This window comes from Bacteroides sp. 1001136B_160425_E2, assembly GCF_015559655.1.
GTDB lineage: Bacteria > Bacteroidota > Bacteroidia > Bacteroidales > Bacteroidaceae > Bacteroides > Bacteroides luhongzhouii.
Map to the genome: position 1 here is coordinate 57,672 of NZ_JADMQH010000010.1, position 57,671 is coordinate 115,342.

A 57,671-nucleotide genomic window follows, 5' to 3' on the forward strand; every position below is an offset into this window, starting at 1 on the left:
TACTGGACTACTCTGCACAGACCGGGGCCGATGGTTCCTTCTTGATAGAGGTGCCGTTATCGCAGCAAGCCACTAGCTATCGTCTCACTGTGATGAAAGAAGGCTTCGAGATTTGGGATTACAATGGGGTAGCTCCGTCGCCTACTGAGCAGATGCGCATAGCCTTGCGCAAAAAATAGTATAACCTTCAAACAACAGTGTACTCTCATGAAAAAACTCCTGTTTACAGTTGCGATATGTGTAGCTACTTTTTCGGTTATATGTGCACAGAGCCAACGCGGCACTGTAGTGATACAAAATTCTGGCAAAAAAGCCTTGCCGCAAGTGAATATAGTGATAGAGGGGGCTACACCCACTACCAGTGATGCACGGGGTTGTTTTGAGGTGCAACTACCCAATCATATAGAGGGGCAACGGTTGCTTATACAACAGATAGCCTATCGTGACTGGGTGGTGGTTAATCAACACATGGTGAACCAATGGGTATATGCACCTACCAAAAACTATCGGGTAGATATGTGTGCTAAAGAGGAGTATACAGCTAGAGTAGAGCAATTCTACCAAATAGGTAAAACCAATGCGAAGGCTAAGTACACTAGTGCCATGGCGCAACTCAAACAACTCAAAGAGGAAGGTAAAGTGAATAGCGACCATTATATGCAGCGTCGGAAAGAGATACAGGCGGCCCTGAACAATGCGCAAGAGATGTTAGACTGTTATGTCCCCTTGTTAGTAGCCATTAATACAGATTATTTGGAGCCTATAGAGAAACAGGCGCAGCAGTTAGTGACGCAGGGGAAACTCGATGAGGCTATCGGCTTATACGAAGGATTACAATTGGAAAAGAAGTTGGCGCATGACCTTGGTCTGAAGAAACAGTGGGATGAAGATATTGAAGACATGATACCCACCTTAGAACGATTTGCGCAAACATTGGTACTGCAAGGTGGTGAGGAGAGTTATCAGAGGGCGGGAAAGTTGTTTAAAATGATAGCCGACAGCAGCCCTACGCACATGAACCGTAATGCCGACTATGCGAACTTCGCTTATCATCAGAGAAACTTTACAGATGCCGAGATTTACTACAAGAAAGCCGTAGAGCACAGCAAAACACCTTACGATTTGGCTGATTGGTATACAAAACTAGGCCTTATATATGATGATGTGAACCGTTTGGACGAGAGCTTTGATTATTTTAACAAGGCGATACAGGTGCTCGATAAGCTACCAAAAAACATGTTGGCTACAGCCGAACTTGCCGTGAACCTCAATATCAATTTTTCGGTCCTGCTCCTTAAGATAGTGCGCAAGAGTGCGGATAACGAAAAAAAGAAGGGATGCCAACTGGCACTTAATATGCTTAAGGAGGCTGTGAATATCCTATTAGCTTTAGGATCTACGCAGATGCAAGATTACGAATCGAAGCTCATGGCTTGTTATCAAAACATGGCTGTTTTCTATAGAATAATTGATGATAAGAAAGGGCTGGCACAAGTTCAATCGGGTATCGACAAACTCGATATGGTCAGTGCGGAAGCCGATACACAACTAGACTATTGGGTGTCGAAGGTAAATCATGCTCACTACAATCAAAAATATGCCGAGATGTTGGCTGCTTGCCAGAAAGCTGATGAGGTTGTAGAAAAATTGTATCGTAACAATCCCCGTCAGTATAAGATAGAGCGTATCACTGTCTATCAGTTGTTGGCTACCGCCTACTATGAGTTAGACCGGTATGTTGAGGCGGTGAACATTGACGAAGAAGGATTGGCTATTTTCAATACCCTCCCTGACGAGGAGAAAGATATGCAGCGTGAACTCTATTATAACTTATATTACAATCTTTATCAGTGCTACTATTATACCCAACAGCATAATGAAGCTTATGATGCTATCGAAAAAATCCATCCATATTTGAAGATTGAGGAGCCACAATATGCTGTAAGTATATGGTTCACAGCTCTCAATGCAGCTTACAATTTAGGACGTTATGAAATTATGAAATATGGCAAAGAAATCGTCGAAACCCTTAAGGTGTGTCAAGATAACGAGACTTTTTATTCGCAGGTCAATGCTTGTTATGCTTTATTGGGTGCACTCTTTTTCAATACCGGTCATGTGGACACGGCTCTTTATTTCTATGACCTTAGCGATAAGTGTGCTGCTCAGCACGGACATACGCGTATGTTAGCTTACAATAAACTTAATCGTCTGTCACTTAGTCTTATATGCCATCGGGCGCAGGAAGTTATTGCCGGTGCTCCGGCTATAGAAATCGAATTAAAGAAACGGCAAGCCGATAACGATAGTTTTGCACAGTTGAAGTATGTCCAAATGATGGCTCATATGATGCTGGGGCAATGGGACGAAGCTAAGCGCATCTCACAACTCATGAATCAGATGCCGGCGCAAGACGCTGCAGCCGGACGTGCCCGCTCGTTGTTGGCACAGGCAGTATTATGTATGCATACCAAGCAGGAGGCGAAAACCTATTTTGACCGTTTCGTGGCCGAAGCCGAGGATGTACGCAGGTATAGCCTCTTTAGGTATTATGAGTTGATGTCTGACTACTATTTTTTGTGTCTCTATTATGCTATACAGGACAAACAATATAAACAGGCTAATGATATAATCTCCAAACTGTCCGATGTCGTGAATGGTTTGACCGAGGAATCACCTGTTCGAGGTGTCTATATGCAAATACTGTTGCTGAACAAATGTGGAGATTTGGCTTACTTCACTCACCAATATCAGAAGACTCTTGATGCCTATGAAAATGCCATCTCTTCATTTTATGAATATCATGCAAATTCAAATGTGCAATGTTATACTTATATGTATGGTTGGGTGTCGTCATTATTATTGGATAATGATTTCTATAAAACAGAGCAAACTATGCGACAGATGAAAACAGCCCGTCAGGGATTCATTCAACAGGCTTTTATGCTAGCACTTTACGCTTTACATACTGATGACGAGGCGGGTAAGGAACTGGTGGCTCATCTCAAAACTCGTAAGTTGCCTGGAAGTGAAGAATGTTATGCTCCTGTTTTGTTGCTTTATGGTAAACAGATGAAAGACCATATAAATCAAGACTATCAACCTACACTTAATCTACTCATCCAATTGTTGTCATGAAAAAGTTTTTGTTGTTTGTTTTCTGTGGGTTATGTGGCTTTAATATCCATGCTCAAGTTACGCTCAGGGGAGTGGCTGTGAAAATGAATTCTGCTTTTACTCCTGTGGCAGGAGTAGAGGTTGTAGTGCAAGGTGGTGTGCCTACTCTCACTGATGGTGCAGGTGCCTTTATACTGAAACTACCTCACATGGAACCGGGTGATCTCTTGTTCGACATCCGTATTCATAAACAGGACATGGAGATAGTTAATCTCAAAGAAGTGGAGCAATGGGTGGCGAGTGAAGATATACTTTATAAAGTAGTGCTCTGTCCGAAGGGGTATATTGAACAGAGCAGACGGAAATTCTACAACATAGGTAAAAGTCATTATCAGCGAGAGTATGAACGTAAATTGCAGGAACTTCGTGTGACACGCGAGTTGCAGCAAGCAGATGCTACGGCTTTTGAACAAGAAATGGCACAACTCAATCAGGAGTATGACAAGCGTATGAAGTTGCTGGAATACTATGCCGATAAGTTTGCGCGTATTAACAAGGACGAACTATCAGCCATGGAACGGCAAGCTTTGGCGTTAGTGGAGAAGGGGGACATTGATGGTGCAATACATATCTATGAGACATCAGGTATTGTGGAGCAATTTAGTAACAAGGTGGCGCAACGTGATTCATTGCAACAGTCATTGCAAACTACTCGTAAGTTCATTAAACAGCAATTGGAATGGTACGAAAAAGAGGGAGGTAGTGTATCTCAAGAAAAAGCTATTCAGCTTAAACGGGTGTTACAACAGTTAGAGGAGAAGTACAAACAGAATGAATAGGTAGAAAATGCTTCCTGCGATGATAACTATCATGCATCGAAAAACAAAAAACTTCTTTCCCCATCGAATAAATTCTTTTTTTTCATTAAAATCTTCTTTCTTGTGGGCAATAATCGTGGCATATTTGTTATTTATAAATAAGAGTATCAATTATTTAAAAAGAAAGAATATGAAGAAAAGATTAGTAGGAGTTGCATTGGTGTTGGCTACCGTCTCTTTGGGGAGTATACAGCCTGTGGAAGCATGCACGCGTGCAGTATACATAGGTCCTGAGCAGATGGTGATAACAGGGCGTACCATGGACTGGAAGGAAGATATCATGACGAATATCTATGTCTTTCCACGCGGTATCCAGCGTGCGGGACATAACAAGGATAAAACGGTAAACTGGACTGCCAAATACGGAAGTGTGATTGCCACAGGATATGATATTGGTACTTGCGACGGAATGAACGAGAAAGGATTGGTGGCGAGTCTGCTTTTCTTGCCGGAATCTGTTTATTCTCTTCCCAGTGATACTCGTCCGGCAATGGGAATCAGTATTTGGACACAGTATGTACTCGATAACTTTGCTACGGTACGCGAAGCCGTTGATGAACTGAAAAAAGAGACTTTCCGGATTGATGCTCCCCGTATGCCGAATGGGGGACCGGAATCTACCTTGCATTTGGCTATAACCGATGAAACTGGAAATACGGCTGTATTGGAGTATCTGGATGGAAAATTGAGTATTCACGAAGGGAAGGAATACCGGGTGATGACAAATTCTCCCCGATATGACTATCAGTTGGCTATTAATGATTATTGGAAAGAAATTGGTGGCTTACAGATGCTACCGGGAACAAATCGTGCGAGTGACCGCTTTGTCAGGGCTTCTTTCTACATTCATGCCATTCCGCAAACAGCTGATGCCAAAATTGCTGTTCCCAGTGTATTGAGTGTGATGCGTAATGTTTCTGTGCCATTTGGTATTAATACGCCGGAGAAGCCTTATATTTCTTCTACCCGTTGGCGTTCTGTCTCCGATCAGAAGAATAAAGTGTATTATTTCGAATCTACTTTGACACCGAACATGTTTTGGCTGGACTTGAAGAAAATAGATTTTAGTCCGAAAGCAGGGATTAAGAAATTGTCTCTGACAAAGGGAGAGATTTACGCAGGTGATGCAGTGAAGGATTTGAAAGACAGTCAATCGTTTACTTTCCTTTTCCAGACTCCGGTTATGTAGTTTGTCGGTGTCTGCAAATATATAAAAAGAGCGGTGGACAAGTGTTTGATTACAAGCTTGTCCATCGCTCTTTTTTATATACCGTTTATAACTTGACCTTTTGTCTGTCCGCTTTATCGTCTGGCATATTCCTGATGAAATTCAATGACTGCCTCTATCCCTTTACGGAAAATATCCAGTGAAAAGTTTTCGTTGGGTGAATGGATGGCGTCTAATTCAAGTCCGAATCCCATCAATACGGTTTTGATTCCCAGCACTTGCTCGAAAGTGGAAATGATAGGAATACTGCCGCCACGGCGTACTGCCAATGGTTTCTTTCCGAAAGCAATTTCAAAGCCTTTTTCGGCAGCCTGATAAGCAGAAAGCGAAATCGGGCATACGTATCCTTGTCCTCCATGCATTGGAGTCACTTTCACCTGAACAGTTTCCGGAGCAATGCTTGAAATATACTCTGCAAACATCTGCGAAATCTTATGATGATCCTGATGCGGCACTAACCGGCAGGAAACTTTTGCATACGCCTTTGAGGGAAGTACGGTTTTAGAACCTTCCCCCGTATATCCGCCCCAAATGCCACATACGTCAAAAGACGGACGACAGCTGTTGCGTTCCAATGTACTGTATCCTTTTTCTCCGAAAAGTTCTTTTACGCCGATTGCTTCTTTGTATTTCTTTTCGTCAAAAGGAATATGGGCTATCATGTCCCTTTCCGCTTGAGGCACTTCTTCCACATCGTCATAGAATCCGGGGACAGTGATACGTCCGTCGGTATCCGTCACCTTGCTGATAATCTGGCAAAGTACGTTGATCGGATTGGCTACTGCACCTCCGAAATGTCCGGAGTGTAAATCACGGTTCGGTCCGGTCACTTCTATTTCCCAGTAAGCCAGTCCGCGAAGACCGGTCGTTAAAGACGGAAGTTCAGCTCCCAGCATACTCGTGTCCGAGACAAGGATGACGTCTGCTTTCAGTAACTCTTTGTGCTCTTCGCAGAAAGCCTCCAGGCTGGGCGAGCCTATTTCTTCTTCACCTTCGAAGATGAATTTTACATTATTCTTCAGTAATCCGTTTTTGACGAGATATTCGAATGCTTTCACCTGGATGAATGATTGTCCTTTGTCGTCATCTGCTCCACGTGCCCAGATATATCCGTCCCGTATTTCCGGTTCAAACGGTTGGCTCTTCCAAAGTTCCAGCGGTTCGGCCGGCATTACATCGTAATGAGCATAAACCAATACAGTCTTTGCGTCCGGATCGACAATCTTTTGAGCAAAAACAATCGGATTGCCTTTTGAGGGCATCACCAATGCTTCGTCTGCTCCGGCTTCAAGTAACAACTGCGCCCAGCGTTCCGCACAAGCCAGCATATCATCGTGATGCTCCGGCAGAGCACTGATGCTGGGGATACGGATGAGGCTGAACAGGTCATTCATCATTTCCGGTTCGTGCGCTATTATGTATTTCTGAATTTCGTTCATTATAGTTGCGTCGTTTTATCCAATAAGTAATAATCAAGTATGGTCATGGCGGCCATTGCTTCTACGATAGGCACGGCACGGGGCAGTACACAAGCGTCATGGCGTCCGCGTGCTTTCAGGGTGGTGTCGACACCATCAATGTTGACGGTTTCTTGTTCCATCAGCAATGTTGCAATAGGTTTGAATACTACACGGAAATAGATATCCTGACCATTACTCAATCCTCCCTGAATACCTCCGGAGTGATTGGTATGTGTCTCGATGCGTCCGTTGTTATTATAGAAAACATCGTTCTGTTCGGAACCTTTCATTTTCAGTCCCTTGAATCCTTCACCGTATTCGAATGCTTTGGCAGCGTTGATGCTTAACATTGCGTTGCCCAAGGCTGCATGGAGCTTGCCGAAAACAGGTTGTCCCAGTCCGATGGGGCATCCCTTGATGACGCAGGTCAGTGTGCCGCCGATGGTGTCACCTTCCCCCTTCACTTTATATATAAGGTCTGCCATTTCTTTTGCTTTTTCCGGATCCGGACAACGCACATCGTTTGTTTCTATCAAATCGAGATCGTAATCCGAGTAAGTGCCCTCTAGCTTGATAGGACCCACCTGCGAAGTATAAGCAGTGATGCTGATACCCAGTTGACGAAGCGCTAACTTGGCCAATGCGCCGGCTACCACGCGTGAAATCGTTTCGCGTGCGGAAGAACGTCCGCCGCCACGGTGGTCACGGATTCCGTACTTTACTGTGTACGTGTAATCAGCGTGTGAAGGACGATATACATTTTTCAGATTGTTGTAGTCATTGGAGTGTTGGTTTTCATTCCAAACGATAAAGCCAATAGGGCATCCGGTGGATTTCCCTTCAAAAATACCTGAAAGAAACTCAACTTTATCGGGTTCTTTACGTGCAGTAGTAAGAATAGATTGTCCCGGACGGCGACGATTAAGTTCTTGTTGTACAAATTCTTCGTCGATGATAATTCCTGCCGGAAATCCGTCAATCACTCCTCCAACTCCTTTTCCATGAGACTCACCGAAACTTGTGAGCCGAAAGATATTGCCAAATGAATTAAACATAGTTGTGGCTTTTTTAAAATTACTATATGCAAATATAACAAAGTTTTCGATAAGAAAGTTGTGAACTCGAAATATCTTCGAAAAAGGAAGCATATTGAACCTTTTTTCTTCTTTTTAGTTTATAAGGGACGAAGTTTATTATAATAACTAAACCAAAGACGTATGAAAAAGAATCTATTGTATTTATTAGCATTGGTCTGCTCTCTTACTTTCTTTGCTGCTTGTAGCAGTGATGATGACGACAGTGATAACAAGGATAATGGGAATCCTCCTGAAGAAGAAGCTGCGATAACGGCTCCGGATGTAGTCGGAACGTATTGGGGAAATCTGGATATATCCATGATACCGGATGGCTCTGACCAGGAAATTGTCATAGGGGATGGAATAGAGAAGTTTATCACCCTATCGCAGGTCAGCAATACGGAAGTGAAGATTGAACTGAAGGATTTTGAATTGTTTATCAATCAACAGATTCTGAAGTTTGGAGATATTGTTGTTGATAAATGTGAAGTGAAGAAGGGGGAAGGGGTGTCTACGTTTACCGGACAGCAGGACCTTACGTTTGAGGGAAATGCTGCTTCTTTGGGTACTTGTCCTGTAACTGTTACGGGAACGGTAGAAGATGGAAATGCAGACATGACCATTAACGTGAAAGTGCCTACATTGCAACAGACTGTAAAAGTGACCTATTCCGGAGTGAAACAGGTGGCAGAGCCTGGTGGCAATTAATCTTCTTTTTTATCACAGGACACGCGGATTCATACAGATTATAAAATAGAGACTATCAATATAAATAATCAGTGTGAATCCGCGTATTATCTGCGGTGAAGTTTAAAATGCGTACCCAAAACCTATGTTTAAATAGATGGGGTACATTGCAAAAGTGATTGTATTAAAATCGTTTTTAAATATATCGTTCAATCCCCAAGTGAGATCAGCGTACACATTGAGGTGCTTGAAAGCTCGCCATCCGGCTCCCACCTGTAATCCCCACTGGAAATGTCTCAAGTCGTCCGAGAAATCGTAGGTTGCAATTTTGCCGTCGGTAAACTCTACTTTCGGACCGGTAGGATCATCTTCCCGCAAATATCCTTCGTACACATGACCTGAAAATTCTCTTGAAAGCAGATAGGAGAAATAAGGGCCGGCTTTGATGTTCCATCGGTTACTTAGTTTGTAGGTGGCCATTAGAGGTATGGTCAGTCCGGCGGTATGTACTTTGGTTTTCACTCCGCCCGTCCATACTCCGCTGATTCTTTCACCTCCCTGCCCGAGAATTTCCATATTGTAATTCTTCACGGTGGCTTCGGTGGTCATTGCTTTGTTTTCGAGCCGGAGTCCGACTATGATTCCGAGCTTGTTCTGAACGGCAATCCATTTGGTCACTTCGCCCCCTATGCTGATGGCCAGTGTCGGGTTATATCCGTCAATCGAACGGATTTCTACCGGAAGGGGAAGCGGGGCCGTGCCGCCAATGCTGAAACCTGCTTTGATCTCATATTCCAGTCCGTGAAGGGCGGAACGGATCAGTGTTTCATTTCGGTCTACCTGTGAATAGCCGGGGAGAGCTATTCCTATACAGGCTAGTAAACTGAATATATACGGATAGATTTTTATCATGATTGTTGTTATAAAGTTATTTAATCCCACTAATTTTCCGAGTGATAGATTAACTCGGCCTCATCGATTAGTAATGTACTTCCGATTGCTCCGTTAAAATGATCTCCTTCCAGGCTTGAGGTGAACACGATGGCTATATTATATTTCCCATCCCTTAGCTTCTCCTTATCTATGAATTTTCCGGGGAGAGTGATAAAAGGAAGTTTAAAGTAAGTCCATTCGTTCGTTTCTTTGGCATCATCAATCCGTGCCGTTGAAATCAGGTTCGGACTGGTGAATGCATTCGTTCCGTCAAGAGTAGGAACGGATTCGCTGGTTTCGTACATGATGGCATATATGTCACAGATGTCCCGTTTCCCGTTCACAGGCTTTCCTCCCTCTGTAAACTGATCTCCTGCTTTGTATTTATAATAACCTGCCAGATAAGTGGGTACATGCCGGAAAGGGAGCCCGAATTTGGTTGCTTTCAGCGGATTGCTCATAGCGTTATTCACATCGAAAGAGCCGATAAACAGATTTCCTGCCGCAATAGGCATTCCTGCTAGCTGACCGAAGAATCCGGTACTGCGTGTCACTAGAGAGAGGCATTTGCCGGCTTTCCCGTCCGTTATTTGGAAAGTGGGATAATCATCGGCTGTTTTGGCTACTCCGGTCATGGCATAACCCGCATTTCCGCTGGCCCATTCCATTACTACTTTATCTCTTTCGCGTTCCACAAATATGTAGTACTTCTTTCCACCAAGTGTATCTTCGAAATTATAGTTTGTGGCAAGTTCCGTGTCGATCACCGACACGGTATATGCTTTTTCCCAAACGCCATCAGCGGCTGTGACAGTATATTTCTGTGGGGTATTGAAATTTCGTTCCGTGCCGCTAAGCGGACTGATCGTAGCTCCTGGAGTTAATGTAAATTCAGGCTTGAGTTCTGAAATATCAGTTCCCGGACCGACAAAGATAGTTATGGAATTATTGTTAATAATAGGACTGGTTGTCATGGTTACTCCCGGTAATATGCAACTTAATATGTCTGCTTCTGCATTGAGGGCTTCTTCGCGGATACATGAGGAGGATACAATTGCTAGTAGCAAATAGATAATCACGTGTTTCGCTTTCATTTTTCTATCAATTCTTTCTGTTAAAGTTTAGCGTATGGGAGATTTTATAACAATATGAGATTTTATTTGTTCATTATAGAGTGTTGGAAAAGAAAGAATTTCCTATTTTTGTGGAACCAAAACTTATAAGTCCATGACTGAATCAGAAAGAAGGCAAATTATAGAATTGATTAAGAGAGAGGTCATTCCAGCTATCGGATGTACGGAACCTATCGCAGTGGCGCTTTGTGTAGCTAAAGCTGCCGAAACACTGGGGGCGAAACCGGAGAAGATAGAAGTCCTGTTAAGTGCTAATATATTAAAGAATGCCATGGGAGTCGGAATCCCGGGAACGGGTATGGTCGGACTTCCCATAGCGGTTGCTTTGGGTGCGTTGATAGGCAAATCAGATTATCAGTTGGAGGTGTTGAGGGATTGTACACCGGAAGCGGTAGAACAGGGAAAACAGTTTATCGCAGAAAAACGGATTTGTATTTCTCTAAAAGAAGATATTACGGAAAAGCTTTATATCGAAGTGATCTGTAAAATGGGAGATACAATGGCTAAAGCCATCATTGCCGGTGGACATACTACCTTTATATATATAGCAAAAGATGAACAAACGTTGCTCGACAAGCAACAGACAGTCAGCGAGGAAGAGGAAGATGCTTCGCTCGAACTAAACTTGCGCAAGGTCTATGATTTTGCACTGACTGCTCCGCTAGATGAAATCCGCTTCATCCTTGATACAGCCCGATTGAACAAAGCTGCTGCCGAGCAAGCCTTTAAAGGTAACTACGGACATTCTTTAGGTAAAATGCTTCGGGGGACTTATGAACATAAAGTGATGGGAGATAGCGTGTTTTCTCATATCCTCTCTTATACGTCGGCTGCTTGCGATGCCCGTATGGCTGGTGCTATGATTCCTGTAATGAGTAATTCCGGCAGCGGTAATCAGGGAATATCTGCTACACTTCCTGTTGTTGTTTTTGCGGAAGAAAACGGAAAAAGTGAAGAGGAACTGATCCGTGCTTTAATGCTAAGTCATCTCACTGTTATATATATCAAACAAAGTTTGGGACGTCTGTCTGCTTTGTGTGGTTGTGTGGTAGCTGCCACAGGTTCCAGTTGTGGAATCACCTGGTTGATGGGAGGAAGTTATAACCAAGTTGCCTTCGCTGTTCAAAACATGATTGCCAATCTGACAGGAATGATTTGTGACGGTGCAAAACCGAGTTGTGCTTTGAAAGTAACCACCGGAGTTTCGACAGCTGTACTGTCTGCCATGATGGCAATGGAGGACCGTTGCGTAACTTCCGTAGAAGGGATTATAGATGAAGATGTAGACCAAAGTATCCGTAACCTGACAAGAATCGGCTCGCAAGCCATGAACGAAACGGATAAAATGGTACTTGATATCATGACGCACAAAGGATGCTGATTTTAAGTATTAGGTAGCAAGTATTAAGTATTAAGTATTAAAACTCCGGCTATATCCGCACGAAATTAATACTTAATACTTTATACTTAATACTTCAATTAATGACAGTGTCCGCCTTCGCAACCGCAGTCGTCGCCACAGCCATCACCGCAGCTGTCGCATCCGCAACTGCAACCACCTTCGCCACTCATCATTTTCACAAGTTCCTGGATTTCTTCGTTGGTAGCAGGACGGCTTTCCAGTATTTCACCTTCGAAAATCAGGTCGGCACCAGCCAACGGGTGATTGAGGTCAACTACTACAACATCCGGTTTGATTTCTACTACGCTGGCATTTACGCGCTGACCGTCTCCTGTCATCAAAGGTACGATGTTACCTTCTTTAATACGTTCGCTGTCAAATTTGCCATCTATTTCAAAGATATTTTTGGGGAGGTCAATAACGTGTTGTTCGTCATATTGTCCGTAAGCCTTATCTGCCGGAATGGTAAAATCAAATTTATCACCTTTAGAAAGAGCCGTTATCTGATTTTCGAAATCTTCGAGTGTTGTTCCTAATCCTGAAATGAATTGAAAGGGATGTTCTGCTTTTGCTTCTTCGAACAACTCTTTTTCACCATCTTCCATTGTATATAGTTTGTATGCAACGGTAATGTACTTGTTTTCTACTGTTTCCATCTGATATTTTTTGTTTCTGATTAATAATTCCCGTAAATACGGGTCTGCAAAGATACGAATTATTTGCTTGTGGTCCGGTATGGGGAGAGTAAATTTCAGATTATTAAGTGCTTTTGTCAGAAAAAGAAAGTGAGGTGTACAGTTAGATAATAGTTGTAAATTCAACCTTTAAGTGATAAAATAGAGAAATAATACCTCTCTTTTCTTACAATTATTAGCTTTTAAGTGATTTTTTTCTTCGATTTGTTTGGATATAATAAAAAAGCCCTTACCTTTGCAGCACGAAAATAAAGAAAAGAAGATATGAATATGTTACATACATCTATTAACCTAGCAGTCTTGCATATTATTCGCGTCGTGGTGGTCCCATCAAGAGCGTGAGAAAGGTTTTGTGTTGTATGTGTTCGTACCATAAAAGATAGAATTTAGAGCCTTTCTCACTTGTGTGAGGAAGGCTCTTTAATTAAAAGATAGATTGAAATGAAAAAGCAATTACGCAGTTCGTTTAGTACACAAGGCCGTCGGATGGCGGGAGCCCGTGCATTGTGGGCGGCCAACGGCATGAAGAAGAATCAGATGGGTAAACCCATTATCGCTATCGTCAATTCGTTCACACAGTTTGTCCCGGGGCATGTACACCTACATGAAATCGGTCAGCTGGTGAAGGCGGAGATTGAGAAGCTGGGATGCTTCGCTGCGGAATTCAATACAATAGCTATCGACGATGGTATAGCAATGGGACATGACGGTATGCTTTACTCGCTTCCTTCACGTGACATCATTGCAGACAGTGTAGAATATATGGTTAATGCGCACAAGGCAGATGCAATGGTATGTATCAGCAATTGCGATAAGATCACTCCCGGAATGTTGATGGCGGCTATGCGTCTGAATATTCCTGCCGTATTTGTATCGGGTGGTCCGATGGAAGCCGGAGAATGGAATGGCCAGCACTTGGATTTGATCGATGCGATGATTAAATCGGCGGACGAAAGTGTTAGCGATCAGGAAGTAGCGAATATCGAGCAAAATGCTTGCCCTACTTGCGGATGCTGCTCCGGTATGTTTACTGCCAACTCGATGAACTGCCTGAATGAAGCAATCGGACTGGCTCTTCCCGGAAATGGAACCATTGTAGCGACACACGAAAACCGTACGCAGCTTTTCAAAGACGCCGCGGAACTGATCGTGAAAAATGCAAAATTATATTATGAAGAAGGAGACGAAAGTGTACTTCCCCGTAGCATCGCTACCCGTCAGGCTTTCCTGAACGCCATGACGCTGGATATAGCAATGGGTGGTTCTACCAATACGGTTCTTCATCTGTTAGCTGTTGCACACGAAGCAGAGGTAGACTTTAAGATGGATGATATTGATATGCTTTCCCGCAAGACTCCTTGTCTCTGCAAGGTGGCTCCCAATACACAGAAATATCATATTCAAGATGTAAACCGTGCCGGTGGTATCATTGCCATTATGGACGAACTGGCAAAGGGCGGTTTGATAGATACATCCGTTCGCCGGGTAGACGGAATGTCACTGGCAGAAGCCATTAATGAATATTCAATCACCAGCCCGAATGTGAGCGAAAAAGCAATTAAGAAATATTCGAGCGCAGCCGGAAATAAATTTAATCTCGTACTTGGTTCACAAGGTATGTACTATAAGGAACTGGATAAGGACCGTGCAAACGGATGTATCCGTGACTTGGAACATGCTTACAGCAAAGATGGCGGACTGGCCGTATTGAAAGGCAATATTGCTCAAGACGGTTGTGTAGTAAAAACAGCAGGTGTAGACGAAAGTATCTGGAAATTTACCGGACCTGCCAAAGTATTTGATTCTCAGGAAGCGGCTTGTGAAGGCATCCTTGGAGGCCGAGTAGTCAGTGGTGACGTCGTCGTCATTACGCACGAAGGTCCGAAGGGTGGTCCCGGTATGCAGGAAATGCTTTATCCTACCTCTTATATAAAATCCCGTCATCTCGGAAAAGAATGTGCTTTGATTACCGACGGACGTTTCAGTGGTGGAACTTCCGGATTGAGTATCGGACATATTTCTCCTGAAGCGGCAGCTGGAGGTAATATCGGAAAAATTATGGATGGAGACATTATCGAAATCGATATTCCGGCCCGGAAGATTAACGTGCGACTAACGGATGAAGAACTGGCGGCCCGTCCGATGACTCCTGTCACTCGTGACCGTTATGTACCGAAGAGCCTGAAGGCGTATGCCAGCATGGTAAGCTCTGCCGATAAGGGAGCAGTGAGAATAATTTAATAAGTAGGCGATTTACGATTGAACGATTGGAATTGGATTTGGTATCAATCGGTTAGATCGTTTTATAGGTTACTTCAATCGTAAATAGTAAATAGTCAAATCGTAAATATGAAAGATTTAATAACAGGTGCAGAGGCTCTGATGCGTTCCTTGGAACATCAGGGAGTGACTACCATCTTTGGTTATCCCGGTGGCTCTATTATGCCGGTATTCGATGCCTTGTACGATCATCAAAATATATTGAACCATATCTTGGTTCGTCACGAACAGGGAGCAGCTCATGCGGCACAGGGTTATGCCCGTGTATCGGGTGAAGTAGGTGTTTGCCTGGTGACGAGCGGTCCCGGAGCAACCAATACGGTAACAGGCATTGCAGATGCGATGATTGATAGTACGCCTATCGTAGTGATTGCCGGACAGGTAGGAACAGGCTTTCTCGGAACAGATGCTTTTCAGGAAGTTGACTTGGTAGGTATCACGCAGCCGATCGCAAAATGGAGTTATCAGATCCGCCGTGCGGAAGATGTAGCTTGGGCGGTAGCACGTGCGTTTTACATTGCCCGTAGTGGTCGTCCCGGTCCGGTGGTACTGGACTTTGCCAAGAATGCGCAAGTAGAGAAAACGAAATACGAACCGACGAAAGTCGATTTTATCCGTAGTTATGTTCCTGTTCCCGACACGGACGAGGAGTCTGTACAGGCTGCTGCCGAACTGATTAATAACGCCGAACGTCCGCTTGTATTGGTGGGACAGGGCGTTGAATTGGGAAATGCACAGGGCGAGTTACGTGAGTTTATCGAAAAAGCGGATATGCCTGCGGGCTGTACGCTGCTCGGACTTTCGGCTTTGCCGACAGAACATCCGCTGAATAAAGGTATGTTGGGTATGCACGGCAATCTGGGGCCGAATATCAATACCAATAAATGCGATGTACTGATTGCTGTCGGTATGCGTTTTGACGACCGTGTGACCGGTAATTTGGCTACTTATGCCAAACAGGCAAAAGTGATTCACTTTGATATCGATCCTGCGGAAGTTAATAAGAATGTAAAGGTAGATGTAGCTGTATTGGGAGATTGTAAGGAAACGTTGGCTTCTGTGACGAAACTCCTGAAAAAGAAAACTCATACCGAATGGATTGATAGCTTCAAAGAATATGAGAAAGTAGAGGAGGAAAAAGTAATCCGTCCCGAACTTCATCCTGCAACAAACTCTTTGAGTATGGGGGAAGTGGTACGTGCGGTAAGTGACGCTACTCACCATGAAGCTGTTTTGGTCACAGATGTAGGTCAAAATCAGATGATATCTGCACGCTACTTTAAATATACGAAAGAACGTAGTATCATTACTTCCGGAGGACTTGGAACAATGGGCTTCGGTCTTCCCGCAGCTATCGGGGCAACTTTCGGAGCACCGGAACGTACCGTATGCGTATTTATGGGAGATGGCGGACTGCAAATGAATATTCAGGAATTGGGTACGATTATGGAGCAGAAAGCTCCGGTGAAGATTATCTGTCTGAACAATAATTACCTCGGAAACGTACGTCAGTGGCAAGCTATGTTTTTCAACCGTCGCTATTCGTTTACCCCGATGTTGAATCCGGATTATATGAAAGTGGCCTCGGCTTATGATATTCCTTCCAAGCGTGTTTTCACTCGTGAAGAACTGAAGGAAGCTATTGCTGAAATGCTTGCAACGGACGGTCCGTTCCTGCTCGAAGCCTGCGTGGTGGAAGAAGGCAATGTTTTACCGATGACTCCTCCGGGCGGTTCGGTAAACCAGATGTTGCTGGAGTGCTAGGAGAGGTTGAGAGTTGAGAATGGAAGATTGAAAGTTCGCAATTTAAATTTAGGATTATGAGTGATAAGACATTATATACGATAATAGTTCATTCCGAAAATATAGCCGGTTTGCTGAATCAGGTAACTGCTGTATTTACCCGTCGGCAAATAAATATTGAGAGTCTGAATGTATCTGCTTCTTCTATTAAAGGTGTACATAAGTATACGATAACAGCCTGGACTGATAAGGACACCATTGAGAAGGTAGTGAAACAGATCGAAAAGAAAATCGATGTGATACAGGCACATTATTTCACCGAGGACGAAATTTATTTCCACGAGATTGCATTATATAAGGTGTCTACTCCTGCTTTTCAGGAGAATCCGGAAGCATCCAAGCTCATCCGTAGATACAATGCCCGTGTAGTGGAAGTCAATCCGGTATTTTCTATTGTCGAGAAAAATGGAATGAGCGAAGATATAACCTCGCTCTATGGTGAACTGAAGGCTTTGAATTGTGTTTTGCAGTTTGTTCGTTCGGGACGTGTAGCGATTACTACCAGTTGCTTTGAACGGGTGAACGAGTTTCTCGATGGGCGGGAAGCTATGTATAACCAAAGTAAAAACCAATAAGAATAATGAGTGAAGAAAATAGAATAGGAACTTATCAGTTTGTGGCAGAACCGTTTCATGTAGACTTCAACGGACGTCTGACCATGGGTGTACTGGGAAATCATCTGCTGAATTGTGCAGGTTTTCACGCCAATGACCGTGGCTTTGGTATTGCAACGCTGAATGAGGATAATTACACATGGGTGCTTTCACGTCTGGCCATTGAGCTGGATGAAATGCCTTATCAGTATGAGAATTTCTCTGTTCAGACGTGGGTGGAAAATGTCTACCGCCTGTTTACGGACCGTAATTTTGCTATCATTGATAAGGATGGGAAGAAGATTGGTTACGCACGTTCCGTATGGGCAATGATTAATCTTAATACCCGCAAGCCGGCCGATTTGTTGACCTTGCACGGAGGAAGTATCGTAGACTATGTCTGTGATGAACCTTGCCCTATTGAAAAGCCTTCACGCATCAAAGTGACAAGCGATCAGCCGATAGCTACTCTGACGGCAAAATACAGTGATATAGATATCAATGGTCATGTGAACAGCATCCGTTACATCGAGCATATCCTTGATTTGTTTCCGATTGAACTGTATAAGACCAAACGTATCCGTCGTTTTGAAATGGCATATGTGGCCGAAAGTTATTTTGGCGATGAACTCTCTTTCTTCTGCGATGAAGTGAGCGCAAACGAGTTTCACGTAGAAGTGAAGAAGAATGGTAACGAAGTTGTTTGCCGCTCGAAAGTGATATTTGAATAAATGTGAGAATATAAAATCAATTAATAACGGATGGCGTAAGTCATCAAAAACTAAAAACAAAAAGAAAATGGCACAGTTGAATTTTGGAGGTACTACTGAAACTGTAGTAATCCGTGACGAATTTCCATTGGAAAAAGCTCGTGAAGTATTGAAAAATGAAACAATCGCTGTAATCGGTTATGGCGTACAGGGGCCTGGACAGGCACTGAACTTACGTGATAACGGTTTCAATGTAATCGTTGGTCAACGTGAAGGAAAAACATACGACAAAGCAGTTGCAGACGGATGGGTGCCGGGTGAAACTTTATTCGGCATCGAAGAAGCTTGCGAGAAAGGTACTATTGTAATGTGCCTGCTGTCTGACGCAGCAGTAATGTCAGTATGGCCTACTATCAAGCCTTACCTGACTGCCGGAAAAGCTCTTTATTTCTCACACGGCTTTGCTATCACTTGGAACGACCGTACAGGCGTAGTTCCTCCTGCTGATATCGACGTCATCATGGTTGCTCCTAAAGGTTCAGGTACATCTTTGCGTACTATGTTCCTCGAAGGACGTGGCTTGAACTCTTCTTATGCTATCTATCAGGATGTTACAGGCAAGGCTTACGAAAGAACCATCGCGCTGGGTATCGGTATCGGTTCCGGTTATCTGTTCGAAACAACTTTCCAACGTGAAGCTACTTCTGACTTGACAGGTGAACGTGGTTCATTGATGGGGGCTATCCAAGGTTTGCTGTTGGCACAGTACGAAGTATTGCGTGAAAACGGTCATACTCCTTCTGAAGCATTCAATGAAACAGTGGAAGAACTGACGCAGTCATTGATGCCGTTGTTCGCAAAGAACGGTATGGATTGGATGTACGCTAACTGTTCTACTACTGCTCAGCGTGGTGCTCTTGATTGGATGGGCCCATTCCACGATGCTGTCAAGCCGGTAGTTGAAAAATTATATAACAGTGTGAAGACTGGTAACGAAGCACAGATTTCTATCGACAGTAATTCACAGCCTGATTATCGTGAAAAATTGAACGAAGAGCTCCGTCAATTGCGTGAAAGCGAAATGTGGCAGACGGCTGTTACTGTTCGTAAACTTCGTCCGGAGAATAATTAATTGGACTAGATTATACAAGTTTTAAAAGAAGGAGAGGGCTTTTTTGCTTTCTCCTTTTTTTATTAATAAGGTATTTAGAAATGGGTAGGTGAAGCTTGCAGAAACTTTTTTTTGAAAAATATATCAATAATGTGACTAAAATATGCAAGTTTATGTTTATATTTGTACCATCAAATAAAATAAACGAAAAGTATGAGGAAATTTAACTTACCCCAAAGAATGATCAGCTTAGCTAAATTAGCTTGTGCTATTAGTGTTGTTTCTGTAGCTTTCTCAAGCTGTTTACAGAAAGATGTATATGATCCTGCGAATTCAGGAGATAAAGAAGAGGAAGTTACTTTAGATAACTATTTCGACTTTGCCACTACTAAGAATATTCAATTGAATATTGATTATGGAAAGGAATGTCCCCAAGCATATTTTGAGGTTTATGCTGAAAATCCGCTTTCTTATGTGGCAGAAGGCGGTCAGATTATAAAGAAAGCAGGGGTGTCACATATTGCAACTGGATTTACAGATGCACAAGGATGTTATATCAAGCCGGCTTCTTTCCCGACAGCAGTTTCAGAAGTTTATATTTATTCTCCGGATTTTGGTGTTCCGACTTTAGCCAAAACAGCAGTTGTCGGTTCGGACGTCAGTGCTAAAATTACCTTTGAAAATGCTCTTGATGTAACTGCCATGGAGTCTTCGACGAGAAGTACGCAAACAAGGGCTTCAGTACAATTTATTACAGATGTAATCCCAAATGTATTAGGAACCTGGAATGCAACAACAGGTAGACCTGACTATTTGGATCCTACCAAGGTAATCGACATAGATGCAACGCTTAAGAGCTATATAACAGGATATTTCCCGGAAGGAAAAAATAATGTAGGACCTTTAGTTACTGATAATGCTGATATTCTGATAAAAGAAGATGCTAATGTTGTTATCAACTATTTTGGAGGAAATACAGGTGCGCAAAGTGTGTTTGCTTATTATTGTTATTCGGAAAATGCTAGTGTTGATGAAATGAAGAAAGCTACAAAACACGCATGTGTCATTTTCCCTAATGCACATAAAAGTGGTTTGGATGCTTATAGTGGGGTTGCAGTGAATTTGAAATTTATAAATGAGGCTGGTAGCTTTCCAGATAAAGAACCGGAACGTATCCCGGCAGGTACGAAGATTGGTTTCTTGATTTGGAATGATGGATGGAGAAATGTTAGGGCTGATGGAAAAATGTTCTATTCGACCAAATCTTTGAATAGTGACAACATTTCTCACACTGCAATTTTTGCAGCAAAAAATAAAGCAGGTGACACAGTTAATGTAATTACGATGGAAGACTGGAAAAGTGGAGAAAATGACTATAATGATGTTGCTTTCGTCATCTCTTCTAATCCTATTGATGCTATTAAAGTACCAGAGGTTCCAAATCCGGGTGATCGGGAAGGGACAGAAAAGTATTCTGGAGTGCTTGGTTTTGAAGATAACTGGCCGGAACAAGGAGATTATGACTTGAATGATGTGGTCATGAAATATCAGTCAAGCGTTGATTATAATATAGATAATAAGGTTCTTAATATTATTGATAAATTCACATTATCTTGGACAGGAGCTAACTATAAGAATTCATTTGCTTATGAAGTACCTTTCGATTTGAGTAAAGCCTCTAAAGTTACGGTTAATGGTAGTGAAACTTCTTCCTATTCAGGTAATGTGATTACTTTATTCAAAGATGCCAAAGCCGAATTGGGAGTATCCAATGTGAATGCGGAAGATATGATTAATCAGAATATTCAAGAAAAGACATATACGGTATCCATACAATTTAATAACCCTGCTCTTGATAAATCAGTAGTGGTAGCTCCTTATAACCCCTTTATAAAGGTTTTCAACTCTGCCACAGAAGTCCATCTGACAGATCATAGGCCGACCACTGATGCGAATAATCGTTTCCCTTCCGGAGCTGATATTTCTCGTGGTGATGTAGATGGTACCTATTTCATTTGCAAGGATGGTTTCCCGTTTGCTATTCATGTAGACGCACGTTTGGACGCTTCTATTTTGAATTTAGATCTTAAAAAGGAGAAACAGCGCATTGACAAAACATATCCTAAATTTGCAGAATGGGCAAAAACGCGTGATCCGCAAATAAAATGGTGGAAATAGTTGGAGCGCATTGGAATAATCGACTATCTTTGAGGATGAAAAATTAAGAATAGTAAAATATTGTTTGTTTTGTTTGTGTTAAATGAAGTTTGGTTTCGTGAGAAAGTGGATTTTGTCAAGAGGAGGATTATTTTTAATCCTCCTTTTTAATGAATAACATCAATCTTTTATAGAAAGGATGCTTGGTAAGGGTGGAGGCATCTCCTAATATAACAAGTTTCATTCGTGCCCGTGTAATCGCTACATTCATTCTTCGCAAGTCATTTAGAAATCCGATTTGTCCGTCTTCATTGGCACGTACGAGACTGATGAAAATAACGTCTCGCTCCTGTCCCTGAAAGCCGTCTACCGTATTCACGGTGATGAGACTGCGGAAAGGACGTAAAAAGCTGCTCCCTTTTATTTTTCCTCTCAAATATTGCACTTGTGCCTTGTATGGCGAAATCAGACCGAAATCAATTCTTTCATCCAATATCCGTTCTTTGCCGATACGCTCGATGTAAGCTTCCAGTTCTTGCAGTAGTAGGTTAGCTTCCTGTTTATTGATGCGTCCGAAGCTTTCGCCTACAAAATCTTCGTGAAAGTCCATCTCTGAAGTATCGATCCAGTTCATGGGAGTGTCGAAATCAAGAATCCCCCGATAGCGTACTTCCGGAGCCGCCTCCAGTTCTCCATGATAGAACCAGTCGGAGGGAAACTGCATGATGGCTTCATGCATTCTGTACTGTACTTTTAATAGAGAGACCGCAGAAGGCTTTTGTTGAACCACTTTTTCCATTAACGTATGATCCAATCCTCCACGGGAAGCTTCTATACATTTGATAGTTGGCGGAAGCTGACAATGATCTCCTGCAAGGATGACCCGGTCTGCTTTGCGGATAGCGATCCAGCAGGCTGCTTCGAGGGCTTGTGCAGCTTCGTCGATGAATAAAGTCGGAAAACGACGTCCGTTGAGCAGGCGGTGGTTGCTGCTGACCAGGGTAGAAGCAATTACGCGGGCATTGTCGAAGAGATCGGCATTGATTTGTATTTCCAACTCCGTAGCGCGGTCGCGGAGACGGCTCATGCGATTACGCATTCCTTCCCGTTCAGAATAACTACCCCGGCGCATCCGGCTTCCCATTTCGCGGATAGATTTGCGGATTCCCCAAAGTTCCGGATAGGCCGGATGGCTTTCAAACCGGCGTTCGTAGGTAGATGAAAGCATTTTGTCGTTGACTCGGGTCGGATTTCCAATGCGGAGCACGGGTACTCCCCGGTCTACCAGTTTCTCACAAATCCAGTCGACAGCCGTGTTGCTTTGCGCACAGACAAGCACTTGTGGCTCCCGGTGTAATGTTTCGTAAATCGCTTCGACAAGAGTCGTTGTCTTCCCGGTTCCCGGAGGACCGTGAACAATAGATACGTCACGCGTACAAAGCACCTTGTTGACTGCTGTTTCCTGTGTACTGTTCAGCCATGGAAAACGGACAGGATATAATTCGCGGAATCCCGGTTTTTGAGTACCCAGCAAAGTGTCGCGCAGTTCCGCCAGGCGGTTGTCTTTGGCGCGTATCGTGTCTTCCAATGCCTCAAACATGGCTCGGTACGATGTCTCGTCAAAATAAAGTTGTACCCCTAGTATACCGTCAGTTTGCAGTTCCGTTAAAGCTCCCGCTCCGGGAAGTACTACGACCATTCGTTCCTCGTCGGCAAAGCTGACGGTAGCGATGAAATCCATATATTTCACTTTTCCTTCGAATGACTGGTGGAAAAAGCAAACTGGACGGCCAAACTCAAAGGAATGCTCTATTTCTTTATTTTCGGTCCGTGTAATATCTATTACAAGTTGATTCAGCGAATTGTAGTAACTTCGGCCAAGAGAGACAGGATACCAGCAGAGACCACGTTTCACTTTACGGGCAACGCCCATTGTTTCGGTCTGCCGCTTAAATTCTTCCTTCTCATATTCGTACTCCATCCGCAGGAGGAGTTGCTGTTGCTGAAGGTCTATAATTGGACTTTTCGGATTATTACTCATTAGTAACTGGTTATATATTTACGATTAGACGGTGTACGATGTATGACTGAAATTAGTATTGTAAAATAACTGTGCATATATATGATTTCGTACTTGACTGGGCGCAAAGGTAACAAATCTTCGTTCCGGGTAGAAAAAATATTTCATTTTGTTAAACATTACTTGAACGCCGTTCGTTATTTTTATAGATAGACTCCAAAAAGATAAAGCAATATGGTATATGATGTGACTATGTTAGAAGCTTTCTACACTGCTTATAAAGGAAAGGTAGAACACGTACGGGCTATATTGAAACGCCCTTTGACGTTGGCCGAGAAGATTTTGTATGCTCATCTGTATGATGTAGCCGATTTAAAAGATTACAAACGGGGGGAGGATTATGTGAATTTCCGTCCCGACCGTGTGGCTATGCAGGATGCGACTGCACAGATGGCTTTGCTTCAATTTATGAATGCAGGCAAGGATCAAGTGGCTGTCCCCTCAACAGTGCATTGCGATCACTTGATACAGGCGTATAAAGGTGCAAAGGCGGATATTGCTACGGCAAGATTGACTAATGAAGAAGTATATGATTTTCTCCGCGATGTATCCTCCCGTTATGGCATTGGCTTCTGGAAACCGGGAGCAGGAATTATCCATCAGGTAGTACTCGAAAACTATGCTTTCCCCGGCGGTATGATGGTGGGAACAGACTCTCATACTCCTAATGCAGGCGGACTGGGTATGGTAGCCATCGGTGTCGGTGGCGCGGATGCCGTGGATGTGATGACAGGAATGGAATGGGAGCTGAAAATGCCGAAGATTATCGGTGTCCGTCTGACCGGAAAGCTAAGTGGGTGGACCTCTCCGAAAGACGTGATCCTGAAACTGGCAGGCATCCTTACCGTAAAAGGAGGAACGAATGCTATTATCGAATATTTTGGTCCCGGAACCGAATCCCTTTCTGCTACCGGGAAAGCTACCATTTGCAATATGGGTGCTGAAGTAGGAGCTACTACCTCTTTATTCCCGTTTGACGGACGCATGGCTACTTATTTGAGAGCTACCGGAAGAAATTGTGTAGTCGATTGGGCTGAATCTGTTGATGCAGACCTTCGTGCAGATGACATAGTGACCGATGAACCATCCAAATATTACGACCGTGTAATTGAAATTGACTTGTCGGAACTCGAACCTTATATAAACGGACCGTTTACACCGGATGCTGCTACTCCTATCTCTGAATTTGCAGAAAAAGTGTTACTGAACGGCTACCCCCGTAAAATGGAGGTGGGCTTGATAGGCTCATGTACCAATTCTTCTTATCAGGATTTGAGCCGTGCAGCTTCTCTGGCAAAGCAGGTGACAGAAAAGAATTTGAGCGTCGCTGCTCCGCTGATTGTCAATCCGGGTTCGGAGCAAATCCGGGCTACTGCCGAAAGAGACGGTATGATTGAAGCTTTTGAACGGCTGGGAGCCACGATTATGGCAAATGCTTGTGGACCTTGTATCGGTCAATGGAAACGTGAGACGGACGATCCGACACGGAAAAACTCAATCGTCACCTCTTTCAACCGTAATTTTGCCAAACGCGCTGACGGTAATCCGAATACCTATGCGTTTGTAGCTTCTCCGGAACTAACGATGGCGTTAACGATTGCCGGTGATCTTTGCTTCAATCCGTTGAAAGACAGATTGGTGAATCATGACGGAGAAAAAGTGAAACTCTCCGAGCCTGTAGGAGATGAACTCCCTTTGAAAGGTTTTGAACAGGGAAATGAGGGATATATCGCCCCACATGGAGCAAAAACGGAAATCAAGGTAAAACCGGATTCTCAACGTCTCCAGCTTCTGACCCCTTTCCCGGCATGGGACGGACAGGACCTGCTGAACATGCCTTTATTGATTAAAGCACAGGGCAAATGTACTACCGACCATATCTCTATGGCAGGTCCGTGGCTCCGCTTCCGAGGACATTTGGAGAATATTTCCGACAATATGCTGATGGGAGCTGTCAATGCTTTTAACGGTGAAACGAACAATGTTTGGAATCGTTCAACAAATACTTATGGAACAGTTTCCGGTACGGCAAAGATGTATAAATCCGAAGGTATTCCCTCTATTGTTGTTGCCGAAGAGAATTATGGAGAAGGTTCCAGCCGTGAACATGCAGCCATGGAACCACGCTTCCTCAATGTACGTGTCATTTTGGCTAAGAGTTTTGCCCGTATCCACGAAACGAACCTGAAAAAACAAGGAATGCTTGCTCTTACTTTTATAGATAAAGCAGATTATGACAAAATTCGGGAGCACGATCTTCTATCCGTATTAGGTTTAGTTCATTTTGCGCCGGGGCGCAATCTGACGATTGTTCTTCATCACGAAGATGGAACGAAAGAAAGTTTTGAAGTGCAACATACATATAATGAACAGCAGATAGCCTGGTTCCGTGCCGGTTCTGCCTTAAATGCAAGATAAAAAATGAACAAAATAACTATGCAAGCAGATGGTACGTTGTTGGTGCCCGATGTGCCTACAGTACCTTATATTACCGGCGATGGAGTAGGAGCCGAAGTAACTCCTGCCATGCAAGCCGTAGTGGACGCAGCTATCCGGAAAGCCTATGGTGGCAAACGTCGTATCGAATGGAAAGAAATGTTGGCGGGAGAACGTGCCTTCAATGCGACTGGTTCCTGGTTGCCGGATGAAACGATGGAAACCTTTCAGGAATACCTGGTAGGAATCAAGGGTCCGTTGACTACTCCTGTCGGAGGTGGAATCCGTTCGTTGAACGTAGCATTGCGTCAGACACTTGATTTATACGTCTGTCTTCGTCCGGTTCGTTGGTATCAGGGAGTACAGTCGCCTGTCAAATCACCGGAGAAAGTGAATATGTGCGTGTTCCGTGAAAATACGGAAGATATTTATGCGGGTATCGAATGGGAAGCCGGAACTCCGGAAGCTGAAAAGTTCTATCAATTCCTGAAAGACGAAATGGGGGTGACAAAAGTCCGTTTCCCGGAGACCTCTTCTTTCGGTGTGAAACCTGTATCACGTGAGGGTACGGAGCGTCTTGTGCGTGCTGCCTGCCAGTATGCGCTCGACCATCATTTGCCTTCCGTAACGCTGGTGCATAAAGGGAATATTATGAAGTTTACCGAAGGTGGTTTCAAAAAATGGGGCTACGAGTTGGCACAACGTGAATTTGGCGATGCTTTGGCAGATGGCAGACTGGTGATAAAAGATTGCATTGCGGATGCTTTCTTGCAAAATACACTCCTGATTCCCGAAGAATATTCCGTGATAGCTACCTTAAACCTCAACGGAGACTACGTTTCCGACCAATTGGCGGCTATGGTAGGCGGTATCGGTATCGCTCCGGGAGCAAATATCAACTACCAGACAGGCCATGCCATCTTTGAAGCGACTCATGGAACAGCCCCCAATATTGCGGGAAAAGATGTGGTGAACCCTTGTTCTATTATCCTTTCGGCAGTAATGATGCTCGAATATTTTGACTGGAAAGAAGCGGCTGCTCTGATAGAGAAAGCCTTGGAACAAAGCTTCCTGGACGCTCGCGCTACACACGATTTAGCCCGTTTTATGCCGAATGGAACCTCCCTCTCTACTTCCGCTTTCACTCGTGAGATCGTGGAAAGAATTGAAAAACAAAAGTAACGAATAAAAAACGAAGAAAGATGAAAAAAGAGTACTTGATTTACAAGCTTTCCGAGGAAATGAAGGAAGCTACCCGGATTGATACAGAATTGTTCTCCAAGTTTGATGTGAAGCGTGGATTGCGTAATGAAGACGGCACAGGTGTATTGGTAGGTTTAACCAGAATCGGTAATGTAGTAGGCTATGAACGTGTTCCGGGCGGTGGACTGAAGCCCATACCGGGAAAATTGTTCTATCGCGGTTATGATGTGGAAGATATTTCTCATGCCATTATCAAAGAGAAACGCTTTGGTTTTGAAGAAGTGGCTTACCTGCTGCTTTCCGGACGTCTGCCGGATAAAGAAGAACTGCTTTCTTTCCGTGAGTTGATTAACGACAATATGCCGTTGGAACAGAAAACGAAAATGAACATCATCGAGTTGGAAGGAAACAACATCATGAATATTCTTTCACGCAGTGTACTCGAAATGTATCGTTTTGACGCAAATGCGGATGATACTTCCCGGGATAACCTGATGCGTCAGAGTATTGAACTGATTTCGAAATTCCCCACTATCATCGCTTATGCTTATAATATGCTTCGTCATGCTACTTTCGGACGTTCTCTGCATATCCGCCATCCGCAGGAAAAGCTCTCTATTGCCGAGAATTTCCTGTATATGCTGAAAAAAGACTATACCGAACTGGATGCACGCACCCTCGATTTGTTGCTGATTCTTCAGGCAGAGCATGGTGGTGGTAATAACTCCACTTTCACCGTTCGCGTTACTTCTTCTACCGGAACAGATACTTATTCGGCCATCGCCGCAGGTATCGGTTCGCTGAAAGGCCCGCTTCATGGAGGTGCCAATATTCAGGTTGCCGACATGTTCCACCATCTGAAAGAGAATATCAAGGACTGGACAAGTGTCGATGAAATAGACACTTACTTCACCCGAATGTTGAACAAAGAAGTGTATAACAAGACCGGACTGATCTATGGTATAGGACATGCCGTTTATACCATTTCCGACCCTCGTGCTCTTCTATTGAAAGAACTGGCTCGCGACCTTGCCCGTGAAAAAGGCAGAGAAAGCGAATTTGCTTTTCTCGAACTGTTGGAAGAACGTGCCATCGCTACTTTCGGACGTGTTAAAAACAATGGAAAGACAGTATCCAGCAATATCGACTTCTATTCGGGCTTCGTTTATGAAATGATCGGTTTGCCGCAGGAAATCTTCACCCCTCTGTTTGCCATGGCGCGTATCGTAGGCTGGTGTGCACACCGCAATGAAGAATTGACCTTCGACGGTAAACGGATTATCCGCCCGGCTTATAAGAATGTGCTTGATGATTTGGCTTATATTCCAATTAAGAAACGCTGATAAGAACAAATCCTTTTATTGAATAGATAAGTAATCCCGGATGTGTGTCTGATCATTTCAGGTATGCATCCGGGAAATTTTACATTTTCTCCTTTTTTATGTTCGTAAAAGAATGTACTTCAGATTCTTTCTATTTTTTGTATCGTCGTTTATCTCATTTTTGTTATTTTTGCGTGTTACAAAATAGATCGATATGAGTATAGATGCTTTTAATCTGTTTCTGGGTGTGATGAGCCTGATTGCTTTGCTTGTTTTTATCTCCCTTTACTTTGTGAAAGCCGGATATGGTATTTTCCGCACGGCATCGTGGGGTGTAGCTATCTCCAATAAACTAGCCTGGATATTGATGGAAGCTCCGGTTTTCGTGGTGATGTGCGTGATGTGGATATATTCCGAACGTAGGTTCGAGCCGGTGATCTTTACTTTCTTCCTCTTCTTTCAAATCCACTATTTTCAGCGTGCTTTCATTTTCCCACTGTTGCTGACTGGGAAAAGTAAGATGCCGCTGGCAATCATGTCGATGGGAGTTCTTTTTAATCTGCTGAATGGCTATATGCAAGGAAAATGGATCTTTTATCTTGCTCCCGAAACGATGTATCAATCCGGTTGGTTCACTTCGCCGTGGTTTATTATAGGCACACTGCTCTTTTTCACAGGTATGTTGTTGAACTGGCATTCGGATTATATCATCCGCCATTTGCGCAAACCGGGAGATACCCGGCATTATCTGCCTCAAAAAGGGATGTACCGTTATGTCACTTCCGCCAACTATTTCGGTGAGATAGTAGAATGGGCAGGTTGGGCGATACTCACTTGTTCACTTTCCGGCCTGGTCTTCCTTTGGTGGACGATTGCTAACCTTGTTCCCCGTGCCAACGCTATTTGGTGCCGTTATCGCGAAGAATTCGGAGACGCAGTGGGAGAACGGAAACGAGTGTTTCCTTTCCTTTATTAGGGACGCTCTTCATCACGATTTACATATGACTTAAATAAAATATCAACTACTATGGAATCTAAACTTTTTAGCCCGGTCACCTTTGGCCCTTTGACGCTGCGGAATCGAACGATCCGTTCGGCAGCTTTTGAGAGCATGTGTCCGGAGAATACTCCCACGCAGATGTTGCTGGATTACCATCGGTCGGTAGCTGCGGGGGGAGTGGGTATGACAACAGTGGCTTATGCTGCCGTGACACAAAGCGGACTTTCTTTCGACCGTCAGTTGTGGTTGCGCCCGTCCATTATTCCCCGTTTACATGAACTGACAAAAGCTGTGCACGATGAAGGTGCCGCAGTAGGTATACAAATCGGGCATTGTGGAAATATGTCCCATAGAAATATTTGTGGTGTCACTCCTATATCCGCATCTTCGGGTTTCAATCTCTATTCTCCTACGTTTGTGCGTGGAATGGAAAAAAAGGAGTTGCCGGAAATGGCGCAAGCGTATGGAAATGCAGTCAATCTGGCGCGGAAAGCCGGGTTTGACGCCGTTGAAGTACATGCGGGACACGGTTATTTGATAAGTCAATTCTTGTCTCCCTACACCAATCACCGGAAAGATGAATATGGCGGTTCGCTCGAAAACCGGATGCGTTTTATGGATATGGTGATGGAAGAAGTGATGAAAGCGGCAGGCAGTGATATGGCAGTTTTCGTAAAAATGAATATGCGTGACGGCTTCAAAGGAGGAATGGAGGTAGACGAATCCATACAAGTGGCTAAACGTCTGCTGGAACTTGGTGCTCATGGGTTGGTGTTGAGTGGCGGTTTTGTCAGCAAAGCACCGATGTATGTGATGAGAGGTGCCATGCCGATTCGTTCGATGTCTTACTATATGAATTGCTGGTGGCTGAAATATGGAGTCCGTATGTTTGGCAAATGGATGATACCTTCTGTGCCCTTCAAAGAGGCCTATTTCCTTGAAGATGCACTGAAGTTCCGTGCGGCTCTTCCGGATGCGCCGTTGATTTATGTCGGTGGTCTTGTTTCCCGTCAGAAAATAGATGAAGTGCTCGATTCCGGTTTTGATGCCGTGCAGATGGCGAGAGCGTTGCTGAACGAACCGGGTTTTGTGAACCGTATGAAACAAGAGGAACAAGCACGTTGCAACTGTGGACACAGTAATTATTGTATAGGTCGTATGTATACGATAGAAATGGCTTGTCATCAACATTTGAAAGAACAATTACCTTCCTCTTTACAAAAGGAGATTGATAAACTAGAGAAAAAATGAGTGAAATGAGATGGGCAATCATTACCGGTGCGGACGGAGGAATGGGGACAGAAATAACACGTGCCGTAGCCAAAGCCGGTTATCGAATCATTATGGCTTGTTATCACCCGAAGAAAGCGGAGATTGTTCGTGAACGTTTGAGCAAGGAAACCGGAAACCCGAATTTGGAAGTAATAGCTATCGATTTATCTTCTATGCAATCCGTAGTTGCTTTTGCCAATCAAATTTTAGAAAGGAATCTTCCCATCGCTTTGCTGATGAATAATGCCGGAACGATGGAGACAGGCTTTCATACCACTTCCGACGGATTCGAACGAACGGTAAGCGTGAACTATATGGGGCCTTATCTGCTTACCCGGAAACTGATTCCGCTGATGGTGCGTGGAGCGCGTATCGTAAATATGGTTTCCTGTACATACGCAATCGGCAGGCTCGATTTCCCTGATTTTCTTCACAGGGGGAAAACGGGAACGTTTTGGCGCATTCCTGTCTACAGTAACACGAAGTTGGCTTTATTGTTGTTTACTTTCGAACTTTCCGAGCAACTTCGAGAGAAGGGGATTACCGTCAATGCTGCCGATCCGGGAATTGTTTCTACTGATATCATCACTATGCACAAGTGGTTCGATCCGTTGACGGATATCTTTTTCCGTCCTTTTATCCGTAAACCGAAGAAGGGGGCTTCTACGGCAATCGGTTTACTGTTGGACGAAAAGGAAACAGGAGTGACAGGACAATTATACGTCAATAACCACCGGAAAAAATTATCCGATACATACGTTAATCATGTGAAGAAAGAGCAATTGTGGGAGATAACGGAGCGTGCATTGGCAAGTTGGCTGAAGTAGGGTTTCTTTTTTTTATTTAAATTATCCAGTATTTACTGATATATAGGTATTATACATATCTATATTTCATTTTTGTTGTCTTATTTTTACTAATAAGCAGTCGTGGAGAACAGTCTAACCAGAACAGTGAATCTAAAAATAAAAACTGGAATGGAACGCTGAAGATGAATTACCATATCGGACAGGCGCATACGTTTACTTTCAGTCATGTAATCAGTGATTTTTCTTAAGAATCACAACTTACATCGTTCATATTTCTTAGTCGTAAGGAAGCATTTGCTTTCCCGCCTTAGAAACTCCAGTTTCAACGGTTGAAACTCTGGTTTCAATTACTAGAAACTCTAGTGCCACACGTTTGAAACTAAAGTTTCTCCAGCTTGGAAACTATTGTTTCTCACCTATGAAACTCTAGTTTCTCCTTGCTGAAACTAAAGTTTCAAGCTGTAGAAACTAATTTAGAACTTTGTTCGGTGATAACAAAGATGCTGTCACCGTGCTATCACAGGTTGCTGTCACATTATAGTGTGCTTATAGTCAAATGTTTAAATACAAACAGGTGACAGATGACAGCAAATTTTCATTTTTTAATTCTCTAGTGAAATATTGTGAGATTATATTTCGGCTCAAATCAGTATAGTATTGAATAAATGAAAGAAGAGCGGTGAATGACTGGTAAATCTCTTGTTCATCCACCGCTCTTTATCTTGATTACATATCGATATAAGCTGATCTCCTAAAAATAATAAGATTAGATTGAAAGCTCTTTCAATACAGTGACAAGATCTCTCTTGATCGGTTTGTCATTTTTAATAGCCTTGCTGAACGGTACGTAAACGATTTCATCATGTTCGATTCCAATCATTACATTACGTTGATCTTCCATAATAGCATCAATAGCAGCAGCACCGAGGCGGCTTGCCAAGATACGGTCGTGGGCAGTCGGGCTACCACCACGTTGCAGGTGACCTAAGATCGTCACGCGTACATCGTATTGCGGGTATTCGTTTTTCACACGTTCGGCATAATGCATGGCTCCTCCGGTCAGTTCGCTTTCGGCTACCAATACAATACTACTGTTTTTTGATTTACGGAATCCGTTCTTGATAAACTCTTCCAGTTGGTCGACTTCCGTACTGAATTCCGGAATAATAGCAGCTTCCGCTCCCGAAGCAATCGCTCCGTTCAGTGCAAGGAAACCGGCGTCACGTCCCATCACTTCTACGAAGAACAAACGTTCATGCGAAGTGGCCGTGTCACGTATCTTATCCACAGCATCCAATATTGTATTTAATGCAGTATCATATCCGATGGTAGTATCTGTACCGTAAAGGTCATTATCAATAGTTCCCGGCAGTCCGATACACGGAACATCAAATTCCTGTGCAAAGATGCGTGCGCCTGTCAGTGAACCGTCTCCACCAATGACAACCAAGGCATCAATGCCTTCTTTTTTCATATTGTCATAAGCCACTTGACGACCTTCAGGGGTCATGAACTCTTTACAGCGGGCTGTTTTCAGGATAGTACCACCCAACTGGATGATATTACTAACATTCTGACTCTTAAATTCTTTGATTTCACCTGTGACCAGACCTTTATAGCCTCTGTATATACCTTTGACTTGCAATCCATTATAGATAGCTGCACGTGTCACTGCACGTATAGCAGCGTTCATTCCCGGAGCATCACCTCCGGAGGTCAAAATTCCGATACACTTAACTGTTCCCATATAACAATCTCTCATTAATTAGTTTGACGCGGCAAATGTACAATAAAAAGTTGAAAGCAGTGGTTATGAAGTTTTTTTTCGTATGAAGAAAACATTAAAAATGTTCAAATAGCCTCTTTTTGCTTTCTTTTTATTCATTCGTGTTACTTTGCCGTTTTTTTCTTATATTGCTTTGCTATTATTCTTTTATGAATAAAGCAGTTATTCTTTGATAAGCGTCCGAATATGATTGTAAATCTTCTCCATCAACCATTTCGGAGTAGAAGTCGCCCCACATACGCCAATCGATTTTACATTTTGAAGAAGAGAAGGATCGATTTCTTTCTCGTTATCTATCAAATGTGAATTGGCATTCACCTTCAAACATTCTTCAAACAGCATCTTCCCGTTCGAACTCTTTTTGCCGCTGACGAAGAAAATCAAATCGTGTGTAGCCGCAAACTCCCGGAGCTTAGGCATTCGGTTGGCAACCTGGCGGCAGATAGTGTCATAATATTCGAAAGTCGCCTCCGGTGAAATATGTTGTTTGAAGTATTCTACAATTTCCTGAAACTCATCCAGTGACTTGGTCGTCTGCGAGAAAAGGCGGATACTTTTGTTTAAATCCAGCTTTTTGGCTTCTTCTGCCTTTTCGATCACAATTGCTTTTCCGTCTGTCTGCCCCACCAGCCCCAGTACTTCAGCGTGTCCGCTCTTGCCGTAGATGACAATTTGTTTTTCTTCGTCACTGTCTGCCAGATAGTCTTGTCTGATGCGTTTCTGCAAACGTAATACAACCGGACAGGTCGCGTCGATAATCTCGATATTATTTTCACGGGCAATCATATAAGTTTCCGGTGGCTCTCCATGCGCCCGGAGCAATACTTTAGCATTCTTCAATTGCTTGAATTCTTCCCGGTTGATCGTGATTAATCCCATCGTTTTCAGCCTGTCCACTTCACGGCTATTGTGCACGATGTCTCCAAGGCAATAGAGTGTTTCTCCCTTTGCCAACTCTTCTTCTGCCTTATGAATGGCTGTCACCACACCAAAGCAGAAGCCGGAATCTTCGTCTATCTCTACCTTGATCATAAAACAAACTATTTACTTACCTTATTAAATTGTTCGAAAAGCCATTCTTTTTGCTCTTCAATCGATAGGTTGGTATTATCCAGGAGTAACGCATCTTCTGCTTTGCGCAGCGGACTAACTTCCCGGTGCTGATCTATATAATCCCGTTGTTTCACATTTTCCAGAATCTCGTCGAAGCTGGCTTCCTGCCCCTTTGCTTTCAGCTCGTCGTAACGGCGTTGAGCACGGATTTCGGGAGTGGCGGTTACGAATATTTTCAGTTCCGCATCCGGGAAAACAGTGGTACCTATGTCCCGGCCATCCATGACAATCCCCTTCTCATTTCCCATTGCCTGTTGTTGAGCTACCATTGCTTCACGTACGAAGTCGAGCGTACTGATAGGGCTCACTTTGGAAGAAACCTCCATCGAACGGATTTTGTTCTCTACATTCACGCCGTTGAGATAAGTGTCGGGACGTCCGGTTTCTTTATTTAGCCGGAACGATATATGAATGTTCTTAATTTCTTTTTTTAGCCTCTCCGTATCGATAACGTCTCCGTCGAAAATTCCATTTTCTATACTATATAAAGTGACCGCACGATACATGGCTCCGCTGTCAATGTAAATGTAGCCCACTTCACGGGCCAGATCTTTAGCCATTGTGCTTTTTCCGCAAGAGGAAAAACCATCGATTGCAATTGTTATCTTTTTCATATTCAGTTCATCTGATTTGTCCGCCAAAGATACGGTAAATTTGAAAATCAACCATAAGTTTGCCGTTAAAAGGAGCAAGACAAGTATGAAAGAATTAAAAAAGTTAAAAAGCCGGATAAAAAGAGGTAAAGAGAGGAATGAATACATGAAAATGTACTATATTTGCCCGGAGACACATGAAAGGACACTTTTTTTAATCATTATATTAATAAATTTATGGAAGTTAAAAAATCACCCAAAGCAGACCTGGAAGGCAAGAAGTCTACATGGTTGCTCGTTGGTTACGTGGTAGTTCTAGCTTTCATGTTCGTGGCGTTCGAATGGACCCAGCGTGACGTGAAGATTGATACAAGCCAGGCAGTAGCTGATGTCGTGTTTGAAGAGGAAATCATTCCTATTACCGAAACCCCTGAACAAGCAGCTCCACCACCACCTGAAGCTCCAAAAGTAGCAGAATTGCTGGAGATTGTGGATGATAAAGCTGATATTGAGGAAACAACAACTATTATCAATGAAGATAATCAAGCTCGTGTAGAAGTAAAATATGTGCCTGTACAAGTTGTTGAAGAAGAACCGGAAGAACAGACTATTTTCGAGGTTGTAGAAAACATGCCGGACTTCCCGGGCGGACAAGCAGCTTTGATGCAATATCTGGCAAAGAATATTAAATATCCGACTATCGCACAGGAAAACGGAACTCAAGGACGTGTTATTGTACAGTTCGTTGTTAACAAAGACGGTAGTATCGTGGATGCGAAGGTTGTACGTAGTGTTGACCCGTATCTGGATAAAGAAGCCCTCCGTGTGATTAACACCATGCCGAAGTGGAAACCAGGTATGCAGCGCGGAAAACCGGTACGTGTTAAATTTACGGTTCCTGTGATGTTTAGATTGCAGTAATTTGTAATAATATAAATTAGGAGGCTGCTTTCGGCAGCCTCTTTTTATTCATTAATTTTTTATTCATCATGTTTACAGCTTCTCAATTACTTGATAAGATAAATAATCATATTTCTGAAATTCAGTTTACCCGGACGCCGAAAGGACTTTATGAACCGATTGAATATATCCTTTCTTTGGGTGGGAAGCGGATACGTCCTGTATTAATGTTGATGGGATATAACTTGTATCGGGAGGATATTGCGTCTATATACGATCCTGCCACAGCAATCGAAGTTTATCACAATCACACCTTGTTGCATGATGATTTGATGGATCGTTCAGATGTGCGCAGAGGGAAGCCTACCGTACATAAAGTTTGGAACGATAATACAGCTGTTCTTTCAGGAGATGCTATGTTGATTCTGGCATTTCGCTATATGACGGGATGTCCGCAGGAACATCTGAAAGAAGTGATGGATTTATTCAGTTTGACTACACTTGAGATCTGTGAAGGGCAGCAACTGGATATGGAATTTGAGTCTCGCTGTGATGTTACAGAAGACGAATACATTGAAATGATTCGTTTGAAAACTGCGGTGTTGCTTGCGGCTAGTCTTAAAATCGGTGCAATTTTGGCAGGAGCGACTGCTGAAGATGCAGAGAATCTTTATAATTTTGGAATGCATATCGGAGTTGCATTCCAGTTGCAGGATGATTTGTTGGATGTATACGGTGATCCGAAAGTATTTGGTAAGAAGATAGGTGGAGATATCCTCTGCAATAAAAAAACATATATGCTTATCAAAGCACTGAATCGTGCGGATGAAAAGCAGCATATAGAATTGAATCGTTGGTTGAATACGGAAACTTCTCAGCCTTCTGAAAAAATAGAAGCGGTAACTGAAATCTATAATCAGTTGAATATCCGCAATGTCTGCGAAAACAAAATGCGCGAATATTATACGCTTGCTATGGAGAGTTTGGCAGCGGTGGCTGTTGCAGAAGACAGAAAAAAAGAACTGAAGAATCTGGTGAAATTATTAATGTATCGTGAAATGTAGTTAACGACTAAAGATATGCCTTACAGACGACTGCCAAATACAGATCAAGCAAGGGTTCGGGCGCTGAAAGCAGCGGTCGAAAAGGGTGAAATGTATAATGTACGTGATTTGGCTATTACATTAAAGACATTATTTGAGGCGCGTAATTTCTTGCATCGGTTCGAGGCAGCGCAGATTTACTATACCCAGTGTTATGACAATCAATCGCGTGCCAGCCGTAAGCATCAGATGAATGTGAAGACCGCCCGGTTATATATCTCTCATTTTATTCAAGTACTCAATTTGGCGGTACTTCGGGATGAAATCAAAGTGGCACATAAAGAACTGTATGGCCTGCCTGTTTCAAATACTGTACCGGACCTGTTGAGTGAAGCCGCACTGGTAGAGTGGGGGAAGAAAATAATTGAAGGCGAACAACAAAGAACAACTCAAGGTGGCATACCTATTTATAATCCGACTATTGCACGCGTAAAAGTGCATTATGATATTTTCCTGGAGAGCTATGAACGACAGAAAAACTATCAGGCATTAACCACTCGAAGTCTTGATGAATTGGCATCCATGCGTGATCGTGCAGATGAATTGATTTTGGATATCTGGAACCAGGTAGAAGCTAAATATCAGGATGTCACTCCCAATGATACCAGATTAGAAAAATGTCGCGACTACGGGCTGATATATTATTATCGCTCCAGTGAAAAAGTAAAAGAAGAAAAAGAAATATCATGCTGATAGATACTCATTCTCACCTTTTTGTTGAAGAATTTACCGAAGACCTGCCACAGGTGATGGAACGTGCACGAAAAGCGGGAGTCTCCCATATTTTCATGCCCAATATAGATAGTACCACGATTGATGCCATGTTGTCAGTGTGTAGGGATTATCCGGGTTTTTGCCACCCGATGATCGGGTTGCATCCGACTTCCGTCAATGAATCCTATGAACAGGAATTAGCAATTGTGCACAAGTACTTGTCGACTTCCAATGAATTCGTGGCTATCGGAGAAATAGGCCTTGATCTTTATTGGGATAAGACTTTTCTGAAAGAGCAAATTTTGGTTTTTGAAAAGCAAATAGGGTGGGCGCTGGAGTATGGTCTTCCAATCGTTATTCATTCAAGAGAAGCATTTGAATATATATATAAGGTAATGGAACCCTATAAAAAGACGGCATTGACCGGCATTTTTCATAGTTTCACCGGAACATCGGAAGAAGCAATGAAATTGTTGGAATTCGAAGGATTTATGTTGGGTATTAACGGAGTCGTTACTTTTAAAAAATCGACTTTACCGGAAACACTGATGACAGTTCCTTTGGAACGTATTGTGCTCGAAACCGATTCCCCCTATCTAGCTCCCGTGCCGAACCGGGGAAAGAGAAATGAGAGCGCTAATGTGCGAGATACACTAATGAAGGTGGCTGATATTTATCAGATGGACCCGGAGTACGTGGCACAGGTCACTTCCGTGAATGCGTTAAAAGTGTTCGGAATCCGCAAATAAGGTTCGAAAGGTTTTAAATTATATTAATTTGCAGTATTTATTCAAGATAAAAGAGGGAGAATGCTTCAAGAAAAGAAAAAAAAGAATACATTTGTAGCTGAAAATGCGGAAAACTCATAAGGAGAGATGCTCGAGTGGTTGAAGAGGCACGCCTGGAAAGCGTGTATACGCCAAAAGCGTATCCGGGGTTCGAATCCCCGTCTCTCCGCAGAAATGAAAGAGAGATGAGAAGTAAATACAATAATAATAATCAATTAATTAATCTTAAAAATTAGACACACAATGAAAAAGTTATTTGCAATTGTTGCTGTGATTGGGGCCTTCACTTTTGGCTCAATTCAACTTGCTCAGGCTCAAGATGCTCCTGCAGCAGAACAAACTGAACAACAAGCTGCTCCTGCCGCTGAAGCTACTACAGCTGCTGCTCCTGCTGCAGAAGAAGGTGGTATTCACAAGGAAATCAAAGTTAAATTCATCGAAGGTACTGCATCTTTCATGAGTTTGGTAGCTATCGCTTTGGTGATCGGTTTGGCTTTCTGTATCGAACGTATCATTTATTTGAGCTTGGCTGAAATCAACACAAAAAAATTCATGGCATCTATCGAAGCTGCTTTGGAAAAAGGTGATGTTGAAGCTGCTAAAGACATTGCTCGTAACACCAGAGGTCCGGTTGCTTCTATCTACTATCAAGGTCTGATGAGAATTGATCAGGGTATTGATGTAGTTGAGAAGTCAGTTGTATCTTACGGTGGTGTACAGGCTGGTTACCTTGAAAAAGGATGTTCTTGGATCACACTGTTTATCGCAATGGCTCCGTCACTCGGATTCTTGGGTACTGTAATCGGTATGGTGCAGGCATTTGATAAAATCCAGCAGGTAGGTGATATCTCTCCGACGGTTGTTGCAGGTGGTATGAAAGTTGCCTTGATTACAACTATCTTCGGTTTGATCGTAGCGTTGATCCTTCAGGTATTCTACAACTATGTACTTGCTAAGATTGAAGCTCTGACTAGCGAAATGGAAGATTCTTCTATCTCTTTGTTAGACATGGTAATCAAATATAATTTGAAATACAAAAAATAATCGAAGATGAGTAAGTTAACATATAGAGCATCGTATTACGCACTTTATGCGATGTTTGCCATCATTCTGGTCGTATTGTGCCTTTTCTTTTTAGGAGGAGATGCTACAGGCGATGCAGCGATTGCGGGGGTAGATCCCGAGATGTGGCAGCCGGCTCAAACAGACGCCTTACTTTATTTGATGTATGCTTTGTTTGGCATTGCTATTGCAGCTACTATACTCGGTGCAATATTCCAATTTGGAGCAGCCTTGAAAGATAATCCGGCAAATGCTATTAAATCTTTACTTGGTTTGGTTCTTTTAGTTGTTGTTTTAGTTGTAGCTTGGTCTATGGGTGACGGAACACCAATGCAGATCCAGGGTTATAGTGGTACAGACAACGTTCCTTTTTGGCTGAAAATAACAGATATGTTCCTTTATTCTATTTACATTTTGTTGTTTGTGACAGTTGTTGCAATCATCGTGAGTGGCATAAAGAAGAAATTATCCTAATCAATTGAGTAATTCTCAATTAAATAAGTAATTACAATGGCAAGAGGAAAAAGAAAAGTTCCTGATATTAACTCAAGTTCTACAGCGGATATCGCTTTCTTGTTGCTGATCTTCTTCTTGATTACAACATCAATGGATACGGACCGTGGTTTGGCAAGACTTTTGCCTCCACCACCCGAAGATCAAGATCAGGATAATACTGATAAAATCAAAGAACGTAACGTCTTACAGGTATATCTGAATAAGGATGATGCCTTGATGTGTGGAAATGATTATATCGGTGTTGATCAGTTGAAAGAGAAAGCTAAAGAATTTATTGCTAACGTTGCTAACGCAGAACATATGCCTGAAAAAACACAAAAGAATGTGGAATTCTTCGGCACTTATCTCGTTAACGACAAGCATGTAATTTCTTTGCAGAATGACCGTGGATCTTCTTATCAGGCTTATATTAGCGTGCAGAACGAATTGGTGGCTGCATACAATGAATTGAGAGACGAGTTGGCTCAACAGAAATTTGGAACTACATATGCGGAATTGAATGACGATCAGCAAAAAGCGATTCGCGAAATTTATCCGCAGAGAATTTCTGAGGCAGAACCTAAAAAATACGGAGAAAAAAAGAAGTAAGTAATGGGAAAATTTAATAAGACTGGTAAACGTGAAATGCCGGCATTGAATACTTCTTCGTTGCCTGACCTTATCTTTACCTTGTTGTTCTTCTTTATGATTGTAACAACAATGCGTGAGGTAACGTTAAAGGTACAGTTTACACTTCCGCAAGGTACTGAACTCGAAAAACTGGAGAAGAAATCGCTGGTAACATTCATCTATGTAGGAGAACCTACACAGGAATATCGCGCGAAAATGGGTACTGAAAGTCGTATTCAGCTCAACGACAGCTATGCTGAAGTTGGTGAAGTACAAGACTTCATTTTCCAGGAACGTGCAAGTATGAATGAAGGTGATGCAGCTAAAATGACTGTGTCTCTGAAAGTAGACCAAAAGACAAAGATGGGTATTATTACTGACGTAAAAAATGCTCTTAGAAAATCTTATGCTTTGAAGATTAACTATTCGGCTACAAAACGTGGTGAAAAGTAATTAGTTAATTTGATATATAAAAAGAAAGGGTGTCCAAATCGGTTTGGACACCCTTTCTTTTTATATGCAAATGTTACATCATATTGGAATATAGCCATTTTACACTTTTTTAAACAAAAGATATATAAGATAAAAAAGAATAAAAGAATGCTAATTTGGTGTGATGTTATTCACTTTCAATAAGAATTATATATATGTTTGCACCCGTTTTATTATTTATAATATTATTAAATAATTTTAATTGTGAATAAGTTAGTTGCAAAGAAGGCGTTTCTTTTGCTGGTACTAGCGTGCGCAATGTTAGTGACGGTAGAACCGATTTACGCAAAGAAGAAAAAAAACACGAAAACTGCGAAGAAAGAGTCTCCCTACGAGAAGATTTTTAAAGGGAAGAAAGATGAGGTGAAAAAAGGGGTGATAACTCTTCATAAGATTGAAGGAAAAATCTTATTTGAATTCCCTCTTACTCTTCAGAATCGCGAGATGCTTTTAGGATCGACAGTTTCAGAGATTAGTGACAATGGAAATGCATTGGTTGGGCAAAAGATTAAGAAGCCCCTGCACATTAAATTCGCATTACGCGATAGTGTGATGGAGATGCGCGAAGTGAGTAACTTTGCACGTCGCCCAATCTTTTCTACGAGTAAGGATGAGTCTATTAAAGAGGCGATGAAGAAAGGAATCGGAGAGCCTGTAATGGAAGGATTCAAAGTGATGGCTTATAATGCAGATAGTACAGCTGTAGTATTTGACATGACGGATTTTTTGGTGAGCGACAATAAGCGTATGGCTATTTTTGATCCTTATGGTAAGAAAACAATGTTCGGTGCTTGCGTTCGTCGGGCGACGTTCAAAAAAGAGCTCTCTTATGTCGATCAGATAAAATCATTTGATGATAATATATCAGTAACATCAAGTTTGAGCTATTTGCAGGATTTACTTTATATGGGGATTGTTGCAATAGCCTATCAGGAACCCGTGACGGTAAAAGTAAACCGGTCATTTGTTTTGTTGCCGGAGACTCCTGAAATGATGCCGCGTATGGCTGACCCCCGAATTGGTTATTTTACTTCTAATAAGGAAGAAATCGCCGATGATTATGACGGAGTAAAAATGAATACTTATACCAACAAGTGGAATGTATATCCTAAAGATGTAGAAGCTTACAAACGAGGAGAACTTGTTGAACCTACCAAGCCTATTCTTTTTTATGTAGATGACGCTTTTCCTGAAGAATGGAAAAAGGGTATCCATGAAGGAGTGCTGGTATGGAATAAAGCCTTTGAACGTATTGGCTTTAAGAATGTAATGCAAGTGAAGGATTTCCCAAAGGATGATCCGGAATTTGATCCGGCTAATATTAAATATAATTGCATTAATTATGCTCCGATTGGAATTGCAAACGCAATGGGACCATCGTGGATTGATCCCAGAAACAGTCAGATCATTAATGCTTCTGTGTTTGTATATCACGATGTTATCCAGTTGGTGAATGACATGAGATTCGTGCAAACGGCACAGGTTGATCCAAGAGTACGTACTCCTAAACTTCCGCAGGATGTATTAGACGAGAGCTTGCGCTATATCATATCTCATGAGGTAGGTCACTGTTTGGGATTGATGCACAATATGGGATCTTCTTTTGCTTATGCAACGGAATCATATCGTGATCCTGTGTTTATGAAAGAACATGGTACAACTCCGTCCATCATGGACTATGCCCGTTTTAATTATATAGCACAACCTGAAGACAAAGATGTATGTCTTACTCCTCCGGTATTAGGCACTTATGATTATTATGCTATCAAGTGGGGATATACCGTATTCCCGCAGGCAAAAACTTCAGAAGAGGAGGTTCCTTATTTGGAAAACATCATTAAGAGTAAAATAGGGGATTTGGAATATAGATATGGAAAGCAACAATTGGGTTATGGGGTTTTCGACCCGACTTCTTTATCGGAAGATATCAGTAATGATGCCATGAAGGCAGGTGCTTATGGCATCAAGAATCTGAAATATATATTAGGTAATCTCAATGCATGGCTGAATGACAAGGATCCTGATTTTACATATCGTGATCATCTTTATGACGCATTGGTTTCGCAGTATGTACGTTATCTGAATAATGCCTGGGCAAATGTGGGCGGTTTCTTTATCAATGAACATTATGTCGGCGATCCGTATAACACATCTGAAGTGATTCCTCATGATATGCAAAAACGTGCTGTTCAGTTTGTTTTGAATGAATTAAAGAACATCGACTGGATAGATAATCCTGATGTGGTAAAGAATCTGACTTTTGATGGTTCAATGTCACGTTCTATCTTGAAATCAATGAGCAAGAAGATTCTGAATACAAAACGTGTTTCATTGGCTGCTTACCGTGATTCTTCCGCATATTCTCCACAGGAATATTTAGATGATATTTATAATATTTTGTGGGAGTCGACTATAAAGAACGTAGAACCGACCGAATCCGAACGTATTTTGCAGACCGAAGTCTTGATGGGCATTATTCGTAATGCTGACCCACTGACGAAGAAAGACGAGATTGATGAAGTTTTGTTTGCAGATCTGAAACAAGCTGCCCAGACGGGTGCTTTACAGTTACCCGCCAATACGGATTTACCTTTGTTCCAACTATTTGATGTATATAAGCACTTGACAGAGCAGGGAGATGCAGATTGTTGTGTAGATGCAGGACATTATTATAAGACTGCTAACGCACTGAAAAAGATAAATGAATATGCAGGTTTTGATTATATCTATTATGTGCTTAACACTTCAAATAATAATCAGAATCATCTGTACTTTGATTTATTGACACGTATAAAGAATATAGTGGAAAAGCGTAAGAATTCAGGTTCATATGCAACCCGTTCTCACTATGAATATTTATTGTCTATCATTACTGATTTTGAAAAGGCAAAATAAAAATTGTTGAGTGATGAAGTTATTTATAGTGTTATTGACCGGGGCTTTTATGTTAGCTACCGGAACTTCTGATGTTTTTGCCAAGAAAAAGGAGAAGGTGCAAACGGAAGCAAAATCGGATACGGTTCAGACTGCTTCTAAAAAAAGGAATACTCAATATCCACGTTTGTTTAAGAACAAAAGAGTGGTGACAAAGAAAGGGCTTATTACAATCCATAAGATTAATGATAAACTTTACTTTGAATTTCCTAAAAGTTTGCTTGGACGTGACTTTTTGATGGGTTCTTCGGTTTCGGCAACAAGTAATAATGCAAGCGGTCTTGTAGGACAGACTATGACTACTCCGTTGCATATTCGTTTTGCTATACAAGAGGATCAGATATATATGCAAAATGTAACCCCTGTTTCTCGAATGGATGTATATAGCAACCAGTCTGATATAAGCAGGGCAGTAGCGAAAAGTAATATAACGCCGAATATGGAATCATTCAAGATTGCGGCTTATAATATGGATAGCACGGCAGTGGTATTTGAAGTTACTAAGTTCTTTCTTGCTGATAATAAACGCCTTCCTTTATTTGACCAGAATAGTGCTTCTTTAAGAGATGAGAAATATGGTAAATTGGAGTTGAAAGCTATCTTGAAAAAGAATCTCTCTTCTATCAGGAATTTCTATGTCTTTGATGATAACTTGGAAATTAATCTGGATATGAGTTTTTATCAGTCTCTACTTGCTAATAAAAGAGAGGTTAGAGGAGGAAATGTACGGGTGAAGGCTGTTTATTCAATGCTTTTATTGCCGGAAGAGGTAATGACCTGGCGGTTGGGCGATCCTCGTTTAGGATATACATATACCAAGAAGCAAAAGATATCGACAGAAAAAGACGGTACGGCTTTTTCATATTTGCAACATAAATGGAATCTGCTTCCTGCCGATGAGGAGGCATATCGCCGGGGTGATTTAGTTGCTCCACGAAAACCTGTGTTTTTCTATATCGATAGTGATTTTCCGGAAGCCTGGAAAAAAGCAATAAAAGAAGGAGTTAACTGGTGGAATGAAGCGTTTAAAATGGCTGGATTTAAAGATGCTGTGCAGACTGCGGATTTTCCAGCAAATGATACGACGTTTTATGCCGGAAACTTGAAGTATTCTTGTATCCGTTATGTTCCTGTAAATCTTTCAAAAACTCAGAGTAAAGTTTGGGTGGATCCTCGTAGTGGAGAAATTATTAATGGAACTATTTTTGTCGGACATGATATAGCTAAGACAATAGCCAATCAACGTTTTGTTCAAACAGCTCAAGCTGATGAACGTATACGGGGGGGACAGTTGTCGGAAGAGATTTTATTAGAGGGTATCCGGCTTTATGTAGCTCGTGAAGTAGGTCATTGTTTAGGTTTGGCAGAAAATGCTTCCGCTTCGGCTGCATTTTCTGTAGAATCATTGCGTTCACCTGAATTTACTAGACAGAACGGCATTGCTTCTTCTGTGATGGATGAGCTTCCTTTTAATTATATTGCCCAACCGCGAGATGGTAAGGTTGATTTTGTTCAAAATAAGTTGGGAGCTTATGACTTATATGCGATTCAGATGGGATATATGCTCATTCCGGATGCGAAGACGCCGGAAGAAATCTGTGAAAAGATCATGAGATGGGTATCTATGAAGTCAGGAGATCCGGTTTATCGCTATGGAAAAGCGCAATATCAGGACGCAGAATATGATCCGAGTGCGCTCGGAGGTGATTTGAGCAACAATGCTGTTAAAGCGGGAAAATATGGAATCAGTAATCTGAAATATATCTTGGGAAACATGGATAAATGGGTGGAACAACAAGATTCGGACTATCGTTTCCGCATTCAGATTTACCCGGAGATAGTTAATCAGTATAACCGATATTTGATGTATGCTTTTCGAAATGTAGGAGGATTTTATCTGTCCGAACATAGGGTAGGTGATCGTAATCAGGCTCTATCTGTTGTATCTAAAGCGCAACAGCGTGAAGCGGCTCGTTTTGTAATGAACGAGTTGTGTAATATGACCTGGTTGGATGATTCTTCCATCCTTCGTAATATGCCGGTACAAACTCCGGTTTATCAAAAGATGATTAAGAATTTTGCAACTGCTTTGGTGGCTACTAAACGAGTGTCATTAGCTTACTACAAAGATAAGAACAGTTATTCTCCTGAAGAATACTTGAATGACATTTACAGTGGTGTATGGGCATCGACTTTAAAAGGTAAGTCATTGAACCGTGCAGAGATGCTGCTTCAATATGAAGTGATTGCTGCGATTTTGAGAAAGTTGCAGTTGCCCAATCACATGGAAACTACAGGTCGTGAAAAGAAAGGTAAGAAGATTGAAACACTGTTACAGTCTGTTCGGCCTGAAGTAAATACAGTTGGAGGATTCGGACCTTTGGGATATATCACCAATTTATCTAATGATAATCAGCTGCATTTGTATCATGGGCTGTTGATTCGTGTTCAGAAGTTGATGGAATCGCGTTTGAATTCCGGTTCTGATGAAACAAGGATGCACTATGGACAGTTGCTTGAGAAGATAGAAGATATACGTAATTGGTAAAATAATAAGAAAACACGATATGAGACGATTTTTAATCATTTGTCTGGCTGCGGTATTTACGTTGCCTGCTGCAGACGCAAATACGATTTTCTGGAAAAAGAAAAAAGACAAAACAGAAAAGAAAGAGAAAAAACTCAGCAAATACGAAAAGCTGTTTAAAGACAAGAAGGTGGAAACCTCTAAAGGTCTGCTCACTTTACACTTTGTAGACAAGAAAAAACTGCTCGTCGAGTTCCCTGTTTCACTCATGGGACGTGAGTTTCTTTTAGGATCGAAGGTGGTAGAAACCTCTGACATGGGAAATGGACCGGCAGGAACGATGTCGTATACTCCCCGGCACATCAAATTTGCAATGGTAGACAGTACGCTATATATGAAGGAAGTCAGTAGAACAGGACAGAATATGATATTCTCCAGTTCGGCGAACCAGAATATGCAGGAGGGATTGAAGAAGAATTCATTATCAACCATTGTTGATGCGTTCACTATTGCTGCCTTTAATAAAGACTCTTCGGCTGTTGTGGTAGATATGACTTCCTACTTTGTATCTCATACAGAAAATATGAATCCTTTTTCAAGTGGCAAACGTACAATGGAATATGGATCGGGTAGTCAGGCGGTAAAATTCAAGGATGATTTGTCTTACCTGATGGGGGTGAAGGCCTTTGAAGATAATGTCTCTATTATTTCTAAATTGACTTACTTAATGAATTTAAGTGTGGGGGGACAACTTGTAAGTGTGGATGAACCTGTTAGCATAACAGTAAACCGTACTTTATTATTGCTTCCGGAGAAACCGCAGATGCGTCCCCGTTTGGCCGATCCCCGAATAGGAATAGGGACTGTAGCTATGGAAAATATGGGTACGGAGGTAGACGGTTCCAGAATGGAACACCGGATGAAACGTTGGAATCTGGAGGTGTCGGATGTTGACAAGTACAAACGTGGTGATCTGACGGAACCGAAAAAGCCGATTGTTTTTTATATGGATCCGAATTTTCCGGTAAGTTGGAGAGCCGCTGTAAAAGCAGGAGTAAATGACTGGAATAAGGCTTTCGAGGCTATTGGTTTTAAAGATGCTATCCAGGTAAAGGACTTTCCGAAAGATGATCCGAATTTTGATCCTGATAATTTGAAATACAGTACGATTCGTTATGTTCCTACCGGGGTGGTAACGACTATGAAAGATGCGTCATTTGCTGATCCTCGTACCGGAGAAATCATGAATGCTTCTTTATATCTTTATCATGATTTGCTTAAGTGGAATAATATCCAGCGTTTTGTACAGACTTCCCAGGTTGATCCGGATGCGCGTCATCTTCGGTTACCGGATGACTTAATGAGTGAAACGCTTCGTTGTGCCGTTCGTCGGGAAGTTGGTTTTGCTCTGGGATTGATAGAGAATATGGCAGGTTCTGCTGCTATACCGACAGATTCATTACGGTCAGCTTCTTATACACAGAAATATGGAATAACTGCATCTGTGATGGATGAAGTAGGTTTCAATTACGTTGCTCAACCGGGTGATAAGGGAGTGATGCTTTCTCCTAAATTGGGAGTGTATGATTATTATGCTATTAAAGTAGCCTACAAACCAATTTTAGAAGCACAAACTCCGCAGGAAGAAAATAAGATAGTGCGCCAGTGGATTAGTGAGAAAAGCGGTGATCCGATGTATCGTTTCGGAACCAAACAGTATTTGTTGACCACGTTCGACCCGTCAGCTCTTTCTTTTGATTTAGGAAATGATGCGATTAAAGCTAGTACATACGGTATCAATAATTTGCGTTACATTGTAGCTCATATGCATGAGTGGATGGATGCGGAAGATAAGAATTATGATTATCGTAATATGGTCTTCCCGTTTATTGTACAGCAATTGCGAGGATATTTGTTTAATGTATATCGTAACATTGGTTCATTCTATCTGAATGAGCATTTTGTAGGTGACGCTAACGCAACTCTCACGGCGGTACCCAAGGAATTACAAAAGGCATCTTTAGAGTTCCTGTTTACTCAACTGAAAGATTTGGAATGGATTGATGATGAAGATGTTATAAAGAAACTTTCATTCTCCGGTTCACAAGCCCGTAAAATTCTGAAGAACTATGTAGTAAAAGAAAAGAATGTGATTACAGATTTGTATCAAACCAAGCGTATTTCGTTGACGTACTATCGCGATCCCTCTTCTTATAGCCCGAAAGAATATATCGATGATCTATATGAATTTGTATGGCGTCCGACAATGGAGGGACGTTCGTTGACAGAACCCGAACGTATTATGCAAGCTGAATTCTTGTCGAACGTGCGTAATAGTGTGGATATAAATGGTCGGAAGAGATGGTTCGGACAATATTATCTGTCGGACGACAACACTGATAAAGTAGGTGCCTTGGATGAAGAGGAAAATGAAGATGCAGAAAGTGCCATAGAGGAACAAGGATATGGCTCTCGTGCTGTTGTTTATAACATTGCGGCGGATAATCAGAATCATTTATGGTACGGCACTTATCAGAAATTGTCGGAGTTACTAAAGAAACAACAAATGACAGGGGATGAACAAACGCGTGCTCACTATAAATATTTACTATTCTTGATGACGCGTTCTTGGAAAGATACTCCTAAAATTTAAATAACATAATATATTGTTTTGCATAAATAGAATACAACACGGATTATGAAAAAAGTATTTCTTTTTTCCTTGGTATATCTTTTGTCGGCAGTTACGGTGGTAGCTCAGCAAAAAGATAATAAGCAACAAGGCCAAAGGCCAAAGGTTGAAAGTAAAGAACAGTCATCAGAATATCGGACTGTTTTTGGAAAAGTGGTTGATCAGGAAGGGCTTCAATTAGTTGGAGTTACTATTCGACTGAAAGGCACAGATTTTGGTACCACTACGGATGTTAATGGAGACTTTAAATTAATGTATCCTATTCGTAAACATCCGGTGATTATTGTTTCCTATATAGGAATGACTACACAGGAGATAAGCTTGGGAGATGATGCGTCAAAAGACATAAAGGCCCGGGTGATTTCTATGAAAGAAGATGCTGTGATGACTGATGAAGTGGTGATTACCGGTTATTCTAATATTAATAAGAAAAGCTTTACGGGTAACAGCGTGCAGATTAAAAAAGACGAACTGTTAAAGGTTTCCAAGACAAATGTTTTTTCTGCTTTGCAGGCATTCGACCCTTCTTTCCGTATTCAGGAAAATAGTCAATGGGGTTCGGACCCGAACGCTATTCCGGAACTATACATTCGAGGTCGTTCTGGTATAGGTATCAAAGAGTTGGACTCGGAAACAGTGTCTAAATCTAATTTGCAGAATAATCCGAACCTCCCGTTGTTCATTATGGATGGTTTTGAAGTTTCGGCTACTAAATTATATGACCTTGATCCGAACCGTATTGAAAGTATTACCATCTTAAAGGATGCGGCTGCGACAGCTATGTATGGTTCACGTGCGGCAAACGGTATCGTTGTTATCACTACTGTACCTCCTAAACCAGGAAAATTGCAGATTGATTATAGTATGACCGGAACTTTGCAGATGCCGGACTTGTCTGACTATAATTTGATGAATGCATCGGAAAAACTGGAAACAGAACGTTTGTCCGGTTTTTATAAAGGTAAAGATGCTGCTGAACAATATACTCTTGACAAAGAATATTATGGTAAATTACAGAATGTAAGACGGGGAGTTGATACCGACTGGATTTCTCAACCGGTACATTCCGTATTCAATCATAAACATAGTTTGTCTTTGACCGGAGGTACGGAAAATCTACGTTTCTCTGTGGACTTGAGCTATAATAAATCTGATGGTGTGATGAAGGGTTCTTATCGTGATCGTACAAGTGGAGGTTTATCTTTGGATTACCGTATCGGTCGTTTGCAAGTACGTAATTACGTTTCTTATTCGGCAACACGTTCTAAAGAATCGCCTTATGGAAATTTCTCGGATTATACAACTAAGTTGCCGTATGATACTTTCCGTGATGATGATGGAACTTATGTAACAAAGACAACCGAGTGGCATAAGTTAGGGATGGATAACTTGGCCAATCCTTTATATGAAGCTACATTGAAAAGTTATGATAGGTCTAGTGCGGACGAATTTATTGATAACTTGTCTGCAAATTGGTACATTAATGATCACTGGCAAATTAAAGGGCAGTTTGCATTAACTAAAAGTTATTCCGAGTCCCGTAACTTTCTTGACCCGTTGTCGGCAAAAAATACAGACGTTTTGGGTGGAACGAATAAAATATCCGGTGAATTGACTACTGGTAGTGGTAATTCTTTTTCTTGGGATATGAATGCTTTTCTGGCATATAACCGGACTATTAAAGAGCATAATATTAATCTATCAGTAGGTATTAACGCTACTTCTTCTAGTGCTACAAGTTCTTCGGCTCGCTATATGGGATTCCCGTCCGGTGACTTCGATTCTCCTAATTATGCACAAAAAATTTACGAAAAACCGGATTGGAGCGATAACAAATCACGTTTGTTCGGTGCGTTGGCTACTTTAAACTATAGTTATCGGAACATTTATTTGCTTGACGCTTCTGTTCGTAGCGATGGCTCTTCCGAATTTGGGTCGGACAACAAGACTGCCTTATTCTGGTCGTTTGGGTTGGGACTTGCTTTGCATAACTATGAGTTTATAAAGAAGTTGAGCTTTATTGATGAATTTAAAATTCGCGGAACTTATGGTTCTTCCGGTAAAGTTAATTTTGAGCCTTTTGCTGCAAAAACCGTTTACGAAATTAATGGTGATGAATGGTATGAAACCGGAATGGGTGCCAATATGATAGCAATGGGGAATGTAAACTTGGGTTGGGAAACGACCTATCAGACGGACTTTGGATTTGAATTAGGCCTGTTGAAACGTTTGTTCTATGTTTCATTTGCTTACTATAATAAACGTACAGTGGATTTGGTGAATGATGTAACGATTCCTAGTTCTACCGGTTTTACTTCTTATAAAGACAATGTTGGGGAAATGCAGAATCGTGGATATGAAATCAATGTACGCAGTAATATTATTCGTAAGCGTGATATGCAGTTGTCATTATTTGCTAACTTAGGGCACAATGAGAATAAGTTGGTGAAGATTTCCAATAGTCTGAAAGCATATAATGATTTGGTCGATCAGAAATATGCAGAACTGGGCAATTATGATGCTAATGCTGCTAAGCCTTTCCGCAAATATGAAGAAGGTGTGTCTACTACTGCAATTTCTGCAGTGAAATCTCATGGGATCGATCCGGCAACGGGAAAAGAAATCTTTGAAAAACGAGACGGTACATTGACTACTAAATGGGATTCAGCTGATATGATTAGTTGTGGTGATACCGAACCGGATATTCAGGGAACATTTGGTTTCAACTTCTCTTGGAAGAAATTCAGCTTGTACACTACATTTATGTATGAGTATGGTGGTCAACGCTATAATTCAACGCTGGTATCTAAGGTTGAGAATGCTGATATCTACAACTCTAACGTAGACAAGCGTGTTCTTTCCGACCGTTGGAAAGAGCCGGGAGACAATGCACGTTTTAAAGCGTTGTATAATGGTAAGAACAGCATTGAAATAACTAAATCAACGACCCGTTTTATTGAAGACTACAACTTGTTGTCATTGAATTCAATTACATTAGGGTATACTTTCGCTGCGGAACAAATCAAGAAATTAGGATTGAGCATGCTCCGTTTGGAAATAGGTGCTAATGACCTTGCCCGTTTCTGTACAGTGAAACAAGAACGCGGTTTGAGTTATCCTTACTCAAGAAGCGTCAATTTTACTGTGAATGCAAGTTTCTAAGTTGATCGTGACAAATTTTAAAAAGAAGGAAGTATATGAAAATTAAGCATATTATATTAGTTTTATGTACGTCATTGACGTTTTGTTCCTGCTCCGATTGGTTGGATGTACGTCCTAATAATCAAGTGGATGGAGAAGACCTGTTTAACTCTGGCAGTGGATACCGCATTGCCTTAAACGGTATTTACAAACAGATGTCAAGCCAGTATCTTTGGGGAGAAGAACTGACCTGGGGAATGGCTGATGTATTGGGACAGAATTATACTAAATCTAATTTAGGTAGTACGGACTCCAAGTATTGGCAAGCCTGCCAGTATAAATATACGGATAAAACGTTGGAACCGGTTATTCAGAGCATCTGGTCTACGGCTTACAATGCAATAGCCAATTGCAATGAATTGATAAAGAATATAGAAAGTGTCGATCCTACCATCTTTCAGGGTAAAACGCTTGAACGAGATCTAATTCATGGAGAAGCGTTGGCGTTAAGAGCAATTTTGCATTTCGAAGTCCTTCGTTTTTTTGCTCCTAGTGTAGCAGCAGATGATGGTAAGAAATACATTCCTTATTATGCAACTTTCCCTTCTGTGTCAGAACCCTACCTAACAGTGAAAGAGATATTGGCTAAAATAGAAAAAGATTTGGAAGATGCGCGCAATTTGGTGCAGACCTATGATAATCAAAAAGGTTATAAGATATTAATGACCAAAGGTTATCGCTTTGAAGGTGGGGATTTGGTGACAGACCTTTTTTACGCTAGCCGTGGTTTTCGCATGAGCTATATGGCTATTACGGCTTTACAAGCACGTGTATTCTCTTATGCGGGAGAGGCGAAAAAAGCTTATGATGCAGCGTCAGAGGTTATAAATTATACAGACGATAATGGAGATAAAATGTTTACTTTCACTGCTAATGCAAGCTTTAATACGAATCCTAAGATGAAGGATGATTTAATTTTCGCTCTTTCAAATTCAAAAGAAGTAGAACTTTTCAAGGCGTGGGATAATGTGGATGAAGATGGTGGAATGGTTTCTATCGATTATGATGATTATGAGGAAATTTTGAATGAAAATGCGAATGACAGACGTTGGAATGAGAGTGGGGGTATGATGGAAATTCATAGCGACTATGACTGGTATTGTGTGATTTCTAAAAAATATATGGATGATGCCTCTTATACGGATCTTGATAAACGTATTATTCCTGTTATCCGTTTGAGTGAAATGTATTATATCCGTGGTGAATATTTGGCGAAAACAGATCCTGCAAGTGGAGCACTGGAGTTAGAAACTGTTGCAACCAATAGAGGGTGTACAGCCGGTATTTTCTCATACGTTTCTACTTTAGAGGAATATCAGGAAGCTGTTTTAAAGGATGCACGTAAGGAATTTTTAGGTGAAGGTCAGTTATATTATTTTTATAAGAAGTATAATATACTTCCTAATTCAAAGGCTAACTTTATATTCCCATTACCGGATAACGAGATGGTTTACTAATTTATAGACGGATCGAAAATGAAACAGATATATTTATTTTTAACGGCAATGGTTTTGACACTCACAGCATGTGAGAAAGACCAGATAGGCAGATACGATTTGGGATCGTATGTTTATTTTACGCAAAAAGAAACTACTGTACAGAATTTCTCTTTTTCTTATTATCCTGGCCTTGACACTCATTCACTAGAATTTGAGGTAAATCTTATGGGAGGTTTATTGGAAGAAGACAAGAATTTTGAACTGTATATTGATACAGAGAAAACAACTGCTACTCCGGAAATGTATGAGTTAAATCTTCACCCTATATTTCATCAAGGAACTCCTATTGATCAGGTTACGGTGACTTTGAAGAATCCGAATAATATATTGAAAGATAAAGAAGCGACGTTAGTGTTTGGTATTAAGGAGAATGAAAATTTTCAACCGGGCTTTGCCGATCAGTGTAGTATTACTATTAATTTTGATAATATAGCTAAGCCACCTTTGTGGTGGGATAAGACTGTCGAAAGTTATTTAGGCAAGTATGATCCTTATAAGTTTGAAGAGTTTATAAAATGTACAGGAGTGAATGATCTGACTGGTATGGATGAAACCTTGATTCGAAAATATGCATTGGATTTCAAGGAGTATATAACAGAGCACGGATTGGATATTGATATTCCGGTTTATTAATGAGTAAAATGGATTTGAATATGAAAAAGAATATATATATTCTACTGTTATTTTCTCTGACAGTGGTTTTGGAAAGTTGCTATGGCGATAAAGGAAACTATGATTATGAGGATGTAAATGAGATAACAGTTGATTTAGGAGGTGCTAAATATACTTATGTTGTAGGAAATGTAGCCAAATTGGAACCGACCATTACTTTTGCTACGGAAGAAGTTGCAGAGTCAGAACTGGAATACAACTGGACATTGAATGGTGAATTTATATCTGATAAACGTGTATTGGAATTCACGGTGGAGAAAATAGCAAGCCAGGTAGAATGTCAGTTGCGTGTGACTAATCCGAAGACTGGTCTTACATACATCGGCCGTACATCGATGGATTTCACGCAGAAATATAATTTATATGGTTGGCTGGTGTTGTCAAAGGATGAACAAGCTTCTTATCTGAATTTTATGACTGCAACAGGTACTGATGCGGTGACTTATCAGGAGCATCTGGAAGTTTATCAAGAACAAAATCGAGAAGCTCTTCCTAAGGAAACGTTAGGGTTATTAGAACATTTCCGTTCAGGAGGTTCAAGTAGTAATCCTTCTTCTGTATGGATTGTGAATCCGAAAGCTACTAAGTGTGTGGATTTGGAAGGTGCCGCTTTTACTAAAGACCTTGTTTTACCGGATGCTTTTCTAGAACCCAGTTTTGCAGATAACTTGAATGTGAAGCAGATTGCAGAGCTAAAATGGTTGACTGTTGTAGTGGACCAAGACGGAAAAGCATACACACGTAAAAAGCTATCAGAAAAAGCTTTTCATACAGGTAAATTCCTGTCAATACCATTGACTTTTGAAAATAAAGAGGTAAAAGTTGATAGATTTTTGATTATACCGGAAATGCGTGCTTTGAATATGGCATTTGTGGAAGGTGAGAAAGGACACCAACGTATTTTAGCCCTAATGGATTATGACAAGCAATCTGCCGGTAAGGTACTTCAATTTACAGCAAAGGAAGAAGACTATAATAAGAATGGCTTTTATGATGCGCCGAAGTTGCATGATCTGTTGGATTATGAAGTTGTGTATCTGGGTTATGCCCGCCCTAAAACTACTGGACTGACAGATGGTACATATGTGATGACCCTGATTCTGAAAAAGGGAAGTGAATATTTGTATCAGGAATATTCTGTCAACAAGGCTTCTAATAGCAATCAGGTAACGGCTACTCCATCTGTCAACAAGTCAATTAGTTTTGGTAATTTATTAGAAGGAGCTGTAATTTATACAGCACCTTATATTAATAATAGAACCTATTTGTTGATAGGTAAAGGGAACGACCTTTATTATGTTGACCGTACAACGATAGACAGGGATGAACCGATAAAATTGAAAACATTTGATGCGGAAGTTACAGCTTTGAATGCGGAAACTTCACAAGGTAATCAACTGGGAGTTGGGTTAGCCAACGGGAAATTCTTTGTTCTCTCTTTAAAGACAGCAAATTTAGGGGAAATTTTGGGAGACCCGGATAAAAAAGAGTTCGAGAGATATTATCAGATGAATGGCAGAGTATTTGATATTCGTTATCGTTTTAGATACAGTAACGGTTGGACTTAATTACAGAGCTGTAATGGTATGATATAAAAAATCCCGGTAGTCATTGGAACTATCGGGATTCTTTTTTAATTGTCTTTTACTCCATATACTTCTTTATGTATTCTCTTTTTGATTGTTTCAAAGTCCTTTTCACAATCCAGTTCTCCGTGTACCATTAAATACATGGGGAGAAAGTCATCTCCGGGCTTGTAAGGAGGTTGGCAGTACTCTTTTTTCCATAGTGTAAAGCCCTGGCGTTGATAAAAGTTGATACGTCGTTTGGCCATTTCTTCCACCGGACGTTCTACTTCCAATACGATCGGGTGTTTTAAATAATTGCACAAGTATTCCAGTGTACGTTTTCCATAACCTCCATTTCGCAGGGCAGGATTGGTTGCAAAGTGTTCTACATAGTAGAAACTGTCAAAATCCCAATAGGTAATGAAGCCGACCGGCAGGTCATCATCGAAGATGATGTTATTATGAAAGTTGCCCGTACGGTCAGTGTATTCGCGCAGTTGTTCCAATTGGCGGTACTCTTCCGGTGGAAATGCATCAATCAGGAGTTCTTCCATAAATTTGTAATGTTGCAGATCCGACGTACTGATTGGTTGAAGTCTAATCATGAGGTTTGGGTTTTAAGTTTGACAATAATATGATTGTATATTGATTTTGTTTTTGGATGAGTATTTACCGTTGGCAACTATCGATGATTGCAATTCAATTAAGGAACATAAAACTCAATCATTCGGCGGATGGCACGTTGGCAAACCGGACAAAATTCCGGATATCCGTTTGTTTTCATGCGGCAGTCGTAGGCAGGACGATAAATACCTTTGGCAGAATAACCTCCTCCTTCGTATACTCCTACCGGATATTTCTTTCTTTCAGTAATAGGAGTAGGGATCGGAGTACCTGACGGGAGCATATCTTTCCATTTGGAAGTGAAGTTCACCTGTGTTGAAATATTCTGTTCCCACGGTTCGACATCCAGGGGATAAGTGTCCGTCATCACATCATCTTCATAGAAATACTCGTCGGCCAATCCACCGAAGCTGTGTCCGAATTCGTGCACTACCACCGGTTTGAACATGGGGTGATGAGCCGTGGTCAGCGTATAAGAATTGTATATTCCTCCTCCGCCATATACATCCGTGTTAGCGAGGATAATGATATGTTCGTAAGGGATACCAGCCAATACATTGTGGATAGACTTTACCCGACTGGTAGTCAGATAGCGGTCTGAATAAAAGGTATCGAAATGAGAATGAACCGCTGTTTCTTTCCACTGATTTTCGCGAGGAACACTGACACCACTATCTGTAGAAGGACTGGCTACGGCTACAATATTAAATTTACCCTTCATGGAACGGAACGGCTCGTACGAAAACAAACTTTCGCAGGTACGTTGTGCATCCTGATAGAATATATCCATTTCTTTTTCTGTATATCCCTCTGCCAGGATAGCAACATCTATGCAGTCTTTTTCATTGCCACTTTGTAGCATATACCGGTGTGGAGTAACATGTGATACTCCC

Annotated in this window: 44 protein-coding genes and 1 tRNA gene (2 of these 45 cut by a window edge); 34 read left to right on the top strand and 11 right to left on the bottom strand. The window is 41.7% G+C overall.

The features are described 5' to 3' along the window. The 4 genes from I2I04_RS11505 to I2I04_RS11520 all read left to right on the top strand — a co-directional run. Window positions 1–179, top strand: the end of a protein-coding gene (locus I2I04_RS11505) for a carboxypeptidase regulatory-like domain-containing protein (RefSeq protein WP_143257854.1). Its footprint begins 913 nt before the window's first position; the window shows 179 of its 1,092 coding nt (coding positions 914–1,092); its start codon lies off the left edge, out of view; its stop codon occupies window positions 177–179. A 28-nt stretch (window positions 180–207) separates the two neighbouring features. Further along, window positions 208–3,138, top strand: coding sequence for a tetratricopeptide repeat protein (locus tag I2I04_RS11510; RefSeq protein ID WP_195655070.1), 2,931 nt, complete (start codon window positions 208–210; stop codon window positions 3,136–3,138). After that, entirely contained in the window at window positions 3,135–3,956 is an 822-nt protein-coding gene (locus I2I04_RS11515) for a hypothetical protein (protein WP_143257856.1), read from the top strand. The genes I2I04_RS11510 and I2I04_RS11515 overlap by 4 nt, the downstream gene beginning before the upstream one ends. Window positions 3,957–4,125: 169 nt before the next feature. Continuing rightward, window positions 4,126–5,184: a linear amide C-N hydrolase gene (locus I2I04_RS11520; RefSeq protein ID WP_195655071.1), complete on the top strand. Its 1,059-nt coding sequence runs from the start codon at window positions 4,126–4,128 to the stop codon at window positions 5,182–5,184. A gap of 113 nt (window positions 5,185–5,297) precedes the next feature. Here the strand turns inward: I2I04_RS11520 and I2I04_RS11525 are convergent, their stop codons facing one another. Next, on the bottom strand, window positions 5,298–6,662 hold the full coding sequence (locus I2I04_RS11525) for a dipeptidase (RefSeq protein WP_195655072.1): 1,365 nt from the start codon (window positions 6,660–6,662) through the stop codon (window positions 5,298–5,300). After that, a complete protein-coding gene (gene aroC, locus I2I04_RS11530) occupies window positions 6,662–7,738 on the bottom strand; it encodes a chorismate synthase (protein WP_195655073.1) in 1,077 nt (358 codons plus the stop codon). The genes I2I04_RS11525 and aroC overlap by 1 nt, the downstream gene beginning before the upstream one ends. A 162-nt stretch (window positions 7,739–7,900) precedes the next feature. On the opposite strand from aroC, the gene I2I04_RS11535 reads away from it, so the two are divergent. After that, window positions 7,901–8,467: a calycin-like domain-containing protein gene (locus I2I04_RS11535; RefSeq protein ID WP_143257860.1), complete on the top strand. Its 567-nt coding sequence runs from the start codon at window positions 7,901–7,903 to the stop codon at window positions 8,465–8,467. Between the two features lie 102 nt (window positions 8,468–8,569). Here I2I04_RS11535 and I2I04_RS11540 read toward each other — a convergent pair whose 3' ends face one another. Together I2I04_RS11540 and I2I04_RS11545 are read right to left on the bottom strand one after the other, a co-directional pair. Then, entirely contained in the window at window positions 8,570–9,358 is a 789-nt protein-coding gene (locus I2I04_RS11540; RefSeq protein WP_185911537.1) for a porin family protein, read from the bottom strand. Window positions 9,359–9,387: 29 nt separating this feature from the next. Continuing rightward, window positions 9,388–10,473 (bottom strand): PCMD domain-containing protein, encoded by a 1,086-nt coding sequence (locus I2I04_RS11545; protein ID WP_143257861.1) that lies wholly within the window; start codon window positions 10,471–10,473, stop codon window positions 9,388–9,390. Window positions 10,474–10,606: 133 nt separating this feature from the next. Between I2I04_RS11545 and I2I04_RS11550 the strand changes: the two genes are divergently transcribed. Then, entirely contained in the window at window positions 10,607–11,893 is a 1,287-nt protein-coding gene (locus I2I04_RS11550; protein WP_143257862.1) for a serine dehydratase subunit alpha family protein, read from the top strand. 98 nt (window positions 11,894–11,991) lie between these two features. Here I2I04_RS11550 and I2I04_RS11555 read toward each other — a convergent pair whose 3' ends face one another. Continuing rightward, window positions 11,992–12,570, bottom strand: a complete 579-nt coding sequence (locus tag I2I04_RS11555) for a peptidylprolyl isomerase (protein WP_143257863.1) — start codon at window positions 12,568–12,570, stop codon at window positions 11,992–11,994. Between the two features lie 480 nt (window positions 12,571–13,050). On the opposite strand from I2I04_RS11555, the gene ilvD reads away from it, so the two are divergent. From ilvD to I2I04_RS11585, 6 genes are all read left to right on the top strand, one after another. Continuing rightward, window positions 13,051–14,850, top strand: coding sequence for a dihydroxy-acid dehydratase (gene ilvD / locus I2I04_RS11560; RefSeq protein ID WP_195471063.1), 1,800 nt, complete (start codon window positions 13,051–13,053; stop codon window positions 14,848–14,850). A gap of 108 nt (window positions 14,851–14,958) precedes the next feature. Beyond that, on the top strand, window positions 14,959–16,653 hold the full coding sequence (ilvB, locus tag I2I04_RS11565; RefSeq protein WP_143257865.1) for a biosynthetic-type acetolactate synthase large subunit: 1,695 nt from the start codon (window positions 14,959–14,961) through the stop codon (window positions 16,651–16,653). A 56-nt stretch (window positions 16,654–16,709) separates the two neighbouring features. Then, the gene (gene ilvN / locus I2I04_RS11570; protein ID WP_143257866.1) at window positions 16,710–17,267 is read left to right on the top strand and encodes an acetolactate synthase small subunit; all 558 of its coding nucleotides are present in this window, start codon (window positions 16,710–16,712) and stop codon (window positions 17,265–17,267) included. Between the two features lie 5 nt (window positions 17,268–17,272). Further along, a complete protein-coding gene (locus I2I04_RS11575) occupies window positions 17,273–18,016 on the top strand; it encodes an acyl-[acyl-carrier-protein] thioesterase (RefSeq protein ID WP_195655074.1) in 744 nt (247 codons plus the stop codon). A 67-nt stretch (window positions 18,017–18,083) separates the two neighbouring features. After that, a complete protein-coding gene (gene ilvC / locus I2I04_RS11580; RefSeq protein WP_143257868.1) occupies window positions 18,084–19,127 on the top strand; it encodes a ketol-acid reductoisomerase in 1,044 nt (347 codons plus the stop codon). A gap of 192 nt (window positions 19,128–19,319) precedes the next feature. Further along, window positions 19,320–21,284 (top strand): LruC domain-containing protein, encoded by a 1,965-nt coding sequence (locus I2I04_RS11585; protein WP_195655075.1) that lies wholly within the window; start codon window positions 19,320–19,322, stop codon window positions 21,282–21,284. Between the two features lie 133 nt (window positions 21,285–21,417). Here I2I04_RS11585 and I2I04_RS11590 read toward each other — a convergent pair whose 3' ends face one another. After that, window positions 21,418–23,304: an AAA domain-containing protein gene (locus tag I2I04_RS11590; protein WP_195471059.1), complete on the bottom strand. Its 1,887-nt coding sequence runs from the start codon at window positions 23,302–23,304 to the stop codon at window positions 21,418–21,420. 213 nt (window positions 23,305–23,517) lie between these two features. Here I2I04_RS11590 and I2I04_RS11595 point away from each other — a divergent pair, with 213 nt between their 5' ends. The 6 genes from I2I04_RS11595 to I2I04_RS11620 all read left to right on the top strand — a co-directional run bounded on the left by I2I04_RS11595 (window position 23,518) and on the right by I2I04_RS11620 (window position 31,403). Then, window positions 23,518–25,761 carry an aconitate hydratase gene (locus I2I04_RS11595; protein ID WP_143257870.1) on the top strand — a complete coding sequence of 748 codons (2,244 nt, stop codon included), beginning with the start codon at window positions 23,518–23,520 and terminating at the stop codon, window positions 25,759–25,761. A 3-nt stretch (window positions 25,762–25,764) separates the two neighbouring features. Continuing rightward, the gene (icd, locus tag I2I04_RS11600) at window positions 25,765–26,961 is read left to right on the top strand and encodes an NADP-dependent isocitrate dehydrogenase (RefSeq protein ID WP_195655076.1); all 1,197 of its coding nucleotides are present in this window, start codon (window positions 25,765–25,767) and stop codon (window positions 26,959–26,961) included. Between the two features lie 20 nt (window positions 26,962–26,981). Further along, complete coding sequence (locus tag I2I04_RS11605) at window positions 26,982–28,325, top strand: citrate/2-methylcitrate synthase (protein ID WP_008650283.1); 1,344 nt, start codon at window positions 26,982–26,984, stop codon at window positions 28,323–28,325. A 193-nt stretch (window positions 28,326–28,518) separates the two neighbouring features. After that, window positions 28,519–29,280 carry a DUF1295 domain-containing protein gene (locus tag I2I04_RS11610; protein WP_008650284.1) on the top strand — a complete coding sequence of 254 codons (762 nt, stop codon included), beginning with the start codon at window positions 28,519–28,521 and terminating at the stop codon, window positions 29,278–29,280. 51 nt (window positions 29,281–29,331) lie between these two features. Beyond that, on the top strand, window positions 29,332–30,555 hold the full coding sequence (locus I2I04_RS11615; protein ID WP_195655077.1) for an NADH:flavin oxidoreductase: 1,224 nt from the start codon (window positions 29,332–29,334) through the stop codon (window positions 30,553–30,555). Then, entirely contained in the window at window positions 30,552–31,403 is an 852-nt protein-coding gene (locus tag I2I04_RS11620; protein ID WP_143257873.1) for an SDR family oxidoreductase, read from the top strand. The genes I2I04_RS11615 and I2I04_RS11620 overlap by 4 nt, the downstream gene beginning before the upstream one ends. 748 nt (window positions 31,404–32,151) lie before the next feature. Here the strand turns inward: I2I04_RS11620 and pfkA are convergent. The 3 genes from pfkA to cmk form a co-directional block, all read right to left on the bottom strand. Further along, the gene (pfkA, locus tag I2I04_RS11625; RefSeq protein ID WP_143257874.1) at window positions 32,152–33,132 is read right to left on the bottom strand and encodes a 6-phosphofructokinase; all 981 of its coding nucleotides are present in this window, start codon (window positions 33,130–33,132) and stop codon (window positions 32,152–32,154) included. Between the two features lie 201 nt (window positions 33,133–33,333). Then, window positions 33,334–34,203 (bottom strand): 4-hydroxy-3-methylbut-2-enyl diphosphate reductase, encoded by an 870-nt coding sequence (locus I2I04_RS11630; protein WP_143257875.1) that lies wholly within the window; start codon window positions 34,201–34,203, stop codon window positions 33,334–33,336. Between the two features lie 8 nt (window positions 34,204–34,211). Further along, window positions 34,212–35,045, bottom strand: coding sequence for a (d)CMP kinase (cmk, locus tag I2I04_RS11635; protein WP_185911535.1), 834 nt, complete (start codon window positions 35,043–35,045; stop codon window positions 34,212–34,214). 69 nt (window positions 35,046–35,114) lie between these two features. On the opposite strand from cmk, the gene I2I04_RS11640 reads away from it, so the two are divergent. The 16 genes from I2I04_RS11640 to I2I04_RS11715 all read left to right on the top strand — a co-directional run bounded on the left by I2I04_RS11640 (window position 35,115) and on the right by I2I04_RS11715 (window position 56,154). Further along, window positions 35,115–35,798 carry an energy transducer TonB gene (locus I2I04_RS11640; RefSeq protein ID WP_004321840.1) on the top strand — a complete coding sequence of 228 codons (684 nt, stop codon included), beginning with the start codon at window positions 35,115–35,117 and terminating at the stop codon, window positions 35,796–35,798. A gap of 68 nt (window positions 35,799–35,866) precedes the next feature. Next, window positions 35,867–36,841: a polyprenyl synthetase family protein gene (locus I2I04_RS11645; protein WP_143257877.1), complete on the top strand. Its 975-nt coding sequence runs from the start codon at window positions 35,867–35,869 to the stop codon at window positions 36,839–36,841. 15 nt (window positions 36,842–36,856) lie between these two features. Further along, on the top strand, window positions 36,857–37,573 hold the full coding sequence (locus I2I04_RS11650; RefSeq protein WP_143257878.1) for a hypothetical protein: 717 nt from the start codon (window positions 36,857–36,859) through the stop codon (window positions 37,571–37,573). Then, window positions 37,567–38,343 (top strand): TatD family hydrolase, encoded by a 777-nt coding sequence (locus I2I04_RS11655; protein WP_195471053.1) that lies wholly within the window; start codon window positions 37,567–37,569, stop codon window positions 38,341–38,343. The genes I2I04_RS11650 and I2I04_RS11655 overlap by 7 nt, the downstream gene beginning before the upstream one ends. Window positions 38,344–38,463: 120 nt before the next feature. Further along, window positions 38,464–38,551: transfer RNA gene (locus tag I2I04_RS11660), tRNA-Ser, on the top strand. Between the two features lie 74 nt (window positions 38,552–38,625). Next, complete coding sequence (locus I2I04_RS11665) at window positions 38,626–39,426, top strand: MotA/TolQ/ExbB proton channel family protein (RefSeq protein WP_004315775.1); 801 nt, start codon at window positions 38,626–38,628, stop codon at window positions 39,424–39,426. Between the two features lie 6 nt (window positions 39,427–39,432). Beyond that, the gene (locus I2I04_RS11670) at window positions 39,433–39,918 is read left to right on the top strand and encodes a hypothetical protein (RefSeq protein WP_143257880.1); all 486 of its coding nucleotides are present in this window, start codon (window positions 39,433–39,435) and stop codon (window positions 39,916–39,918) included. 36 nt (window positions 39,919–39,954) lie between these two features. Further along, window positions 39,955–40,548, top strand: coding sequence for an ExbD/TolR family protein (locus I2I04_RS11675; protein ID WP_143257881.1), 594 nt, complete (start codon window positions 39,955–39,957; stop codon window positions 40,546–40,548). 3 nt (window positions 40,549–40,551) lie between these two features. Beyond that, window positions 40,552–41,022: an ExbD/TolR family protein gene (locus I2I04_RS11680; RefSeq protein ID WP_004315772.1), complete on the top strand. Its 471-nt coding sequence runs from the start codon at window positions 40,552–40,554 to the stop codon at window positions 41,020–41,022. A gap of 243 nt (window positions 41,023–41,265) precedes the next feature. Further along, on the top strand, window positions 41,266–43,956 hold the full coding sequence (locus I2I04_RS11685; protein WP_195655078.1) for a zinc-dependent metalloprotease: 2,691 nt from the start codon (window positions 41,266–41,268) through the stop codon (window positions 43,954–43,956). Between the two features lie 13 nt (window positions 43,957–43,969). Beyond that, a complete protein-coding gene (locus I2I04_RS11690) occupies window positions 43,970–46,543 on the top strand; it encodes a zinc-dependent metalloprotease (RefSeq protein ID WP_195655079.1) in 2,574 nt (857 codons plus the stop codon). Between the two features lie 19 nt (window positions 46,544–46,562). Further along, on the top strand, window positions 46,563–49,175 hold the full coding sequence (locus I2I04_RS11695; RefSeq protein WP_195655080.1) for a zinc-dependent metalloprotease: 2,613 nt from the start codon (window positions 46,563–46,565) through the stop codon (window positions 49,173–49,175). A 45-nt stretch (window positions 49,176–49,220) separates the two neighbouring features. Beyond that, window positions 49,221–52,376 carry a SusC/RagA family TonB-linked outer membrane protein gene (locus tag I2I04_RS11700; RefSeq protein ID WP_195655081.1) on the top strand — a complete coding sequence of 1,052 codons (3,156 nt, stop codon included), beginning with the start codon at window positions 49,221–49,223 and terminating at the stop codon, window positions 52,374–52,376. A 35-nt stretch (window positions 52,377–52,411) separates the two neighbouring features. Further along, on the top strand, window positions 52,412–53,872 hold the full coding sequence (locus I2I04_RS11705; protein ID WP_195655082.1) for a RagB/SusD family nutrient uptake outer membrane protein: 1,461 nt from the start codon (window positions 52,412–52,414) through the stop codon (window positions 53,870–53,872). 18 nt (window positions 53,873–53,890) lie between these two features. Continuing rightward, on the top strand, window positions 53,891–54,547 hold the full coding sequence (locus tag I2I04_RS11710) for a DUF4843 domain-containing protein (RefSeq protein ID WP_195655083.1): 657 nt from the start codon (window positions 53,891–53,893) through the stop codon (window positions 54,545–54,547). A gap of 20 nt (window positions 54,548–54,567) precedes the next feature. Then, a complete protein-coding gene (locus tag I2I04_RS11715; protein ID WP_195655084.1) occupies window positions 54,568–56,154 on the top strand; it encodes a PKD-like family lipoprotein in 1,587 nt (528 codons plus the stop codon). Window positions 56,155–56,219: 65 nt separating this feature from the next. Here the strand turns inward: I2I04_RS11715 and I2I04_RS11720 are convergent, their stop codons facing one another. Together I2I04_RS11720 and I2I04_RS11725 are read right to left on the bottom strand one after the other, a co-directional pair. Next, on the bottom strand, window positions 56,220–56,759 hold the full coding sequence (locus tag I2I04_RS11720) for a GNAT family N-acetyltransferase (protein ID WP_195471051.1): 540 nt from the start codon (window positions 56,757–56,759) through the stop codon (window positions 56,220–56,222). Between the two features lie 98 nt (window positions 56,760–56,857). Then, window positions 56,858–57,671 carry the 3' portion of an IgA Peptidase M64 gene (locus I2I04_RS11725; RefSeq protein WP_195655085.1) on the bottom strand. Its footprint extends 464 nt past the window's final position, so the window shows 814 of its 1,278 coding nt (coding positions 465–1,278); its start codon lies beyond the right edge, outside the window — the gene reads right to left on this strand; it ends in the stop codon at window positions 56,858–56,860.

Excerpts from the sequence above, each read along its gene's own strand:
- I2I04_RS11655 (WP_195471053.1), top strand. The coding sequence starts at position 37,567 with ATGCTGATAGATACTCATTCTCACCTTTTTGTTGAAGAATTTACCGAA.
- I2I04_RS11590 (WP_195471059.1), bottom strand. The coding sequence starts at position 23,304 with ATGAGTAATAATCCGAAAAGTCCAATTATAGACCTTCAGCAACAGCAA.
- I2I04_RS11680 (WP_004315772.1), top strand. The coding sequence starts at position 40,552 with ATGGGAAAATTTAATAAGACTGGTAAACGTGAAATGCCGGCATTGAAT.
- I2I04_RS11605 (WP_008650283.1), top strand. The coding sequence starts at position 26,982 with ATGAAAAAAGAGTACTTGATTTACAAGCTTTCCGAGGAAATGAAGGAA.
- I2I04_RS11610 (WP_008650284.1), top strand. The coding sequence starts at position 28,519 with ATGAGTATAGATGCTTTTAATCTGTTTCTGGGTGTGATGAGCCTGATT.
- I2I04_RS11700 (WP_195655081.1), top strand. The coding sequence starts at position 49,221 with ATGAAAAAAGTATTTCTTTTTTCCTTGGTATATCTTTTGTCGGCAGTT.
- ilvN (WP_143257866.1), top strand. The coding sequence starts at position 16,710 with ATGAGTGATAAGACATTATATACGATAATAGTTCATTCCGAAAATATA.
- I2I04_RS11545 (WP_143257861.1), bottom strand. The coding sequence starts at position 10,473 with ATGAAAGCGAAACACGTGATTATCTATTTGCTACTAGCAATTGTATCC.
- pfkA (WP_143257874.1), bottom strand. The coding sequence starts at position 33,132 with ATGGGAACAGTTAAGTGTATCGGAATTTTGACCTCCGGAGGTGATGCT.
- I2I04_RS11535 (WP_143257860.1), top strand. The coding sequence starts at position 7,901 with ATGAAAAAGAATCTATTGTATTTATTAGCATTGGTCTGCTCTCTTACT.
- ilvD (WP_195471063.1), top strand. The coding sequence starts at position 13,051 with ATGAAAAAGCAATTACGCAGTTCGTTTAGTACACAAGGCCGTCGGATG.
- ilvB (WP_143257865.1), top strand. The coding sequence starts at position 14,959 with ATGAAAGATTTAATAACAGGTGCAGAGGCTCTGATGCGTTCCTTGGAA.
- I2I04_RS11630 (WP_143257875.1), bottom strand. The coding sequence starts at position 34,203 with ATGATCAAGGTAGAGATAGACGAAGATTCCGGCTTCTGCTTTGGTGTG.
- aroC (WP_195655073.1), bottom strand. The coding sequence starts at position 7,738 with ATGTTTAATTCATTTGGCAATATCTTTCGGCTCACAAGTTTCGGTGAG.
- I2I04_RS11710 (WP_195655083.1), top strand. The coding sequence starts at position 53,891 with ATGAAACAGATATATTTATTTTTAACGGCAATGGTTTTGACACTCACA.
- I2I04_RS11520 (WP_195655071.1), top strand. The coding sequence starts at position 4,126 with ATGAAGAAAAGATTAGTAGGAGTTGCATTGGTGTTGGCTACCGTCTCT.
- icd (WP_195655076.1), top strand. The coding sequence starts at position 25,765 with ATGAACAAAATAACTATGCAAGCAGATGGTACGTTGTTGGTGCCCGAT.
- I2I04_RS11620 (WP_143257873.1), top strand. The coding sequence starts at position 30,552 with ATGAGTGAAATGAGATGGGCAATCATTACCGGTGCGGACGGAGGAATG.
- I2I04_RS11555 (WP_143257863.1), bottom strand. The coding sequence starts at position 12,570 with ATGGAAACAGTAGAAAACAAGTACATTACCGTTGCATACAAACTATAT.
- I2I04_RS11585 (WP_195655075.1), top strand. The coding sequence starts at position 19,320 with ATGAGGAAATTTAACTTACCCCAAAGAATGATCAGCTTAGCTAAATTA.
- I2I04_RS11510 (WP_195655070.1), top strand. The coding sequence starts at position 208 with ATGAAAAAACTCCTGTTTACAGTTGCGATATGTGTAGCTACTTTTTCG.
- I2I04_RS11695 (WP_195655080.1), top strand. The coding sequence starts at position 46,563 with ATGAGACGATTTTTAATCATTTGTCTGGCTGCGGTATTTACGTTGCCT.
- cmk (WP_185911535.1), bottom strand. The coding sequence starts at position 35,045 with ATGTATTCATTCCTCTCTTTACCTCTTTTTATCCGGCTTTTTAACTTT.
- I2I04_RS11715 (WP_195655084.1), top strand. The coding sequence starts at position 54,568 with ATGAAAAAGAATATATATATTCTACTGTTATTTTCTCTGACAGTGGTT.
- ilvC (WP_143257868.1), top strand. The coding sequence starts at position 18,084 with ATGGCACAGTTGAATTTTGGAGGTACTACTGAAACTGTAGTAATCCGT.
- I2I04_RS11615 (WP_195655077.1), top strand. The coding sequence starts at position 29,332 with ATGGAATCTAAACTTTTTAGCCCGGTCACCTTTGGCCCTTTGACGCTG.
- I2I04_RS11675 (WP_143257881.1), top strand. The coding sequence starts at position 39,955 with ATGGCAAGAGGAAAAAGAAAAGTTCCTGATATTAACTCAAGTTCTACA.
- I2I04_RS11670 (WP_143257880.1), top strand. The coding sequence starts at position 39,433 with ATGAGTAAGTTAACATATAGAGCATCGTATTACGCACTTTATGCGATG.
- I2I04_RS11665 (WP_004315775.1), top strand. The coding sequence starts at position 38,626 with ATGAAAAAGTTATTTGCAATTGTTGCTGTGATTGGGGCCTTCACTTTT.
- I2I04_RS11525 (WP_195655072.1), bottom strand. The coding sequence starts at position 6,662 with ATGAACGAAATTCAGAAATACATAATAGCGCACGAACCGGAAATGATG.
- I2I04_RS11515 (WP_143257856.1), top strand. The coding sequence starts at position 3,135 with ATGAAAAAGTTTTTGTTGTTTGTTTTCTGTGGGTTATGTGGCTTTAAT.
- I2I04_RS11720 (WP_195471051.1), bottom strand. The coding sequence starts at position 56,759 with ATGATTAGACTTCAACCAATCAGTACGTCGGATCTGCAACATTACAAA.
- I2I04_RS11550 (WP_143257862.1), top strand. The coding sequence starts at position 10,607 with ATGACTGAATCAGAAAGAAGGCAAATTATAGAATTGATTAAGAGAGAG.
- I2I04_RS11645 (WP_143257877.1), top strand. The coding sequence starts at position 35,867 with ATGTTTACAGCTTCTCAATTACTTGATAAGATAAATAATCATATTTCT.
- I2I04_RS11640 (WP_004321840.1), top strand. The coding sequence starts at position 35,115 with ATGGAAGTTAAAAAATCACCCAAAGCAGACCTGGAAGGCAAGAAGTCT.
- I2I04_RS11650 (WP_143257878.1), top strand. The coding sequence starts at position 36,857 with ATGCCTTACAGACGACTGCCAAATACAGATCAAGCAAGGGTTCGGGCG.
- I2I04_RS11705 (WP_195655082.1), top strand. The coding sequence starts at position 52,412 with ATGAAAATTAAGCATATTATATTAGTTTTATGTACGTCATTGACGTTT.
- I2I04_RS11595 (WP_143257870.1), top strand. The coding sequence starts at position 23,518 with ATGGTATATGATGTGACTATGTTAGAAGCTTTCTACACTGCTTATAAA.
- I2I04_RS11575 (WP_195655074.1), top strand. The coding sequence starts at position 17,273 with ATGAGTGAAGAAAATAGAATAGGAACTTATCAGTTTGTGGCAGAACCG.
- I2I04_RS11690 (WP_195655079.1), top strand. The coding sequence starts at position 43,970 with ATGAAGTTATTTATAGTGTTATTGACCGGGGCTTTTATGTTAGCTACC.
- I2I04_RS11540 (WP_185911537.1), bottom strand. The coding sequence starts at position 9,358 with ATGATAAAAATCTATCCGTATATATTCAGTTTACTAGCCTGTATAGGA.